The 54,840-nt window shown below is 60.8% G+C and carries 57 protein-coding genes, 3 tRNA genes and 1 pseudogene (2 of these 61 running past the window's edge); 36 read left to right on the top strand and 25 right to left on the bottom strand.

What is annotated here, in order from left to right:
* Both recN and RAN89_RS17430 read right to left on the bottom strand, forming a co-directional pair.
* Positions 1–850, bottom strand: the 5' portion of a protein-coding gene (gene recN / locus RAN89_RS17435; protein WP_313867481.1) for a DNA repair protein RecN. The gene continues 800 nt to the left of window position 1, outside the view; the window shows 850 of its 1,650 coding nt (coding positions 1–850); its start codon is at positions 848–850; the stop codon falls past the left edge of the window.
* A 20-nt stretch (positions 851–870) separates the two neighbouring features.
* Positions 871–1,767 carry an NAD kinase gene (locus tag RAN89_RS17430; RefSeq protein WP_313867480.1) on the bottom strand — a complete coding sequence of 299 codons (897 nt, stop codon included), beginning with the start codon at positions 1,765–1,767 and terminating at the stop codon, positions 871–873.
* Between the two features lie 40 nt (positions 1,768–1,807).
* Between RAN89_RS17430 and hrcA the strand changes: the two genes are divergently transcribed.
* The 5 genes from hrcA to RAN89_RS17405 all read left to right on the top strand — a co-directional run bounded on the left by hrcA (position 1,808) and on the right by RAN89_RS17405 (position 4,839).
* On the top strand, positions 1,808–2,812 hold the full coding sequence (gene hrcA, locus RAN89_RS17425) for a heat-inducible transcriptional repressor HrcA (protein ID WP_313869430.1): 1,005 nt from the start codon (positions 1,808–1,810) through the stop codon (positions 2,810–2,812).
* Positions 2,813–2,846: 34 nt separating this feature from the next.
* Positions 2,847–2,923, top strand: a tRNA-Ile gene (locus RAN89_RS17420).
* 129 nt (positions 2,924–3,052) lie between these two features.
* On the top strand, positions 3,053–3,421 hold the full coding sequence (locus tag RAN89_RS17415; protein WP_313867479.1) for a winged helix-turn-helix domain-containing protein: 369 nt from the start codon (positions 3,053–3,055) through the stop codon (positions 3,419–3,421).
* Between the two features lie 280 nt (positions 3,422–3,701).
* Positions 3,702–4,313, top strand: a complete 612-nt coding sequence (locus tag RAN89_RS17410; protein ID WP_313867478.1) for a hypothetical protein — start codon at positions 3,702–3,704, stop codon at positions 4,311–4,313.
* Positions 4,314–4,425: 112 nt separating this feature from the next.
* A complete protein-coding gene (locus tag RAN89_RS17405; protein WP_313867477.1) occupies positions 4,426–4,839 on the top strand; it encodes a globin family protein in 414 nt (137 codons plus the stop codon).
* A 460-nt stretch (positions 4,840–5,299) separates the two neighbouring features.
* Here the strand turns inward: RAN89_RS17405 and RAN89_RS17400 are convergent, their stop codons facing one another.
* Positions 5,300–5,968: an SPOR domain-containing protein gene (locus RAN89_RS17400; RefSeq protein ID WP_313867476.1), complete on the bottom strand. Its 669-nt coding sequence runs from the start codon at positions 5,966–5,968 to the stop codon at positions 5,300–5,302.
* Positions 5,969–6,167: 199 nt separating this feature from the next.
* Here RAN89_RS17400 and RAN89_RS17395 point away from each other — a divergent pair, with 199 nt between their 5' ends.
* Together RAN89_RS17395 and RAN89_RS17390 are read left to right on the top strand one after the other, a co-directional pair.
* Complete coding sequence (locus tag RAN89_RS17395) at positions 6,168–6,554, top strand: translational machinery protein (RefSeq protein ID WP_313867475.1); 387 nt, start codon at positions 6,168–6,170, stop codon at positions 6,552–6,554.
* Positions 6,555–6,636: 82 nt separating this feature from the next.
* Entirely contained in the window at positions 6,637–8,595 is a 1,959-nt protein-coding gene (locus RAN89_RS17390; protein ID WP_313867474.1) for an AsmA family protein, read from the top strand.
* Between the two features lie 96 nt (positions 8,596–8,691).
* On the opposite strand, the gene RAN89_RS17385 is transcribed toward RAN89_RS17390, so the two are convergent.
* A complete protein-coding gene (locus tag RAN89_RS17385; RefSeq protein ID WP_087494839.1) occupies positions 8,692–9,168 on the bottom strand; it encodes a MerR family transcriptional regulator in 477 nt (158 codons plus the stop codon).
* Between the two features lie 8 nt (positions 9,169–9,176).
* Complete coding sequence (locus RAN89_RS17380) at positions 9,177–9,473, bottom strand: SCP2 sterol-binding domain-containing protein (RefSeq protein WP_313867473.1); 297 nt, start codon at positions 9,471–9,473, stop codon at positions 9,177–9,179.
* Positions 9,474–9,630: 157 nt separating this feature from the next.
* Between RAN89_RS17380 and RAN89_RS17375 the strand changes: the two genes are divergently transcribed.
* The 7 genes from RAN89_RS17375 (at position 9,631) to greB (ending at position 17,184) form a co-directional block, all read left to right on the top strand.
* The gene (locus RAN89_RS17375; protein ID WP_313867472.1) at positions 9,631–11,253 is read left to right on the top strand and encodes an acyl-CoA carboxylase subunit beta; all 1,623 of its coding nucleotides are present in this window, start codon (positions 9,631–9,633) and stop codon (positions 11,251–11,253) included.
* A gap of 45 nt (positions 11,254–11,298) precedes the next feature.
* On the top strand, positions 11,299–12,453 hold the full coding sequence (locus tag RAN89_RS17370) for an acyl-CoA dehydrogenase family protein (protein ID WP_313867471.1): 1,155 nt from the start codon (positions 11,299–11,301) through the stop codon (positions 12,451–12,453).
* A 39-nt stretch (positions 12,454–12,492) separates the two neighbouring features.
* On the top strand, positions 12,493–13,359 hold the full coding sequence (locus RAN89_RS17365) for an enoyl-CoA hydratase/isomerase family protein (RefSeq protein ID WP_313867470.1): 867 nt from the start codon (positions 12,493–12,495) through the stop codon (positions 13,357–13,359).
* A 162-nt stretch (positions 13,360–13,521) separates the two neighbouring features.
* Entirely contained in the window at positions 13,522–15,495 is a 1,974-nt protein-coding gene (locus RAN89_RS17360) for an acetyl/propionyl/methylcrotonyl-CoA carboxylase subunit alpha (protein WP_313867469.1), read from the top strand.
* Positions 15,496–15,503: 8 nt separating this feature from the next.
* On the top strand, positions 15,504–16,379 hold the full coding sequence (locus RAN89_RS17355) for a beta-keto acid cleavage family enzyme (protein ID WP_313867468.1): 876 nt from the start codon (positions 15,504–15,506) through the stop codon (positions 16,377–16,379).
* Between the two features lie 98 nt (positions 16,380–16,477).
* Positions 16,478–16,554 (top strand) — tRNA-Arg (locus RAN89_RS17350).
* 69 nt (positions 16,555–16,623) lie between these two features.
* Positions 16,624–17,184: a transcription elongation factor GreB gene (greB, locus tag RAN89_RS17345; RefSeq protein WP_313867467.1), complete on the top strand. Its 561-nt coding sequence runs from the start codon at positions 16,624–16,626 to the stop codon at positions 17,182–17,184.
* Between the two features lie 23 nt (positions 17,185–17,207).
* Here greB and RAN89_RS17340 read toward each other — a convergent pair whose 3' ends face one another.
* From RAN89_RS17340 to RAN89_RS17325, 4 genes are all read right to left on the bottom strand, one after another.
* Positions 17,208–19,478 carry a RelA/SpoT family protein gene (locus RAN89_RS17340; protein ID WP_313867466.1) on the bottom strand — a complete coding sequence of 757 codons (2,271 nt, stop codon included), beginning with the start codon at positions 19,476–19,478 and terminating at the stop codon, positions 17,208–17,210.
* A gap of 87 nt (positions 19,479–19,565) precedes the next feature.
* Positions 19,566–19,769 (bottom strand): DNA-directed RNA polymerase subunit omega, encoded by a 204-nt coding sequence (gene rpoZ / locus RAN89_RS17335; protein ID WP_313867465.1) that lies wholly within the window; start codon positions 19,767–19,769, stop codon positions 19,566–19,568.
* A 16-nt stretch (positions 19,770–19,785) separates the two neighbouring features.
* A complete protein-coding gene (gmk, locus tag RAN89_RS17330) occupies positions 19,786–20,406 on the bottom strand; it encodes a guanylate kinase (RefSeq protein WP_313867464.1) in 621 nt (206 codons plus the stop codon).
* Between the two features lie 36 nt (positions 20,407–20,442).
* Positions 20,443–21,360, bottom strand: coding sequence for a YicC/YloC family endoribonuclease (locus tag RAN89_RS17325; RefSeq protein ID WP_313867463.1), 918 nt, complete (start codon positions 21,358–21,360; stop codon positions 20,443–20,445).
* Between the two features lie 79 nt (positions 21,361–21,439).
* Here RAN89_RS17325 and RAN89_RS17320 point away from each other — a divergent pair, with 79 nt between their 5' ends.
* Genes RAN89_RS17320 through RAN89_RS17295 form a run of 6 tightly spaced genes read left to right on the top strand, consistent with a single transcriptional unit; the run spans position 21,440 to position 26,749 of the window.
* On the top strand, positions 21,440–22,453 hold the full coding sequence (locus RAN89_RS17320) for a serine/threonine protein kinase (protein WP_313867462.1): 1,014 nt from the start codon (positions 21,440–21,442) through the stop codon (positions 22,451–22,453).
* On the top strand, positions 22,450–23,361 hold the full coding sequence (locus tag RAN89_RS17315; protein ID WP_313867461.1) for a PP2C family protein-serine/threonine phosphatase: 912 nt from the start codon (positions 22,450–22,452) through the stop codon (positions 23,359–23,361). Before RAN89_RS17320 ends, RAN89_RS17315 begins: the two co-directional genes overlap by 4 nt.
* 39 nt (positions 23,362–23,400) lie before the next feature.
* A complete protein-coding gene (rph, locus tag RAN89_RS17310) occupies positions 23,401–24,132 on the top strand; it encodes a ribonuclease PH (protein ID WP_313867460.1) in 732 nt (243 codons plus the stop codon).
* 41 nt (positions 24,133–24,173) lie between these two features.
* Positions 24,174–24,779: a non-canonical purine NTP pyrophosphatase gene (locus tag RAN89_RS17305; protein WP_313867459.1), complete on the top strand. Its 606-nt coding sequence runs from the start codon at positions 24,174–24,176 to the stop codon at positions 24,777–24,779.
* A gap of 5 nt (positions 24,780–24,784) precedes the next feature.
* Positions 24,785–26,020: a radical SAM family heme chaperone HemW gene (gene hemW, locus RAN89_RS17300; protein ID WP_313867458.1), complete on the top strand. Its 1,236-nt coding sequence runs from the start codon at positions 24,785–24,787 to the stop codon at positions 26,018–26,020.
* Between the two features lie 42 nt (positions 26,021–26,062).
* Positions 26,063–26,749, top strand: coding sequence for a CBS domain-containing protein (locus RAN89_RS17295; RefSeq protein ID WP_313867457.1), 687 nt, complete (start codon positions 26,063–26,065; stop codon positions 26,747–26,749).
* 15 nt (positions 26,750–26,764) lie between these two features.
* Here the strand turns inward: RAN89_RS17295 and RAN89_RS17290 are convergent, their stop codons facing one another.
* The 5 genes from RAN89_RS17290 to ureE form a co-directional block, all read right to left on the bottom strand.
* On the bottom strand, positions 26,765–28,003 hold the full coding sequence (locus RAN89_RS17290) for an MFS transporter (protein ID WP_313867456.1): 1,239 nt from the start codon (positions 28,001–28,003) through the stop codon (positions 26,765–26,767).
* 43 nt (positions 28,004–28,046) lie between these two features.
* Positions 28,047–28,136 (bottom strand) — tRNA-Ser (locus RAN89_RS17285).
* A 13-nt stretch (positions 28,137–28,149) separates the two neighbouring features.
* Complete coding sequence (gene ureG, locus RAN89_RS17280) at positions 28,150–28,809, bottom strand: urease accessory protein UreG (RefSeq protein ID WP_087494823.1); 660 nt, start codon at positions 28,807–28,809, stop codon at positions 28,150–28,152.
* 47 nt (positions 28,810–28,856) lie between these two features.
* The gene (locus tag RAN89_RS17275) at positions 28,857–29,534 is read right to left on the bottom strand and encodes an urease accessory protein UreF (protein WP_313867455.1); all 678 of its coding nucleotides are present in this window, start codon (positions 29,532–29,534) and stop codon (positions 28,857–28,859) included.
* A 12-nt stretch (positions 29,535–29,546) separates the two neighbouring features.
* Positions 29,547–30,212, bottom strand: a complete 666-nt coding sequence (ureE, locus tag RAN89_RS17270) for an urease accessory protein UreE (RefSeq protein ID WP_313867454.1) — start codon at positions 30,210–30,212, stop codon at positions 29,547–29,549.
* Positions 30,213–30,279: 67 nt separating this feature from the next.
* On the opposite strand from ureE, the gene RAN89_RS17265 reads away from it, so the two are divergent.
* Both RAN89_RS17265 and RAN89_RS17260 read left to right on the top strand, forming a co-directional pair.
* A complete protein-coding gene (locus RAN89_RS17265; protein WP_313867453.1) occupies positions 30,280–30,504 on the top strand; it encodes an AbrB/MazE/SpoVT family DNA-binding domain-containing protein in 225 nt (74 codons plus the stop codon).
* Complete coding sequence (locus RAN89_RS17260; protein WP_313867452.1) at positions 30,501–30,899, top strand: type II toxin-antitoxin system death-on-curing family toxin; 399 nt, start codon at positions 30,501–30,503, stop codon at positions 30,897–30,899. The genes RAN89_RS17265 and RAN89_RS17260 overlap by 4 nt, the downstream gene beginning before the upstream one ends.
* Before the next feature lie 3 nt (positions 30,900–30,902).
* On the opposite strand, the gene RAN89_RS17255 is transcribed toward RAN89_RS17260, so the two are convergent.
* From RAN89_RS17255 to ureA, 5 genes are all read right to left on the bottom strand, one after another.
* Complete coding sequence (locus RAN89_RS17255; protein WP_313867451.1) at positions 30,903–31,361, bottom strand: GNAT family N-acetyltransferase; 459 nt, start codon at positions 31,359–31,361, stop codon at positions 30,903–30,905.
* 18 nt (positions 31,362–31,379) lie between these two features.
* Positions 31,380–33,098: an urease subunit alpha gene (gene ureC / locus RAN89_RS17250; protein ID WP_313867450.1), complete on the bottom strand. Its 1,719-nt coding sequence runs from the start codon at positions 33,096–33,098 to the stop codon at positions 31,380–31,382.
* A gap of 2 nt (positions 33,099–33,100) precedes the next feature.
* Positions 33,101–33,406, bottom strand: a complete 306-nt coding sequence (locus RAN89_RS17245) for an urease subunit beta (protein ID WP_313867449.1) — start codon at positions 33,404–33,406, stop codon at positions 33,101–33,103.
* An 11-nt stretch (positions 33,407–33,417) separates the two neighbouring features.
* Positions 33,418–34,020, bottom strand: a complete 603-nt coding sequence (locus RAN89_RS17240; RefSeq protein ID WP_313867448.1) for a HupE/UreJ family protein — start codon at positions 34,018–34,020, stop codon at positions 33,418–33,420.
* A 135-nt stretch (positions 34,021–34,155) separates the two neighbouring features.
* Entirely contained in the window at positions 34,156–34,458 is a 303-nt protein-coding gene (ureA, locus tag RAN89_RS17235) for an urease subunit gamma (RefSeq protein ID WP_087494817.1), read from the bottom strand.
* A 210-nt stretch (positions 34,459–34,668) separates the two neighbouring features.
* Between ureA and RAN89_RS17230 the strand changes: the two genes are divergently transcribed.
* The 8 genes and pseudogenes from RAN89_RS17230 (at position 34,669) to RAN89_RS17195 (ending at position 43,118) form a co-directional block, all read left to right on the top strand.
* Positions 34,669–38,268, top strand: coding sequence for a hybrid sensor histidine kinase/response regulator (locus RAN89_RS17230; RefSeq protein WP_313869429.1), 3,600 nt, complete (start codon positions 34,669–34,671; stop codon positions 38,266–38,268).
* Positions 38,255–39,247: a response regulator gene (locus RAN89_RS17225; protein WP_313867447.1), complete on the top strand. Its 993-nt coding sequence runs from the start codon at positions 38,255–38,257 to the stop codon at positions 39,245–39,247. Before RAN89_RS17230 ends, RAN89_RS17225 begins: the two co-directional genes overlap by 14 nt.
* Before the next feature lie 46 nt (positions 39,248–39,293).
* The gene (locus RAN89_RS17220; protein ID WP_313867446.1) at positions 39,294–39,557 is read left to right on the top strand and encodes a VF530 family protein; all 264 of its coding nucleotides are present in this window, start codon (positions 39,294–39,296) and stop codon (positions 39,555–39,557) included.
* 129 nt (positions 39,558–39,686) lie between these two features.
* Positions 39,687–40,264: pseudogene (locus tag RAN89_RS17215) on the top strand (cytochrome b).
* An 87-nt stretch (positions 40,265–40,351) separates the two neighbouring features.
* Positions 40,352–40,873, top strand: a complete 522-nt coding sequence (locus RAN89_RS17210; RefSeq protein ID WP_428984509.1) for a YceI family protein — start codon at positions 40,352–40,354, stop codon at positions 40,871–40,873.
* Positions 40,874–40,919: 46 nt separating this feature from the next.
* On the top strand, positions 40,920–41,492 hold the full coding sequence (locus tag RAN89_RS17205) for a YceI family protein (protein WP_313867444.1): 573 nt from the start codon (positions 40,920–40,922) through the stop codon (positions 41,490–41,492).
* A gap of 148 nt (positions 41,493–41,640) precedes the next feature.
* Positions 41,641–42,282 carry an ABC transporter ATP-binding protein gene (locus RAN89_RS17200; RefSeq protein ID WP_313867443.1) on the top strand — a complete coding sequence of 214 codons (642 nt, stop codon included), beginning with the start codon at positions 41,641–41,643 and terminating at the stop codon, positions 42,280–42,282.
* A 38-nt stretch (positions 42,283–42,320) separates the two neighbouring features.
* The gene (locus RAN89_RS17195) at positions 42,321–43,118 is read left to right on the top strand and encodes a DODA-type extradiol aromatic ring-opening family dioxygenase (protein WP_313867442.1); all 798 of its coding nucleotides are present in this window, start codon (positions 42,321–42,323) and stop codon (positions 43,116–43,118) included.
* On the opposite strand, the gene RAN89_RS17190 is transcribed toward RAN89_RS17195, so the two are convergent.
* From RAN89_RS17190 to RAN89_RS17175, 4 genes are all read right to left on the bottom strand, one after another.
* Complete coding sequence (locus RAN89_RS17190) at positions 43,115–43,492, bottom strand: hypothetical protein (protein ID WP_313867441.1); 378 nt, start codon at positions 43,490–43,492, stop codon at positions 43,115–43,117. The genes RAN89_RS17195 and RAN89_RS17190 overlap by 4 nt on opposite strands.
* A 187-nt stretch (positions 43,493–43,679) precedes the next feature.
* Positions 43,680–44,336, bottom strand: coding sequence for a FecR family protein (locus RAN89_RS17185; RefSeq protein ID WP_313867440.1), 657 nt, complete (start codon positions 44,334–44,336; stop codon positions 43,680–43,682).
* A 60-nt stretch (positions 44,337–44,396) separates the two neighbouring features.
* A complete protein-coding gene (locus tag RAN89_RS17180; RefSeq protein ID WP_313867439.1) occupies positions 44,397–45,722 on the bottom strand; it encodes a DUF5666 domain-containing protein in 1,326 nt (441 codons plus the stop codon).
* Positions 45,719–46,594 (bottom strand): DUF6502 family protein, encoded by an 876-nt coding sequence (locus RAN89_RS17175; RefSeq protein WP_313867438.1) that lies wholly within the window; start codon positions 46,592–46,594, stop codon positions 45,719–45,721. The genes RAN89_RS17180 and RAN89_RS17175 overlap by 4 nt, the downstream gene beginning before the upstream one ends.
* A 138-nt stretch (positions 46,595–46,732) precedes the next feature.
* Here RAN89_RS17175 and RAN89_RS17170 point away from each other — a divergent pair, with 138 nt between their 5' ends.
* The 6 genes from RAN89_RS17170 to urtE all read left to right on the top strand — a co-directional run bounded on the left by RAN89_RS17170 (position 46,733) and on the right by urtE (position 52,965).
* Positions 46,733–47,140, top strand: a complete 408-nt coding sequence (locus tag RAN89_RS17170; protein ID WP_313867437.1) for a hypothetical protein — start codon at positions 46,733–46,735, stop codon at positions 47,138–47,140.
* A 203-nt stretch (positions 47,141–47,343) separates the two neighbouring features.
* Positions 47,344–48,606, top strand: a complete 1,263-nt coding sequence (urtA, locus tag RAN89_RS17165; RefSeq protein ID WP_313867436.1) for an urea ABC transporter substrate-binding protein — start codon at positions 47,344–47,346, stop codon at positions 48,604–48,606.
* 122 nt (positions 48,607–48,728) lie between these two features.
* Entirely contained in the window at positions 48,729–50,282 is a 1,554-nt protein-coding gene (urtB, locus tag RAN89_RS17160) for an urea ABC transporter permease subunit UrtB (RefSeq protein ID WP_428984466.1), read from the top strand.
* The gene (gene urtC, locus RAN89_RS17155) at positions 50,279–51,382 is read left to right on the top strand and encodes an urea ABC transporter permease subunit UrtC (protein WP_313867434.1); all 1,104 of its coding nucleotides are present in this window, start codon (positions 50,279–50,281) and stop codon (positions 51,380–51,382) included. Before urtB ends, urtC begins: the two co-directional genes overlap by 4 nt.
* Positions 51,379–52,260, top strand: coding sequence for an urea ABC transporter ATP-binding protein UrtD (gene urtD, locus RAN89_RS17150; protein ID WP_313867433.1), 882 nt, complete (start codon positions 51,379–51,381; stop codon positions 52,258–52,260). The genes urtC and urtD overlap by 4 nt, the downstream gene beginning before the upstream one ends.
* Positions 52,261–52,272: 12 nt before the next feature.
* Positions 52,273–52,965, top strand: a complete 693-nt coding sequence (gene urtE, locus RAN89_RS17145) for an urea ABC transporter ATP-binding subunit UrtE (RefSeq protein WP_313867432.1) — start codon at positions 52,273–52,275, stop codon at positions 52,963–52,965.
* Here the strand turns inward: urtE and RAN89_RS17140 are convergent.
* Both RAN89_RS17140 and RAN89_RS17135 read right to left on the bottom strand, forming a co-directional pair.
* Complete coding sequence (locus RAN89_RS17140; RefSeq protein ID WP_313867431.1) at positions 52,962–54,674, bottom strand: response regulator; 1,713 nt, start codon at positions 54,672–54,674, stop codon at positions 52,962–52,964. The two genes, urtE and RAN89_RS17140, sit on opposite strands and share 4 nt — an antisense overlap.
* 42 nt (positions 54,675–54,716) lie before the next feature.
* Positions 54,717–54,840, bottom strand: partial view of an urease accessory protein UreD gene (locus RAN89_RS17135; RefSeq protein ID WP_313867430.1) — the 3' portion only. The gene runs 707 nt beyond the window's last position; 124 of the gene's 831 nt are visible here — the last part of the coding sequence; its start codon lies beyond the right edge, outside the window; its stop codon occupies positions 54,717–54,719.

Raw genomic sequence — 54,840 nt, 5'->3', positions numbered from 1 at the left:
CATAGCTGCGCAGGCTGTGCACCGTGTCTTCTATCTGCGCGACGCTGGAGTTCAGGGCCTCAATGGCATCTTTGAACTCGGCTTCCAGGTGCGACTGGGCTTGCAGCAGCTGCAGGGCAGCGTGCAGCGGGGCCAGCGCGTTGGTGTCTTCGTCTTCCAGCAGGTTGACGGCGCCTTGGGCTGCATCAATCAGCGCCTGCCCGTTGGCCAGGCGGCTGTGGCTGGCGTTGAGCTCGGGCCACTCGTCGGTTCCGGGGTTGAGCTTGTCGACCTCGCCAACCTGCCAGGCCAGGCGCTCGCGCTCGCGCTGCAGGCTGTCTTGTGCGGCTTGGGCTTGGGCAAGAGCTTGTTGGGTCTGGCGCCAGCTGGCCCACAGGCCGCTCAAAGCGCTGGTGTCCACCTTGGCATAGGCGTCCAACAGGCCGCGCACAGCCTCGGGCCGGGTCAGGCTTTGCCAAGCGTGCTGGCCGTGAATGTCCAGCAGCTGCTCGCCGATGGTGCGCAGCTGCTGCGCGGTGGCGGGGCTGCCATTGACCCAGGCGCGGCTTTTGCCCTGCGTGTCCACGGTGCGGCGTAGCAGCAGGGTGTCGCCACTTTCAAATCCGGCTTCGTCCAGTACCGCTTGCAGGCCTGGTGCGTTGTCAAATTCGGCGCTCACGTCAGTGCGGGCCGCGCCTTCGCGGATCACGCCGGTGTCGGCGCGCGCGCCGGTGACGAGCTGCAGCGCATCAATCAGAATGGATTTGCCCGCGCCGGTTTCACCTGTCAGCACCGAAAAGCCGGATTCGAGGTCCAGCTCCAGCTCGCTGACGATCACAAAGTCTCTGAGAACAATTCGCTTGAGTGCCATGTGTTCACTTTTGGTGGCGCTTACGCCACCCCTTCATTCCAATGCATCTTCTGGCGCAGGGTGTCAAAGTAGGTCCAGCCCTTGGGGTGCAAAAAGCGCACCTTGTGCTGCGAGCGGGTCACCTCAATGCGGTCGCCGTGCATCAGGCTGGCCAGGCTTTGCATGTCAAAGTTGGCGCTGGCATCGCGCCCCGCTACTATTTCGATAGCTATCCGCGCACTATCGGCGAGCGCTATAGGCCTATTTGATAAGGTATGTGGCGCAATCGGCACCATCACCCACGCGGCGATCGAGGGGTGCAACAGCGGCCCGCCGGCCGACATGGCGTAGGCGGTGGAACCCGTGGGCGAGGCGATGATCAGCCCGTCCGCCCGCTGGTTGGCCACAAAGTGCCCGTCCACCTCCACCCGCAACTCCACCATGCCGGAGGTGGCGCCGCGGTTGACCACCACGTCGTTCATGGCCTCGGCCTCAAACACGCAGTGGCCGTCGCGCATGACGCGGGCGCGCATCAGGGCGCGGTCGTCCACCTCGTAGTGGCCGGCCAGCATGGGGGCCAGCGTGGTTGTGTATTGCTCGAAGCGGATGTCGGTAATAAACCCCAGCCGCCCGGAGTTGATGCCGATCAGCGGCACCTGGTAGCGCGCCAGCTGGCGGCCTATGCCCAGCATGGTGCCGTCGCCACCCACCACCAGGGCCAGGTCGCAGTGGGTGCCAATGCCGTCCACATCCAGCGTGGTGTAGTTGCTCAGGCCCGTGTTGGCGGCGGTGTCGGCCTCGATCACCACCTCGCAGCCCTGGTCCATCAAATAATGGGCAATCTCGTCCAGCGATTTGCGGGACGAGGCCCCCGCAGCGCTGGTGCCGGTGGTTTGGTACTTGCCGATCAGAGCGACATGCCTAAATTGGGACAACATGCGCAAATTAGACACTAAATAGGTTACTAAAATGACCGGCATGCTCGATGAACGTTCCAAGATGTTGATGAAGGCGCTCGTAGAGCGCTATATCGCCGATGGACAGCCCGTCGGTAGCCGCACGCTCTCCAAAGAGTCCGGCCTCGACCTCTCGCCCGCCACCATCCGCAACGTCATGTCGGACCTTGAGGACTTGGGCCTCATCGTCAGCCCCCACACTTCGGCCGGGCGCATTCCCACCGCGCGCGGATATCGCCTGTTTGTGGACACCATGCTCACCGTGCAGCAGGGCCACATGGCCGCGCACAGCCTGGCGCCCGACCAGCCGCAAAAAGTCATCAGCAACGCGGCGAACCTGCTCTCCAACCTCTCGCAGTTTGTGGGTGTGGTGATTGCTCCGCGCCGCACATCGGCTTTCCGGCACATTGAGTTTTTGCGCCTCTCGGAGCGGCGGCTGTTGGTCATCATCGTGGCGCCTGATGGCGATGTGCAAAACCGCGTCATCTACACCGAGGTGGACTACACCCAAAGCCAACTGGCCGAGGCGGCCAACTTTCTCAACAGCAACTACATGGGGCTGGAGATCGAGCAAGTGCGCCTGCGCCTGCAAGGCGAGGTGGAAAGCCTGCGCGGCGAAATTGCCGCCCTCATGCAAGCGGCGGTGAACGCCAGCTCGGAAGTGATTTCCGAGGCGCAAGACGAAGTGGTGATCTCGGGTGAGCGCAACCTGCTGTCAGTGTCTGACTTTTCGAGCGACATGGGCCACCTGCGCCGCGCGTTTGAACTGTTTGAGCAAAAAGCCCAGCTCATGCGCCTGCTGGACGTGACCGGCCAGGCTGAAGGTGTGCGCATCTTCATAGGCGGCGAGAGCCAGGTGGTGCCGTTTGAAGACCTGTCCATCGTCAGCAGCCCTTACGAGGTGGACGGCAAAGTGGTCGGCACGCTGGGTGTGATCGGCCCCACCCGCATGGCGTATGACCGCATGATCCAGATCGTGGACATCACCTCCAAACTGGTGAGCAACGCCCTGAGCCACCACAAATAACCCTCTGCGGCCGGCTACAATCTGCGGTTCGGTTGGGGCGTTAGCTCAGTTGGTTAGAGCAGAGGACTCATAATCCTTTGGTCGAGTGTTCAAGTCACTCACGCCCTACCACTAATTTTTTTAAGAGCCTGCGTGTCAATTGGTCCGCAGGCTTTTTTGTTGGTCTTTTGTACTCGGCCAGCGCTGGCGGTTAACAGCCCGAATCTGGTGATTTGACGGCCTTGACATTACACTCGGCCTATGTCGAAGCAACCCTCACAGAGCAGTGTTTACCTCAAGTTTTTGAATTTGATGGATGCTTTGCGTGAAATGCCGACATTCCCGTCTATCGACTCTACCGAGGAAAGACTGTTGCACCAGTTGGAGTCAGCGTGGATGGCGGGTAAACAAGTGACCGTGCTGGAGGCCATGCAGTTGGATGCAGAGACTTCTCCTGCGACCATTCATCGGCGCCTGAAGTCCCTGCGAAAGAAGGGAATCATTACTCTCACCGTTGATGAGCGGGACAACCGTATCAAGTACGTCTCGGGAACAGAGCTTGCCAAGGAGTACTTCGCGCAACTCAATACTGCATTGCTGACCGCTACCAAAGGAATGCAAACTGATTAAAGAGTGAGAAGAATTACCCGGGTATTTGTGAAAAATTTCGGTTTCCGTTTAAATTCCATACTTTGATGAAAATTATTTTTTCGTGATAAGTGTGATTTAGTATTTGGTCCGTGTATAGTTCTGTAGTTCGATTGCGGAAAGTCTGCTGCTGACTAAGCACATCAGCAGGTACCTTGTTTATTCTCCGATCAGCAGCCACCCATGAGGTGGCTTTTTTTCGAATTCCGCATAGAGCACTAGACGGGACTTTCGGGGCTGCGACGCGACTGTGTCGGTCTCGGTGGATCTTCGTGAAAGAGATACAAACGACAAAGGGCTTATCGCAATGATTGGAAATGATCAAAAATACGGCGGACTTTTTGTGTCCTACGCAGCGGCGGCGACCCTTGTCTACTACGGCACATATATCTTCAATGGCTGGTTTTTCTCTTCTGTAAAGATCGCGCCATACGTTAGCCTGATCTATCTTCCTGCTGCTGTGCGAATGTTGTTTGCTCTGGTGCTCGGCCTGCCTGCGGCAATTGGCATGGCCTTGGGTACTTTGCTGATCATCTATACGACCCAAGGCGCGTGGACTGTGGTTTGGTATGAAGCGATTCCGGTTTCCATCATCTCAGGATTTTCCCCACTCGTCGCTGTAGCTGTAGGAGTACGTTGGTTGAGGCTGCCATCAGATCTTCGGGGGCTCAAACCCTCTCACTTAATGCAGTTCACCTTGCTGGGTGCTCTTTGCAACTCCATCCCGACCAATGGCTTCTATTGGCTCGCTGGAAATTTGGACACACCCCTTCCGGCTATGGCGCAAATGTTTGTTGGTGATGTACTCGGGACCCTGCTCGTGCTTTGGTTGGCTTCGACTGTTTTGAAAGTTTTGGTCCCCAAAAAGGGCTGATCAAGTACCGCTCTACGGAGCGGTTTTTTTCTTGACAATGATTGTCAATTTGCAAATAATTCGCAAAACTTAGCAGTTTTAAATCAACTGAAAGAAGCGAATTGGAGAATACATGCCAGAAGATTCCATAGAGGTCATTCAGAGTGGATGGCGTCGAAGCAAAGGCGTTGGCGCGGTACTTGGAGCCGTCTTCTATCGGAACCTGCTGAGCATCAATGCTCAATTGAGACCCATCATCACAAGCGGCATGCAGGCCCAACACGATCTGCTATTAAATGACTTATTGGACGACGTTGTGGATGCCTTGAACGATCAAGCCAGACTGAAGGCAGTTCTAACAAAACTCCGTGGAATGTTCTGGTTTGGCAACAACAGTGAAAGGCCGTTTGAGGACATCGGTTCGGCGATTCTCATGACGCTGGAGCAGGTTCTGGCAGATGACTTTACGTATCAGATGGGAACCGCCAGACGTGCCGTCGAGGAACGATTAAGAGAACTGAAAAAAACGGGTGAGTGGGTCGGTTGATGCACTTTACATGGCACGTAATTGCAAAACGAACCCTACATCCTGAGGCGCTAGGTCCCGATCAAGAGAGCTTTTTTTTCAAGCCGCATGGAAGCCCCCAAAAAAACCTAGCTCGGAGCCCAAAGCCAAGCCTCCCAAAAACAATCCAAAAAACTAGAGCCTATGAAATGCAAAACTTGTAGAAGTTTAGTGAGGACCACCGCCGGACGGTGTCATGTTTGCGGTGCGTCAATACAGTCAGTTAGTGCAGAGCACAAAGAATCAGAAGGTGACATCGAAGTCATTGACTGCCAACCTGGTGGATTCTCTTTCGTCAAGCATGGCACCCTCTTCGCATGTGCCTTTATCGTGCTTTTGGTGGTGCAGATAATCTGGTACTGACCGACCCACAACTGGTTCGTCGTGTAGAGGTGCGATGGGTTACTGGATGAATCTCAGCCAGCGGCCAAGTTACATCACCTCAGTGCTGAAACACCACCGCTTCCAGTTTCATTCCCTTGATCTTCTCGGCCGCAGCATCGGCCAGGGCCTTGCTCAGGTAGGGGCCCACGCGCACGCGGGTGAGGCGGCCTTTTTTGCTCTTCACGACATCGGTGAACACGGGCATTTCGGCCTTCTCCAGGGTGCTGAAGGCGTTGGTGCCGTTGGTGGGCACGGCAAACAAACCTACGTTGATATAGAAGCCGGGCACCAGGTCGCCGCCGCTGGACTTGGGTGCTGCTGCTTTGGCGCTGGCTTTGTGGTCCGCGCCTGCATGGGCAACGGCTTTTTCCTTGCCCTTGCCTTTACCTTTGGCAGGTGCTTTGGCGGCCATGGCGGGTTCGGGCGGTGCCATCACAGGTGTGGACTTCATGACCGGCTGGGGCTCCAGCGGCGCGGTGTCTGCAGTGCTCACGGGCACGGGGGCCGGGCTGGGCTTGGGCGCTTCTTCCGCTACCACAGGCGGTGCGGGTGGGGGCGCCACAGCTTGGGCAGCAGGCGGGGGCGGTGCGTCGTCAGAACCCCACGTCAGTGCCTTGGGCCAGATGGCGCAGCCGGAAAGCGCGCTGGCCAGCAGGCCGGCGGCCAGCAGGGTGCGGCCGGTGCGCAGGGTGTGAGGGGCCATGGGCAGGTGGGGCACAGAAGACATAGGACTGCTGCTTTCTCGTTAAAACGGGGTCATGGGGTGACTGCTGCACCGCATGCACGGGGCGTGCCGGCGCAATCCTCAAAATGTACTGTATGTAAAGCATGGTTCCACCGTCTGCGTGCAGCTTGACCCAGCGCAACACCTGCGGCCGCCAGCGGCCTACGCTGGGGGTGTTGTTCAACACACAGAAAGAAACACCATGTCGCATTACCACGCAGTTGTCTGGTTGGATCATTCGGAGGCGCACGTCATGCACATTGCGCCGGACGATGTGGAGGCTTCCATCGTGCGGCCCAAGCACCCGCATTCGCATGTGCACGCCAAGAGCGGCGTAGTGGGCTCGGGCAAGGCAGCCGAAGACAAGCAGTACTTCCACGCCATTGCCGAGGCGCTCAAGGGCGCTGAAGAAATTTTGGTGGTGGGCCCCGCGCAGGCCAAGCTGCAGCTCATCAAGCACTTGCACAGCCACGACCCGCAGGTGGGCAACAAGGTAGTGGGTGTGGAAAGCATAGACCACCCCACCGACGCTCAGCTGGTGGCCTACGCCCGCAAGTACTTCATCACCAAAGCCCCGATACTGGCCTGAAGCCCTGCCGCACCGACGCGGCTCACCCGCTCCCCCTAGAATGGCCGCGCACCATGGTGGTGGTTGGCATAAAGGGGTAGGCATGAAAGCGCTTCGCATAGTCGGGTGGGTGGTTCTGGCGGTGGTGGGCCTGTTGGCCGTGGCGGTGGGCGCCTTGTTTGCGCTGTTTGACGGCGACAAGATCAAGGCCGAAATCAGTCGCACCGTGCTGGAGCAAAAGCAGCGCACGCTGGTGATTGCGGGCAAGCCCCAGCTCTCGGTGTGGCCGGATGTGGGCATTCAGCTTGACGGGGTCACCCTCTCGGAGCGGGGCAGCAGCACCGAGTTTGCGGCCCTGCAGTCGGCCCGCGTGTCGGTGGCGGTGATGCCGCTGCTGAGCAAACAAGTGCAGGTGCGCGCCCTCGACGTAACCGGCCTCAAGGCCACCCTCATCAAGCGCAAAGACGGCAGCCTGAACATTGCCGACCTGCTGGGCGACCCAAGCGCCCAGCCCGCACCAGCCAATGCACCTGCGCAGCCGGCAGAGCCCCTCAAAATTGACGTGGCCGCCATTCGCATTGCCGACGCCCAGCTCACCTGGCGCGACGAGCAGGCTGGCAGCACCACCAACATCAACAACCTGAGCCTCTCTACCGGCCATTTGCAGGCGGACACGGGCGCCAAAACGGCCAATATCGAAAAACTGAGCCTCGCCATCAAAGGCCAGGCCGGGGCCGACGGCTTTAGCCTCGCGCTGGACGCGCCCAAGCTGGCCTTGTCGCCCGCCCGCTCCAGCGGCGAGGCGGTCACCCTGAGTGCGGGTGTGCAGGGCAGTGGCCGCAGCGCAATGCTGAAGCTGGTGCTCAGTGGGGTGGAGGGCAATGCCGACGCCATCCGCATCAGCAAGCTCACCGGCAGCCTGGACCTGGCCCACCCCGACATGCCCATGAAGCAGCTCAGCCTACCGCTGAATGGCAGTCTGCAAGTGAACCTGGCGCAGCAAAGCGCGGCCTTGGCGCTGGCCACGAAGTTTGATGAATCCAACATCGCCACCAAGCTCAACGTGGCCAGGTTCGCACCCCTGTCGCTGGGCTTTGATCTGGACATTGACCAGCTGAACGTGGACAAATACCTGCCGCCCAAACCTGCGGGCGAAGCACCGGCCAAAGAGGCAGCGGGCAAAGAAGCACCCATCAACCTGGCCGCACTCAAAGGGCCCACGGTGCAGGGCAACATCCGCATCGGCAGCCTGCAGGTGGCCAAGCTCAAGCTCGCGCAAATCAACGCCAAGCTGGCGCTGGCCGGTGGCAAGCTCGATGTGGCGCCGCTGAGCATGAAGCTCTATGAGGGCAGCACCAGCGGTAGCGTGTCGGTAAACGCCAGTGGCAACCAGATGGCCCTGCGCCAGAACCTGCAGGGCGTGAGCATCAACCCGCTGATGAAAGACCTGCTGGACAAAGACATGCTCGAAGGCCGCGGCAACATCACGCTGGACGTAAACACCCGCGGCGAAACGGTGAGCGCATTCAAAAAGGCGCTGGATGGTAGCGCGGCGCTGGCGCTCAAAGATGGCGCCATCAAGGGGATTAACCTTGCGCAAAGTCTGCGCGATGTAAAAGCCAAGCTCGGCCAGGCGGACAGCACCCAGGCAGCCAATGCGAGCCAGAAAACCGACTTCTCGGAGCTGACTGCCAGTTTCAAAATCGCCAACGGCGTAGCCCGCAATGACGACCTGAGCATGAAGTCCCCCTTCATCCGGCTGGGTGGTGCAGGCGACATCGATGTGGGTGCGGGCCAGATGAATTACCTGGCCAAAGCCACGATGGTGGCCAGCGGCGAAGGGCAGGGCGGCAAAGACGCCAACCAACTCAAAGGCCTGACCGTGCCGGTGCGCCTGAGCGGCCCGTTTGAGGCGCTGAGCTACAAGATCGAATTCGGCGCCATGCTGGAAGACGCCACCAAGGCCAAGGTGGAAGAGAAAAAGCAGGAGATCAAAACCAAGGTCGAAGACGCCGTGAAAGACAAGGCCAAAGACCTGTTCAAGGGCTTGCTGGGAAAATAAGGAGCGCGTAGTGGGTTGGTTTTGCTCCTTATTTAGGAGCTGCCCGCGCATATTCCACGGGCGCTAGATGCCGATTTGACACTCAACCCCGAGTGATCAGGCTTTTGCTTTGGGCTTGCGCTGGCGTTCGATCAGCAGGGCGCGGCAGCTGCCGTTGATGACGCGCAGCTCGGCCAGGGTAGCGTCGATCTGGGCGCGCTTTTTCTCCAGCTCGGTGATCTCGTTGTCGGTGCGGGTGATCACGTACTGCAGCTGCTGCGCGCGGCCTTCGCCGTGGTCGCCATACAAATCCAGATAGGTTTTGATTTCTGAGAGCGGCGAGCCGATGGCCTTGGCCCGCAGGATCAGGGCAAGACGTGCCCGGTCGCGCCGGGTGTAGACGCGGGCGCCGTTCACCCGGCGGGGGGCGAGCAGGCCCTTGTCTTCATAAAAGCGCAGCGCCCGCAGGGTGATGCCGAACTCACGGCACAACTCGGTGATGCCGAAGAGTTCGGTGGTGCCCTCGTCGCGGTGGGAGTCGACAAACGCTTGCGCGTCGGTCAGGGCGTCGGGCACAGGGGCGTTTTTGGCCATGCGCAGGGTCAGATCACGCGTTGCAGGCGCATGGCCACACCCATGTCGCCGCTGACCTTGAGCTTGCCGGCCATGAAGCCGGTAGCGGGCTCCAGGTCGCCGTCCAGCATGGCTTGCAGGTTGTCCAGGGTGATGCCGACGGTGCAGTCGGTATCGGTGTTGGTGTTGCTCACGGTGTTGGGAGTGCTGGCACCGTCGATGACGATGACGCCGTCAGCGCCCATATCGAACTTCAGGGTGGCGTTGAGGCCGCTATCAATGCCCACTTTGGCGCGGATGGCTTGGGTTGCGGATTCGAGGGACATGTTGTGTTCTCCGGTGTCGGGTAAATCGAATGGACCGTGGCGGATGGTAGTGGCCGAGCATAACGTAATGCATAGTGAAAACACCTATACGGCAACTGGTTGACGTTAACGTCACCCTGACCTCTAATGCGTCAAGCAACTCAGAAAGCCCAGACCTATGCCTGCCCTGCGTTCCAAGATCAACCCGCGCTCCGATGCCTTCGCCGCCAATGCCCAGCGCATGCAGGGCCTGCTGGCCGAGGTGCAGCGCTTGCAGGACATGGTGATTGCCGAGTCGGAAAGCAAGCGCGAAAAGTTTGAGAAGCGCGGCCAGCTGCTGCCGCGTGAGCGCGTGGCCCGCCTGCTGGACCGCAACTCGCCGTTCCTGGAGCTGAGCCGCTTGGCCGGCCTCAACATGCATGACGACGACGGCAAAAAGGCAGTGCTGGGCGGCGGCTCCATCATCGGCATCGGCACCGTGGCGGGCAAGCGCTGCCTGATCTCGGTGAACGACAGCGCGGTCAAAGGCGGCACCGTGGCACCCATGGGCCTCAAGAAGGCGCTGCGCGCCCAGGAGGTGGCCCTGCAAAACAAGCTGCCGGTGATTTACCTGGTGGAGAGTGGCGGCGCCAACCTGATGTACCAGTCGGAAATCTTTGTGGAAGGCGGGCGCAGCTTTGCCAACCAGGCACGCATGTCGGCAGCGGGTATTCCGCAAATCTCGGTGGTGCATGGCTCCAGCACGGCGGGCGGTGCGTATCTGCCGGGCTTGTCGGACTACGTGGTGTTGGTGCGCGGGCGCAGCAGCATCTACCTGGCTGGCCCCCCCTTGGTAAAAGCCGCCATCGGCGAGGATTGCACGGACGACGAACTGGGCGGCGCCGAGACGCATGCGCAAGTGACCGGCCTGGGTGAGTACCTGACCGAAGACGACGCCCATGCCATCGCCCTGACCCGCGAGCTGATGGACAAGATCAACTGGGACACTGCACCTCAGGCATCCGTCCAAGGCACCGGCTTTGCAGCACCGCTGTTTGACGAGCAGGAGCTGATGGGCATCGTCCCCGCCGACGAGCGCGAGCCCTATGACGTGCGCGAGGTGATTGCACGGCTGGTGGATGGCTCGGACTTTCTGGAGTTCAAAGCCGGCTACGCCCCCGAGATGATGTGCGGCCACGCCCGCATCGAAGGCCGGCTGGTGGGCATTCTGGGCAATAACGGGCCCATTCAACCCGCGGGCTCTACCAAGGCGGCGCAGTTCATCCAGCTGTGTGACCAGAGCGGCACGCCGCTGCTGTTTTTGCAGAACACCACCGGCTACATGGTGGGCTCGGTGGCCGAGCGCAATGGCGCCATCAAGCACGGCAGCAAGATGATTCAGGCGGTGGCCAACGCACGGGTACCCAAGTTCACCGTGGTGCTGGGCGGCTCGTATGGCGCGGGCAACTATGGCATGTGCGGGCGCGGGTTTGACCCGAACTTCATCTTCAGCTGGCCCACGGCACGTACCGCTGTCATGGGCGGCGCGCAGGCCGCCAAAGTGATGGACATCGTGAACCGCGCCAAGGTGGAGCGCATGGGCATGGAGGCGAATGACGAAGCGCTCAAGGCCATGTCTGACGGGCTGCGCCTGCGGCTGGACAAAGAGAGCGCAGCCCTCTTTGGCACGGCCCGCTTGTGGGATGACGGAATCATCGACCCGCGCGACACCCGCCGCATTCTGGGCCTCTGCCTGGCGCTGGCTGCCGAGGCCGCTGACCGACGGCTGAACCCCAACACGTTTGGTGTGGCCCGCCTTTGAGCGCGGTTGACCGACTCACGCATTACAACGACCCGAGGACACCGCATGAAATTCACCCCCGAGCACACCCAGATTGCCGACACAGTGCGCAAATTTGTAGCCAACGAGATCAACCCCTTCACCGCGGAGTGGGAGAAAGCGGGCATCTTCCCGGCGCGTGCCTTGTTCAAGAAGATGGGCGACCTCGGGCTGCTGGGCATCAAGTACCCCACCGAGTTCGGCGGCATGGGGTTGGACTTCAGCTACTCCATGGTGATGGCCGAGGCGCTGGGCGACTGCAATGTGGGCGGTGTGCCCATGGCTATCGGTGTGCAGACCGACATGTGCACTCCGGCACTGGCCCGCTTCGGCAGCGACGAGCTGCGCAACCAGTACCTGGCGCCGGCAATCGCGGGCGACATGGTCGGGTGCATAGGCGTGAGCGAGGTAACCGGCGGCTCGGATGTGGCAGCCCTCAAAACCACAGCCCGCAAAGACGGCGGTGATTACGTGATCAACGGCTCCAAGATGTGGATCACCAACGGCATGCAAGCCGACTGGTGCTGCCTGCTGGCCAACACCAGTGAAGGCGCGGTGCACAAGAACAAGTCGCTCATCATCGTGCCCATGGACGCGCCGGGCATCACCCGCCAGAAGATCGAGAAGATCGGCATGCACAGCAGCGACACGGCGCAGCTGTTCTTTGACAACGTGCGGGTGCCGCAGCGCAACCTGATCGGCCAGGAGGGCATGGGCTTCATGCTGCAGATGCTGCAGTTCCAGGAGGAGCGGCTCTACGGCGCGGCCAGCAGCCTGCGCTCGTTGGACAACCTGATCAACCTCACCATAGCCTACACCCGCCAGCGCCAGACCTTCGGCCAACCCATTCTCAACAACCAGGTGGTGCATTTCCGCCTGGCCGAGCTGCGCACCGAGGTGGAGTGCCTGCGCGCGCTCACCTACCGTGCGGTGGAGCAATACGTGGGCGGCAAGGACGTGACCAAGCTGGCCTCCATGGCCAAACTCAAGGCGGGCCGCCTGAGCCGCGAGGTGACGGACAGCTGCCTGCAGTACTGGGGCGGCATGGGCTTCACTGCCGACAATCCGATCTCGCAGGCCTACCGCGACAGTCGCCTCATCTCGATTGGCGGCGGGGCCGACGAAATCATGCTGGGCATCATCTGCAAGCTCGAAGGCACCTTGCCCGGCAAAGCCGCCTGAGCTATGCAGGTTTCTGAGTCAAATAGCCCGCTAGACCCCATGGATAGTGCGCAAGCAGCTCCTGAAAAAGGAGCAAATTCGCCTGCGCCAGGCTACGGGCATATCCGCGCAGAGCAGGTGGGGGCGGTGTTGCACATCACCCTGAACCGGCCTGAGGCGCGCAACGCCATGTCCTTGCAAATGGTGGCCGAGCTGCAACAAGCGTTGCAGGCGGCTGAGGCCACTGCAGGGAGTGAAGGCGCTGTGCGCGTGGTGGTGTTGCGCGGCGCAGGCGGGCACTTCTGCGCGGGTGCGGACCTCAAAGACATGGCTGGCGCCCGCATGCGCTCCATGCAGCGCGAGGCTGGCGCCCCCGACCCGATTGCCGAGGTGAACGCCGCCTTCGGCCGCCTGTGTGTGGCCTACGCCCAGACCCCGCTGGCCGTGGTGGCCGTGCTGGAAGGCACGGTCATGGGCGGCGGCTTCGGCCTGGCCTGTGTGGCCGATGTGGCGCTGGCGGAAGACAGTGCCTCGTTCCGTTTGCCCGAGACATCGTTGGGCGTGGTGCCGGCGCAAATCGCCCCGTTTCTGGTCGAGCGCTTGGGCTATTCGCAGGCCAAACGCCTGGCTGTGACCGGCGGGCGCTTGGACGCCGCTGCCGCGCACAGATTGGGCTTGGTGCATGAACTGTGCAGTGCTGACGACTTGCCACAGACACTGAACCGCGTGCTCTCGGACATAGTGGCCTGCGCCCCCGGCGCCTTGGCCGCCACCAAATCCTTGATGCAGCAAGCGCGCTTTAGCCCGGCTGCCGATCTGGTGGAGCAAGCCGCCGCCGTATTCGCCCACTCAGCGCAAAGCGCCGAAGGCTTGGAAGGCATGACCGCATTCCTACAAAAACGCAAACCAACCTGGGCCGTGACATGAATTTATGGTCCACCAACAAAGCCACTCCAAGCCTGTGCGGGGCAACAGCTTTGCTGAGTCTGGGCGGCGGAGCGCTTTGCTCCGTGTCCCCCGCCCGCTGCGCGGGCTCCTCCTTGACCTACGCAAAGCGCTCCGCCGCCCAAACTCTCAGTGAGGTGTTGGATGTTTAGCAAAATCTTGATCGCCAACCGCGGTGAAATCGCCTGCCGCGTCATCCGTACCGCCCGCAAACTCGGCTACCAAACCGTCGCCGTCTATAGCGATGCCGACCGCGACGCACCCCATGTGGCACTGGCCGATGAGGCCGTGCACATCGGCCCTTCACCGGCCGCCGAGTCGTACCTCAAGGTAGATGCCATTCTGGAAGCCGCGCGCAAAACCGGCGCAGATGCTTTGCACCCCGGCTACGGTTTCTTGAGCGAGAACGCTGCATTCGCTAAGGCCTGTGCCGATGAGGGCGTTGTGTTTATCGGCCCGCCACCGGATGCCATCACTGCCATGGGCGACAAGGCCTTGGCCAAGCAGCGCATGTTGCAAGCGGGCGTGCCGTGCGCACCGGGCTATCTGGGTGCGGACCAGAGCGATGCGGTGCTGACTCAGGAGGCGCACAGATTAGGCTACCCATTGCTGGTGAAAGCCGTGGCCGGTGGCGGTGGACGCGGCATGCGCCTCGTGCGCAACGATGCTGAGCTGCAGCCCGGTCTGGACGGTGCCCGCCGGGAAGCCATCAGCGCATTCGGCGATGGCACCCTGATGTTGGAGCGCCTGATAGACAACGGCCGCCACATCGAAATACAGGTGTTTGCGGATGCGCACGGCAATGCGGTCTACCTGGGTGAGCGCGATTGCACGGCCCAGCGACGCCGGCAAAAGGTGATTGAAGAAGCGCCGTCCCCGGTAGTCAGCCCCGCCATGCGCGAGGCCATGGGGCGCGATGCGGTGGCTGCGGCGCTGGCGGTGGGCTACCGTGGTGCGGGCACGGTGGAGTTCATCGTCGATGAGCACCTCAAACACTACTTTCTGGAGATGAACACGCGCCTCCAGGTGGAGCATCCGGTTACCGAATGCATCACCGGTTTCGACCTGGTCGAGTGGCAGCTGCAAGTAGCAGCAGGCGAGCCCTTACCTGCGCGGCAGGAAGATATCCGCCTGAGTGGCCATGCCATCGAGGCACGCCTGTATGTCGAAGACCCGTACACCGGCTTTGCGCCGCAGACCGGCACCGTGGTCTATTGGCAGCCCGAGCGTGCGTTGCAGCCCGGCGTACGTATTGACGATGGCATCCGGCAAGGGAGTGTGGTCTCGCCGTTCTACGACCCGATGGTGGCCAAAGTCATTGTGCACGGGCGTGACCGCAGCGATGCCATTCGCCGACTGCGTGCGGCTTTGGTGAACGCGCCCTTGCTGGGTTTGAAGAACAACGGTCGTTTCCTGAGCGATTTGGTGGATCACCCCGCCTTCCGCGAAGCGCGTATGACCACCACGCTGATCGACCAGTGGCTGGAGCAGGGTGAGCCTCTGCTGCAAGCCCCGGTGCCTTCCATGGCGGCCTGGCAAGTTGCTGCCTTGGCGCTGGCGCAGCAGCAAGGCAGCAGCTGGCGGGCGAACAGTGTGTCGGCTTTCAGCGTGCGCTTGAAGTGCGGTGAAGTGGTGCGCACGGTGCGCATCAGCAGCGATGGTCAAGGCTGGACCACCATCACCATGGATGGGGTGACAGCGCAGGCCCGCGTCATCGCTTGGCAAGGCGCCGTTTTGCGTCTGGAGCTGGATGGTGTGGCGCAGTCCGCCATTGCCGTGTTCGCTGCGGGTGCATGGCATGTGGCGCATGCGGGCTACAGCCATATGTTCAGCGAGGTGTCGGCCTTCCCCGATGCCAATGCTTTAAAAGATGCCAGCCGTGCACTATCGCCAGTGGCCGGCAAGGTCACGCAGGTGCTGGTGGCGCCGGGGGATGCGGTCAGAGAGGGTCAGCAACTCGTCTGCGTGGAGGCCATGAAGATGGAAATGTGGCTCTGTGCCGAACAGGCGGGCCAAGTGCAGGCGGTTCACACCCGTACGGGCGAGCAGGTGGAAGCCGGCGCGGTGCTGGTGGAGCTGAGCCCCGGGGCGGATGTGGCCCCCACTGAAACACACTGAGGAATCCCATGGACAAAGCCATATTGACCTGCGCCTTGACCGGCGTGTTGACCAACCCCAAGCAGCACCCCGTACCTGTCACGCCCGCCCAGATGGCGGCGGAGGCGCGCGATGCATTCAATGCCGGCGCCAGCATCATGCACATCCACATGCGCATGCAAGAAGACGGCCTGGGGCACATGCCCAGTTGGGACCCGGATGTAGCCGAAAGCATTGTGAATGCCATCCGCGAGGCCTGTCCGGGCGTGATCATCAACCTGACCACCGGCGTAGTGGGCAAAGACATCAGCGGACCGCTCAACTGCATACGCCGCGTCAAGCCCGAGATTGCCGCCTGCAACGCGGGCAGTCTGAATTACCTCAAGCTCAAGGAAGACGGCAGCTGGGCGTGGCCGCCCATGGTGTTCGATAACCCGGTGGCCAAGGTGCAGCAGTTTTTGGATGTGATGCAGGAGTGCGGCACCCATCCCGAGTTCGAGTGCTTTGATGTGGGCATCGTCCGGTCGGTGACCATGTATTTGAAGAACGGCATGCTCAAGCCCGACATGGGCCGGGCGGAATACAACCTGGTGATGGGCGTGGCTTCCGGCATGCCCTGCGATGCAGAGTTGCTTTCACTCTTGCCGAAGTACATGGCGTCCGACAGCGTGTGGCAAACCACCTTGATTGGCCGCACTGAGATCTGGCCGGTGCACCAGAAGACTGCCGATTTGGGAGGCATGCTGCGGACCGGTCTCGAAGACACCTTCTATTTGCCCGATGGTGCACGCGCTGCCGGCAATGGTGTGCTCATCGAAGCGCTGGCAGCGTGTGCCCAGCGCGCGGGGAGAGCAATTGCAAATCCTTCAGAGGCGAGAGCTGTTTTGGGTCTGCGGGCAGGGTAGAATACGTCCATCCCGAATGCTGCAGAAAAGGGCGTTTGAAAAGTTTCTCCGGTCTTTCCGGATAGTACGAAAAAAAGCGTGCTAGAATACGAAGCTTAGCGGCTGTAGCTCAGCTGGATAGAGTACTTGGCTACGAACCAAGGGGTCGTGGGTTCGATTCCTGCCAGCCGCACCAAAAAGTAAAGGTCTGCAATCGCAAGGTTGCAGACCTTTTTCTTATTCTGATTCCCCAATGGGCACATCCATGAGCAAGGCTTTTACCAAAGAGTCCGATGGTGCAGACGACGATGAGCTGCAACTGCCTGCACTGCCGGCCGGTGGCAAAAACTACATCACCCCCCAAGGCTTCGCCACGCTACGCGACGAGTTACTCGACCTGATCGACAACGAGCGCCCCAAAATTGTGGACATCGTGCACTGGGCTGCCAGCAATGGCGATCGCTCAGAGAACGGCGATTACCTCTATGGCAAAAAGCGCCTGCGCGAAATCGACCGACGCATCCGTTTCCTGACCAAGCGTCTGGAGATTGCGGAAGTGACCGATCCTTCTCTGCACCACGGCAATGAGCAGATTTTTTTCGGCGCTACGGTGACCTACGTGGACGACCAGGATGTGGAACGCACTATCACCATCAAAGGGATTGACGAGGCCAACAGTGCTGTTGGCGAGGTGAGCTGGATTTCACCCATTGCACGTACGCTGCTCAAGGCCCGCGAAGGCGATGAACTGAAGTTGGTCATGCCCGATCGGATTTGCGATATCGAGGTGCTGCGTGTGCAGTACCCTGCGCCCAAGACGGGCTGAAAGGCTCCAGTCGTTGAAGTGACTTAGCCGGCGCTGTTGCTTGCGCGCTGGGCCCGCAGCACCGAAGGAGTGCGGTGCAGGTTGCGCAATGCGATGGCGATGTGGGCGGTGTCCCGCACACCAATAATCAAGCGCATGTCGGATGCGTCGCGCACTCCGTCCTGCCCCATGTCGATGTGAATGATGTCCGCCTCGGCAGACGCGAGTGCTGCAGCAACTTTAGCCAGCACGCCTTTGCCATTCGTGACAGTCACCACAATGCCGGTCTCGAAGGCACGCACCGGTTCGTCGGACCACTCCACACCGATAAAGCGCTCGCTGTCTTTGTGCTGGAGCTTTTTGGCCACGCCGCAGTCGGCCATGTGCACCACCAGACCTTCACCGCGGCCCAGATAACCGACGATGGCGTCTCCGGGAATGGGGCGGCAACATGGTGCGAACTGCACTGACGCGTTTTCGCTGCCGTCCAAGGTGATGGAGCTCAAAGTATTGGTCTCGTGCGCGGTGAAGCGCTCACGGGTGAGCAGCAGGGCGTCCGGCCGCTCACCGGCTTCGCTCAGCAGGTTCACCATGCGCTTGGCCACGATATTGGCGATGCGCTTGCCCAGACCGATGTCGGTCAGCAGCTCGTGTTTGGTCTTGTTTCCTGTAAAGCGCAGCAGCTTGTCCCACAAGGGGGCGTAGGCCGGGTTGTCTTCAGGGAAGCCCTCAATACCTTCGGCGCGCAAGGCCTGAGCCAGCAATTTGGCACCCAATCCTTCCGACTCGGTTTGGGCCATGGTCTTCAAATGGTGGCGGATTTTGGAGCGCGCACGGCCGGTGCGCACAAAACCCAGCCATGCCGGGTTGGGGGTGGACACAGGTGCGGTGACCACTTCGACCACATCGCCGTTTTTCAGCTCGGTACGCAAGGGGACTTGTTCGCCATTGATGCGGGCAGCAATGGTGCGGTCGCCGATATTGCTGTGAATGGCATAGGCAAAGTCCACCACAGTGGCGCCCCGTGGCAAGGCCATGATCTGGCTCTTGGGCGTAAACACATACACAGCATCGGGGAACAGGTCCACCTTGACGTGGTCCCAGAACTCGGCCGCATCGCGAGTCTCGTCCTGGATATCCAGCAGGGATTGCAGCCATTTGGTGCCCAAGCGATCCGCCGTGCCGTCTTCCGGATTGTTGACCTTGTAGAGCCAATGTGCGGCCACGCCGGACTCGGCTACCACGTGCATGGCTTCGGTTCGCATCTGGAATTCGATGTTGATACCTGCCGGCCCCACCAGCGTGGTGTGCAAGGACTGGTAACCGTTGACCTTGGCAATCGCAATATGGTCCTTGAACTTGCCAGGCACTGGCTTGTAGAGCTGGTGCAGCAGGCCTAGTGCGGTGTAGCAATCCGTGATGTTGGGCACCAAAACCCGAAAGCCATAAATGTCGGTGACCTGGGCGAAGCTGAGATGCTTTTTGTCCATCTTTTGGTAGATGGAATACAGCGTTTTCTCGCGGCCTGCGATGCGAATGGGCATCTTGGCTTCGGCAAAAACTGCTTCGACTTCTTTCTGGACTTTCTGGATCAAGTCGCGCCGACGGCTGCGCGCTTTGGCGACCGCTTTGGAAAGAATCGCATACCGCCAGGGCCGCAGATGCTGGAAGGCGAGATCCTGAAGTTCCCGATAAGTCTGGTTGAGACCCAATCGGTGTGCGATGGGGGCGTAAATATCCAGCGTCTCAGAGGAGATCCTGCTCCATTTGCTGCGGGGCACATCCGACAGGGTCCGCATATTGTGCGAACGGTCGGCGAGCTTGATCAGGATGACCCGCACGTCCCGTGCCATGGCCAGAAGCATCTTGCGGAAAGATTCGGCCTGGTTTTCCTCGCGGGTGTTGAATTGCAGCTTGTCGAGCTTGGTCAGGCCGTCCACCAATTCGGCTACCGGCGACCCGAACTTTTCAATCAGCTCGATCTTGGTGACGCCGCAGTCTTCGAGCGCATCGTGCAGCAGGGCCGCCATCAGGGCCTGGGCGTCGAGTTTCCATTCGGCGCATTGCGCTGCTACCGCAATTGGATGGGTAATGTAGGGTTCACCGTTATTGCGGAGTTGGCCCAGGTGCGCTTCGTCCGCGAACCGGTAGGCCAAGCGCACCTGCTCCACATCACTGCTGCTCAAGTAGTCCAGCTTGGCGGTGAGCCCGGCAAAACTGGCTGCCGCGGCATTGACCGCAGCGACTGGCGAACCGGGCTTGGCCGATTTGCCGGCATTCGAGGTACTTGGTGGTGTTTGGAGAAGGCTGCCCATGGTGTAAATGTAGCGTGGCTGGGAGTCTTGTGTGCCGCAAACGAAAAAAGCACCGCAAGCGGTGCTTTTTGCATAAGCAGGCTGAATTTACAGCGGTACTTTTTTGAGCATTTCCAAGCCGACTTTACCTGCGGCAATTTCGCGCAATGCGGTGACGCCGGGCTTGTTCTTGCTTTCGATTTTGGGGGTGTGGCCTTGGCTCAACATGCGGGCACGGTAAGTGGCAGCCAGAACCAATTGGAAGCGGTTAGGGATCTGCTCGAGGCAGTCTTCAACAGTGATACGGGCCATGGAATTCTCCGGAAAGCTAGAGGATGTTCAGCGCTCGGAATGTTTCAGCTCGCGCGCGGCGCTGGGCTGAAATCTTGAGTCGCTGAGAGTGGACAATGGCTTTCAGATCGAAAAGCGCACGGTCAAACAACTCATTGATTATAACGAAGTCGAACTTTCCGACCTGGGCGACTTCCAATTGCGCGTTTTTCATGCGCATGTCGATGATCTCAGAGCTGTCCTCCCCACGGCGTTCCAGGCGCGAACGCAATTCTTCCCAACTCGGAGGCAGGATGAAGATGCAGACAGCGTTGGCAAACACGTTTTTGATTTGCACGGCGCCCTGGAAGTCGATTTCCAGGATCACATCAGCGCCCATGGCCATGCGGTCTTCAATGGCTTTTTTGGAGGTGCCGTAGCGGTTCGCATGCACATGCGCCCATTCCACAAAGGCATCCGCTTCCACCATGGCATCGAATTCCTGCTGGGAGACGAAGAAGTATTCGCGACCATGCTTTTCTTGGCCACGGGGCGGGCGCGTGGTGTGCGAGACAGAAGGTTGCAGGCGCGAGTCGAGCTCCAACAAGGCCTTGCACAAGCTGGACTTACCGGCCCCGCTGGGGGCTGCGACGACAAAGAGATTTCCGGGGTAGTCCATTGACTGAGGCTCCGTGATGCGGTGTCTAAAGTCGCCTTATTCTATGTTCTGGACCTGTTCACGCATCTGTTCAATCAAAACCTTCATGTCCACGGAGATGTGCGTCAGCTCCAGCGCGGCGGATTTGGAGCCCAAGGTGTTGGCTTCCCGGTGCAGTTCCTGAATCAGGAAGTCCAGCCGCTTGCCGATTTCCCCGCCTTTCTTGATCAGTCGCTCTAGCTCATCCAGGTGGGAGTTCAGTCGGGTGATTTCCTCCGCCACATCAATGCGTATCGCGAAGGCCGTGGCCTCTGTCAGGGCGCGGTCCTGGGCAGCTTCCGGCAGCGTGGCGCCTTCGGTCAGGGCCATGGCCTCTTTCCAGCGCTCCATGAAGCGCAGGCGTTGCTGTTCCACCAGCTTGGGCACCAAGGGCCCGGCCTGCTCGGCCAAGGTGCGCAACTGGGCGATGTGGCCCAGCAGCATGGTGGCCAGGCGGGCCCCTTCGCGCTGGCGTGCGCTCAGCAGCTCTTTCAATACTTTTTCCGCCAAGGGCATCACGTCGGCACTCCAGTCTCGGCTGGTGCCTTGCTCGGCGGCGGCCAGGCGGATCACGTCGGCCACGCTCAAGGGGTTGGCCGTGGGTAGCCAGGCCCGGATGCTGTCCTGGGTCGCGTTGAGCTTTTGCAGCAGTTTGGGGGTGGGGTCGGGGATGTTGGTCGCGCTAGTGGTCTCCACCGAGGCGCGCACTTCCACCTTGCCGCGCTTGAGTTTGCTTCCCAATAGCTCGCGCAACACGGGTTCAAACTGGCGCAGGTCTTCGGGGAGACGGAAGGTGAGGTCGAGAAAACGGCTGTTGACCGAACGCACCTCCAGGCCGAGCTGGGTGACGGGTTGGGTCCGGGATTCGCCTTCAGGGGCGGTGGTGGCTGTGCTGTGCTGTGCACTGGCATAGCCGGTCATGCTGTAAACTGGCATCAAGGGCTTTCGCGGCGATGGAAACGGCCCCGAGAATAACCCGTTTCAAACAAAAATCACGAGCACTCCCACTGCACCTATGTCCAAGGTCAAGCCAGCGCCACTCCCCCCCGATACCATGATAGGCGGCTACCGCATCATCCGCAAAGTGGCGGCAGGCGGTTTTGGGCTGGTCTATCTGGCTCTGGATTCCGAGGGGCAGCAAGTGGCGGTCAAGGAATACCTGCCCTCCTCTCTGGCTACCCGTGCCCCCGGCGAACTGCTACCCCAGGTGCAGTCCGAAAAGCTGTCGCTGTACCGCCTGGGCCTGAAAAGCTTTTTTGAAGAAGGTCGCTCGCTCGCGCAGATCTCTCATCCTTCCGTGGTGAGTGTGTTGAATTTTTTTCGCGAGAATGAAACCGTTTACATGGTCATGAACTACCTGGAAGGTGCCGCCCTTCAGGACTTCATCGTGACTGCGCGTGACCAGAAAAAGAGCAAGGTGTTCCGCGAGTCCACCATCCGTTCTCTGTTTGATGAAATCCTGCGCGGATTGCGCATCGTGCACCAGCACAAGATGCTGCACCTGGACATCAAGCCTGCCAATATTTTCATTACCGACGACAACCGCTCCGTGTTGATCGACTTCGGCGCCGCACGCGAAGTGCTGAGCAAAGAAGGCAACTTCATCCGCCCGATGTACACCCCGGGCTTTGCAGCCCCTGAGATGTACCGGCGCGACGCTTCCATGGGGCCGTGGACAGACATTTACGCCATTGGCGCCTGTATTTATGCCTGCATGCAGGGCTATCCGCCCAATGAAGCGCCCCAGCGCCTGGAGAAAGACCGTATCACCACCTCATTGGCGCGGCTGCGTGGTGTGTATTCCGACAATTTGATCGAGGTGGTCGAATGGTGCATGTCGCTGGACCCATTGTCGCGTCCGCAGTCTGTGTTTGCCTTGCAAAAGGAGTTGTCGCGCGAGGGTGAACGCCGCTACACCAAGCTCACCGTGACCGAGAAGGTGCGCATGCAATTTGACTCCATGGTGTCGGAAACCAAAAAAACCGTGATGGGCGGGGCCACCGCTCCCGTGGCAGGTAAGCCGAAATGAAGTTTTCCGTCTTTCAGATCAGCCGCAAAGGGGGACGCGAGAAAAACGAAGACCGCATGGGCTACTGCTACACCAAGTCGTCCGGCCTGTTTTTGTTGGCGGATGGCATGGGCGGGCACCCGGAGGGCGAAGTCGCGTCCCAGATGGCCTTGCAGGTAATCTCGGCGCTGTACCAGAAAGAAGCGCACCCCGAGCTGATGGATGTGCGCGAGTTTTTCAACAAAGCCATTCTGGCTGCCCACCGCCAAATCCTCCGGTATGCGGCTGAGCGCAACTTGCCGGACACGCCTCGCACAACATTAGTGGCAGCGGTGCTGCAAGGGGGCGCCGCGCATTGGGTGCACTGCGGTGATTCGCGTTTGTACTTTGTGCGCCAGGGCGAGCTGCTTGCCCGCACGCGGGACCATTCCTACTCTGAACAGCGCGAGATGGAGCGTCCCAACGGCGCACCGGCAGGCTTTAACCGTAACGTGTTGTTCACCTGCCTGGGTTCACCGACCCGCCCGGTGTTTGATGTGACCGGACCGGTGCCCTTGCACCAGGGCGACCGCATCATGCTGTGCTCAGACGGCCTGTGGGGGCCTTTGCAGGACAGCGATATCGTCTATCACCTGTCCCAGAAGCCGGTGGGTGAGTCTGCCCCTGATCTGGTGGAGCAGGCCATGCTCAAGGGCGGGCCCCATTGCGATAACGTGACCGTGATCGCGATGGAGTGGGAGACACCGGACAGCTTCGAGTCCACCAAGGGCACGATCTCGACCGACAGCATCAGCGAAGGCGTGTTTGCCTCCACAGTCCAAGCCGCGTGGGCGGACTCGGAGGTGGATGACTTGGACGACGCGGCCATTGAGCGTTCGATCGCCGAGATCAACGAAGCCATTCGCCGCTCGGCTGCCCGCAAGCTTTGACCGTTTTTCCGGCCTGCCCGGATCTATGAGGAAGACCCCATGACAGCATTTGTCCGCCAAGGCGCTCGCGCCGCCGATGCACTGCGCCCGGTGCGCATCACCCGCCACTACACCATGCACGCTGAGGGCTCGGTGTTGATTGAGTTCGGCAACACCAAGGTGCTGTGCACCGCGTCGGTCGAAGAAAAAGTACCGCCGCACAAGCGGGGGAGTGGCGAAGGTTGGGTCACTGCCGAATACGGCATGCTGCCCCGTGCCACCCACAGCCGCAGCGACCGCGAGGCTGCCCGCGGCAAGCAAACCGGCCGCACCCAAGAGATTCAGCGGCTGATCGGCCGCTCGCTGCGCGCAGTGTTTGACCTGAAAAAACTGGGCGAGCGCACCATTCAGCTCGATTGCGATGTGATCCAAGCCGACGGCGGCACCCGCACCGCAGCCATCACCGGCGCCTTCGTGGCTGCGCAAGACGCAGTCAATGGCTTGCTGGCCGCTGGCAAGATCACCGAGACGCCTATTACCTCGGCGGTGGCGGCCATCAGCGTGGGCATTGTGGAAGGCACACCCTTGCTGGACCTGGAGTACACCGAAGACTCCGCATGCGACACCGACATGAATGTGGTGATGACCGGTGCCGGCCACTTTGTGGAAGTGCAGGGCACGGCCGAAGGCGTGGCCTTTACCCGCGCCGAGATGGACCAACTGCTGACGCTGGCTGAAAAAGGCGTGGGTGAACTCATGCTGTTGCAGCAGCAGGCACTATCAAAACAATAGCTGCTCGCGTATATTCCGCGGGCGCCAGAGGGCTATTTCATATGAAGATTGTTCTTGCATCCAATAACCAAGGCAAGCTCGCCGAGCTCAATGCCATGTTCGCCCCGTTGGGCTGCGAGCTGGTGCGCCAGGGCGACCTCGGCGTGCCCGAGTCGCCCGAGCCGTTTCGTACTTTTATTGAAAACGCGCTGGCCAAGGCGCGCAACGCCGCCCAGCACACCGGCTTTCCCGCGCTGGCAGATGACGCCGGCTTGTGTGTGGACGCCTTTGGCGGATTGCCGGGTGTGGACACAGCCTACTACGCCACCCAGTTCGGTTATTCCAAAGGGGATGACAACAACGTCACAGCCCTGCTGGAGCAAATGAAGGACGTGACCAACCGCCGCGCAGCGCTGGTGAGCACCTTGGTGGCGGTGCGAAGTGTGGACGACCCCGAGCCGCTGATTGCAGTAGGCCGTGTGGTAGGGCTGATTGCGCCTGAGCCGGTGGGCAGCAACGGCTTCGGCTTTGACCCGGTGATGTGGATCCCCGAGTTCGGCCAGACCTTTGCCCAGCTGCCCGTGGAAGTCAAAAACGCCCACAGCCACCGTGGCCGCGCGGCTGCTGCGATGGCTGCATTGATCCGATCCAACTGGCTCGGAGCCTGAGGCGCATGATTCCCATCAAGCCCGTTGCCGAGGGCGCTGCCGCGGTGCAGCGCGATATTCAGCACTACATGCGCCCCGGCAGCCTGCAGTTCAGTGCGCTACCGCCTTTGTCTTTGTATGTCCATCTGCCGTGGTGCATCAAGAAGTGTCCTTACTGCGATTTCAATTCGCATGAACAGGCCAAAGATGGCCTTCAAGAGAAGCGCTATATCGACGCTGTCATCGCCGACCTGGAGGCCGCTTTGCCCCTGATCTGGGGGCGCAACATCCACAGCATCTTTATTGGTGGCGGCACGCCCAGCCTGTTTTCGCCGGAGTCCATCGACCGATTGTTGGGCGACATCCGTGCCCGGCTGCGGCTGGAGGCGGACTGCGAGATCACCATGGAGGCCAACCCCGGCACCTTTGAGAAAGACCGTTTCAAGGCTTTCCGTGGCGCGGGCGTGACGCGGCTGTCCATCGGGGTGCAAAGCTTTAACGATACCCACCTGAAAGCCTTGGGCCGGGTGCATGACCGTGCGCAGGCGCTGGCGGCAGTGGAAGAAGCGGCTGCCTCGTTCGACACCTTCAATCTCGACATCATGTACGCCCTGCCGGGGCAGACGCAGGCGCAACTCGATGTTGACCTCGCCACCGCGCTGCAGTTCCAGCCGCCGCACATCTCGATCTACCACCTCACCATCGAGCCCAACACCTACTTCGCCAAGTTCCCGCCGCAAATTCCGGAAGACGACACGGCCTATGCCATGCTGGACCGCATTACCGAGGTCACCGCTGCGGCCGGGATGGACCGGTACGAGGTGTCGGCCTATGCACGCCAAGGACACCGCTGTTTTCACAACGTCAACTACTGGCAGTTTGGCGACTACTTGGGGCTAGGCGCCGGCGCGCACAGCAAGCTCAGCTTTGCACACCGGGTGGTGCGGCAGGTGCGCTTTCGTGACCCGGCCCGCTACATGGAGCAGGCGCTGGCCGGCCACGCAGTGGCGAAAGACGACGAGGTGGCCCGCGCCGATTTGCCGTTTGAGTACATGCTCAATGCCTTGCGCTTGCGCAATGGTTTCGGGCTGCGCGACTTTACCGAGCGCACCGGGCTGGCCATTACCGCCATCCAAAAGGGGCTGGAGGAGGCCGAGCGCAAAGGCCTGATTGAGCGGGACTTTGCCCGCGTGCGTCCGACGGTCAAAGGCTTCGACTTTTTGAGTGACTTGCAGGAAATTTTCCTGTCCAATCCGGACTGAACGGGCTGCGCCGCGGCCCGCCCGGCCATGCAGGGAGACGCCATGTTTTCGGTTTACGGTACAGCAGGGCAGATATTCCGGGGCTCGCTCGAAGAGTTGGGTAAGGTAGCCGGCATACGCCGCGCTGCACGCACCCGCCGCATCGAAGCGCTGGGGCTGAATGCCCAGGACCATAGTCCTCTGCGCTTTGCCGATGTGCTGAACGCTTCTGCCCATGAAGCGCCTGCCACCGACATCGCGCATCGGACGGCACTGGCGGCCTATGGCGAGGTTAGCAAACCTGCACAGATCCGCCAGCCCTTGACCCGGGTGGCCGACATCATGAGCCACGAGGTGGTGACGGTCCCAGACACCTCCACCATCGAGCAAACCTGGGCGCTGCTCAACCAGCATGGCATTGCGCAGGCCCCCGTGGTGTCTGCAGAGGGTGTTTTGGTAGGGTTGCTCACCCGTGCGGAGTTGACCCGCGCCGAGCACTTGCCCCGGGCCGATGCCCATGCGCTGGTATGGCGCACCTTCTTGGCCCAAAGCGTGCAGGAAGTGATGTGGACCCCGGTGCCCAGCGTGGCCGCTGATACCGACATACGCCGGCTTGCGCGCGTGCTGTTGGATACCGGATTGCCCGGTTTGCCGGTGGTGGACGAGGCGGGTGCGGTGCAGGGCTTCGTGTCCCGCTCCGACATTCTGCGGGCAGTGGTGGCCGACCCGCCACTGGACCTGTGGACTTGAGCGCGCTGTTGGCGCTTACCGACTGCCTTGGGGCTCCATGTGGTCGCGGTGGGCCAAAGCCGGGAAAAGCTTGAACCACAAGCCAGCCACCAGCATGGTGCCTATGCCGCCGACCACTACCGAGCCCACCGGGCCCCACATCGCCGCCGTGGCGCCCGATTCGAATTCACCCAATTGATTCGAGGCACCGATGAAGATGGAGTTGACAGCGGCCACGCGCCCGCGCATCTCGTCGGGTGTTTCCAGCTGAACCAAGGTATTGCGGGTGACCACGCTGATGCAGTCCGCCGCACCGGTCACGGTGAGGGCGAACATCGATAACCAGAACGATTCGGACAGGCCGAACAGCACGGTGGCCAACCCGAACACCGCCACGGCGCTCAGCAAGCGCTTTCCCACATGCCGGCGCAAGGGCCAGCGGGTGATCACCAGTGACATGGTGAGCGCGCCCACTGCGGGCGCAGCGCGCAAAAAGCCCAGACCCGTAGGCCCGGTGTGCAGGATGTCGCGCGCATAAATCGGCAGCAAGGCGGTCGCGCCACCCAGCAACACCGCAAACAAGTCCAGCGAACTGGCGCCCAGCAGCAGTTTGCGTTCCCACACAAAGCGCACGCCGGCAAACAGGGTAGACCAACTGGCGGCCAAGTTGGAAGGTTTGTGCTTGTAATGCACCGCCAGAATCAGGCCGGTGGCCAGCACCATCAGCGTTGTGCAGCAGATGTACACGTTGGTGGGCCCTAGTGCGTAGAGCAGCCCGCCCAGCGCCGGCCCGCTGATGACCGCGATTTCCATGCCGGTGGAGCTGAGTGCTACCGCGCGCCCGAGCAAGTTAGTCGGGACCAGCAGCGCCACCAGGGCTTGCTGGGCCGGCATCTGGAAGGCGCGGGCCAAGCCGAGCACGACGGAGATAAGCAGGATGAGTTCACGGGACGCGAAGTTCCCCAAAGTGGCGCTCAGCAGCGTGAGCGCCACGCCAGCCTGCAAGGCCATGCAGGCCGCAAAGATACGGCCTCGGTGCAGGCGGTCGGCCACATGCCCGGCGGGCAAGGTCATCACAAGTGCCGGCACAAACTGAAACAGCCCCACGAGCCCGAGGTCCCAGGCGCTGGAGGTCAGGTCGTACATATGCCACGCGACTGCCACCATGAGCATCTGGTTGCCCATGATGCCGGCAATGCGGGCGAACCAATAGCGAACGAAGGCCTGCTGCTTGAACAGCGCCGAGAGTGGGGGGAGGGATGCGTCGGTGGTCATGAAGCGGCGTTGTGACGCCTGAGCACTGCGCCAAAGGGGTGTTTGGCGGAAGCTGTGAGATTCGAACTCACGGAGGGGATAAACCCTCGCCGGTTTTCAAGACCGGTGCCTTAAACCGCTCGGCCAAGCTTCCTGAGCTTCGTATTCTAGCCGGCCTTGAGCATGCCTTTGGTTTCGATGAACGCAATCACCTCCTTCAGGCCGGTCAGGTCTTTGAGGTTGGTCATCGCAAAAGGCTTCATGCCCTTGGGGGTGTTGCGCATGCGCTCGGTGTCAGCGCGCATCACGTCGAGGTTGGCGCCCACGTGGGGGGCGAGGTCGGTTTTGTTGATGACGAACAGGTCGCTCTTGGTGATGCCGGGGCCGCCTTTGCGGGGGATTTTTTCTCCGGCAGCCACATCGATCACGTAGATGGTCAGGTCACTCAGCTCGGGGCTGAAGGTGGCGGCCAGATTGTCGCCACCGCTCTCCACAAACACGATGTCAGCGTTGGGAAAGTCCACCAGCATGCGGTCAATGGCCTCAAGGTTGATGGAGCAGTCTTCGCGGATGGCAGTGTGCGGGCAGCCGCCGGTTTCCACACCCATGATGCGCTCGGCGGGGAGGGCGCCGCTCACGGTCAGCAAGCGCTGGTCTTCCTTGGTGTAAATGTCGTTGGTGATGGCGACCAGGTCGTACTGGTCGCGCATGGCCTTGCACAGCATTTCCAGCAGGGTGGTTTTGCCGGAGCCGACGGGGCCGCCTATGCCCACGCGCAGGGGCGGCAGGGTCTTGGTACGGTTGGCGATGTGGTGAAGTGCGGACATGGTGTTTGCTATCAAAAAGTGAGCTTCTTACGCATATTCAACGGGCGCTAGGAGCGGAAAAGCCTTGAATACTGCACCTCATGCTGGCTGCTCAGGATGGCCAGCATGGGGCTGAAGGCTTGGCGGGTGTCGTCGCTCACGCTCAGGGCGTAATCGACAGCGAAAGGAATCTCGGCGGTCAGCGCGGACAGGATGCGCTGCCCGGCACTCTGGCCCAGCGGCACGGCTTTGATGGCGGCCTGCATCATGTTCTCGGCCCAGCCGAAGGCAAAGGCCAGCAGGCATTCGCGCACTGGGGCCTGTGTAGCGCTTGCGGCCAGCGCGAATGCGATGGGGTAGGTGGGTTCCTGCGCGGCGAGCAGGGCGATTTGTGCGGGCGTGGCCGTGGTGTGGTTCTTCAGCCATTCCAGCAGGCTCTTGCCCATTTGCTCGGTTTGCGCCCGCAGCTCTGCGCTCTCGCGGGTCTGCAGCACCCAGGCATTCAGCTCGGCAATGCGGGGCTGGTCGTCTGCGCGCCAGGCGGAAATGGCTTGGGCCACCGCTGGCAGCTCCGAGCGGGCCAGCGTCATGTGCAGTTGGTCGACCAGCCACACGGATGCTTCGCTTTCTGTAGCGGCTCGCGCAGTATCCACGGCCGCCTCCAGGCATTCGGAGTATGAAAAGCCGCCAATCGGCAAGGCCGGGGAGGCCAGCCACATGAGCTGCATCAGGCTGCTGTCGAGCATGGTGTTGCTTGTTTATTGGTCGCCGTGGTGGTGGCCATGGTCGTGACCATGGTTGCAGTCCGGGCCATGCACATGCGGTTTGGCTTGCACTGCCACCGGAATGCCACGCAAAGTCGCTGCCTGCTGGGGTGCGTGATCATGGCTGTGGCCGGCGTGGGAATGCCCGTGGTCATGGCCATGGTCGTGGTGATCGTGTCCGTGGTGATGGCCGCCGTGGTGTCCACCGGTGGCGTAGGCACCGTTCTCGGGCTCAAACGCCTCGTCCACCGCATTCACGATCAGGTGCATGGCGCGCAGCATGTCGGCCAGCACGTGGTCAGGCTCAATCTTCAGGTGGTCGGGCTGCAACTCGATGGGTACATGGCGATTGCCAAGGTGGTAGGCCGCACGGATCAGGTCGAAGGGTGTGCCGTGATTGCGGCAGTGGGTGATCTTCAGCACCGCTTGCGGTGCGGCTTTGGCGACGATGAGCGAGCCGTCTTCGGCCACCAGCACGTCGCCACCGCGCACGACGGTGCCACGGGGCAGAAACACGCCGATCTGGCGGCCTTGGCTGTCGGTGGCATCAAAACGGCTTTTCTGGCGCACGTCCCAATCCAGCTCGACGGTGACGGCGCGCTTGACGAGGACCGGTGCCAGGCCTTGGCCTTGGGGAATGCATTTGGAGACTTGGAGCATGAGACAGCTTGAAGGGTGAATGAGTGACTGTTAATATAACAAACGTTATAACTCGAAGGGGCCTTGCATGTCCGCAGTCAAACTCACACAAATTGGAAACTCAGTGGGCGTTATCTTGCCCAAAGAAGTGTTGGCACGGCTGAAGGTGGAGAAGGGTGACACCCTTTTCATGAGCGAGGCTGCCAACGGCGTGACGCTATCCACGTACGACCCTGAGTTTGAGGCACAGATGACGGAAGCCCGGCGCATCATGAAAAAGCGGCGCGCTGTTTTGCATGAGCTGGCCAAATGAGTGCGCCTGGTCGCACTTGGCGCTGGATTGCCAGCGAGGTCCTGTACGCCGTCCATGAGGAGCAATTGGCCGAGCATGGCGGCTTGGCCGGACTGCGTGACGCGAACGCCTTGGAATCGGCGGTCGCCCGTCCCGTGCAGTTGTCTCACTATGGCACGCCTGACATCGCCGAGTTGGCCGCAGCCTATGGTTTTGGCATTGCGCGCAACCATCCGTTTAGCGATGGCAACAAACGCACGGCCTTTGTCGCCGTCGAGTTGTTTTTGGCCTTGAATGGGTACGAATTGATGGCGGACGACTCGGACTGCATCTTGACCATGCTCAGAGTTGCAGCCGGTGACATGGAAGAGGCTGTTTTTGCGAATTGGATTCGTACGCATATAGAAGCGGGTTAGCCCTTAGACGAGGGCCTTTGTCATGAACCGGCTCCAGGGGTCTATCTGGTACTCGGCAAACGGGCCGCACTCTACAAAGCCTTCGCTTTCATAGAGTCTGTGGGCCGGGAAGAACGGGGCGTTGGTGCCGGTTTCCAAGCTGATGTGCTGCACACCTTTTGCGCGTGCCGCGGTTTCCATGTGCCGCAGCAGGGCGCGCGCAACCCCTTTCCGTTCATGGCCCGCGGCGGTGCGCATGGACTTGAGCTCTGCGTGGGTGGCGCTGTGCGTTTTGAGCGCGCCGCAGCCCAGCAGCACTTCACCCTCCCACGCCGTCCAAAAGGTGATGGACGGGTGACGCAAGGCATCCAGATCGAGGGCATGCACGCTCTCCGGTGGCGAGTGCTGGTGCATCGAATCCAGGTGCACTTGCAGAAGGGCTGCAATGGCCGCCCCCTGAAGGTCATCGATGCGAATGTCCATGGGTTGCGTGATGCGGCTTCAGAACAAAAAGTAGCGCTGTGCCATGGGTAGCTTGACTGCCGGCTCACACGTCAGCAGTTGGCCGTCGGCGCGCACAGTGTAGGTTTGCGCGTCGATTTCCATGGTGGGCAAGTAGCTGTTGTGCACCATATGCTGTTTGCGTATGCCACGGATGTTTTTCACCGCTGACACGTTTTTGGCCAGGCCGAAGCGTTCCTTGATGCCTGCGTTCAAGCCCGATTGGGACACAAAGGTCAGCGAGCCCCGGTGCAGCGCGCCACCAAAGCTGCCGAACATCGGGCGGTAGTGCACCGGCTGCGGGGTGGGGATGGACGCATTCGGGTCGCCCATGGCGGCGTGGGCGATGAAGCCGCCCTTCAATATCAGCGCGGGTTTGACGCCGAAGAAAGCGGGTTTGTAGATTACCAGGTCGGCCCACTTGCCGACTTCGATGCTGCCGACTTCATGGCTGATGCCGTGCGCGATCGCAGGGTTGATGGTGTACTTGGCGACGTAACGCTTGGCGCGGAAATTGTCGTTGCGGCTGCTGTCTTCGGGCAAGCTGCCACGCTGCGACTTCATCTTGTCGGCCGTCTGCCAAGTGCGGATGATGACTTCGCCCACGCGGCCCATGGCCTGGCTGTCGCTGCTCATCATGGAGATCGCGCCCATGTCGTGCAGGATGTCTTCCGCCGCAATGGTTTCCTTGCGGATGCGGCTCTCGGCAAAGGCCAGGTCTTCCGCAATGCCCGCGTCCAGGTGGTGGCAGACCATCAGCATGTCCACATGCTCGTCCAGTGTGTTCTGGGTGTAAGGCATGGTGGGGTTGGTAGAGCTGGGCAGAAAGTTCGCCTGGCCCACGACCTTCAAGATGTCCGGCGCATGTCCGCCGCCCGCGCCTTCAGTGTGGAAGGCGCACAGGCCACGGCCCTTGGTCGCTTCAATGGTGTTCTCCACAAAGCCGGATTCGTTGAGCGTGTCCGAGTGCAGGGCTACCTGAATCTCGGTTTCGTCAGCCACATCCAGACAGTTGCTGATGGCAGCGGGCGTGCTGCCCCAGTCTTCATGCAGCTTGAGGCCGATCACCCCGGCGTTGATCTGCTCATGCAGTGCGCCGGGCAGGCTGGCATTGCCCTTACCAAAATAGCCCAGGTTCATGGGGAAGGCATCGGCCGCTTGCAGCATGCGCTCAATATTCCAGGGGCCTGGCGTGCAAGTGGTGGCAAAGGTGCCGGTGGCAGGGCCCGTGCCGCCACCCATCATGGTGGTCACGCCGCTGGAGAGTGCTTCTTCAATCTGCTGCGGGCAGATGAAGTGAATATGGCAGTCAATGCCGCCCGCGGTGACGATGTTGCCCTCGCAGCTGATGATTTCGGTGCCCGGCCCGATGATGATGTCCACACCCGGCTGGGTGTCAGGGTTGCCGGCTTTGCCAATGGCCACAATGCGCCCGCCCTTGAGGCCGATGTCGGCCTTGACGATGCCCCAGTGGTCCAGGATGAGGGCGTTGGTCAGCACGCAGTCCACTGCACCTTCCGCTCTGGTTCGCTGGCTTTGCGCCATGCCGTCGCGGATGGTTTTGCCGCCGCCGAACTTCACCTCTTCGCCATAGCTGCCAGCGGCCAGGGTGTAGTCTTTTTCGACCTCAATGATCAGGCCGGTATCTGCCAGGCGCACGCGGTCGCCAGTGGTGGGGCCAAAGATTTCCGCGTAGGCGCGGCGTCCAATCGTTGCCATGTTCAAAGACTCCCTTGGGTCAGGCCGCGAAAGCCGTAAATCATTCTGTCGCCGGCAAACTCCACCAGCTCCACGGTACGTTGCTGCCCGGGCTCAAAGCGCACGGCCGAGCCGGAGGCGATGTTCAGGCGCATGCCTTGCGCCACCGCACGGTCAAAGCCGAGCGCGCCATTGGTCTCTGCAAAGTGGTAGTGGGAACCGACCTGGATAGGCCGGTCCGACTGGTTCTGCACCACCACCGTCACGGTGCGGCGGCCCGTGTTGAGTAGATGTTCGCCGTCGTCAAGAATGAGTTCGCCGGGGATCATGGGGCCGTCCTTCACGCCAATTGCATCAACAGGGCGAGGCCCGAGGTAGCCACGGCAGCGCCGGTGGCGCGGGTTGCCCACACATTGGCAGCACGCAAGGACCAGCCCAGTGCCACGCCTGAAAGATGCAGCGCGATGGTGGTCACAAACATGCCGGCCACTGGCGCAACTGCGTCACCCGTAGCTGCTAACTCCGCCCCGTGGGCCAGTCCGTGGAACACAGCAAAGCCACCCACCAACACCATGGAGGCTGCGGCATTCATGCCTTGGCGTGTGAGTACCAAGAGGCCCAGCGCCAGCACGGACGCAGCCACCATGGGCTCCACCACGGCGCCGCCCATGCCTCGGAGGCCCAGCAGGGCGCCCAGCACGAGCATGTTGGCGAAGGCGAGCGGCCCCCACAACAAGGCAGGCCCGGCACGGCGGGCAGACACTGCGCTCCAGACACCGACGGCCAGCATGGCCAGCAAGTGGTCCAGTCCACCCAGCGGGTGCAGCAGGCCGGTCATGAAGCTGCCATGGCTATGCAGATCAGTGCCCATATGGGCGCTGGCGCCCGTGGATAGTGCGCCAGCAGCTATGAAAAGAAGAGCGGATTTCGATGGGTAACGCATGGAATCTCCAAAAGTGAGCGAGAAGAGGGGAGGTCGTCTTAACCAGGAACACCGCGGAACCGGCTTTGCCGGGCCGCTGGTGTTGCCCCTGCAAGGGGGAAAGCGGCCACACGAAGTGGGCAAGCCGGGGGGTGTTCATACGATCGGCTGGTGGACAGTGACGAGCTTGGTGCCGTCGGGGAAGGTAGCTTCGATCTGGATGTCCGGAATCATCTCGGCGATGCCGTCCATCACGTCATCGCGGGTCAGCACGGTGCGGCCTTCGCTCATGAGCTGGGCCACAGTTTTGCCGTCACGCGCGCCTTCCATCACGGCGCAGCTGATCAGGGCCACGGCCTCAGGGTAATTGAGTTTGAGGCCACGGGCTTTGCGGCGCTCTGCCAGCAATCCGGCAGTGAACAGCATGAGCTTGTCTTTTTCACGAGGGGTAAGTTCCATATCGTTTCACTCAATATCTAGTTAAATGGCTCGTGCGGCCGCAAATGACGGCCGAACACTGGGCGTGAGTTCCATGGTCGGTCCGATGTGTCTGCAGATGGTGCATACTAAGCAATCCCCGTGCCCTGTGGGGGGGGCGTACGCCAAAGGCCGCAGTCTTGCCTGCGGCAATGGCATGGAAACTGCACCCTGCAGCGCGTGTCCATTGAAATGCTGCCCCCTCCACCCCCGGAAGCCCCCGCCCAGCGGGTGGTGAAGATCCGCCGCGACTACAACAACTGGGTCGCCAGCGAGACCATGGAGGATTACGCCCTGCGCTTCACGCCACAGCGCTTTCGCAAGTGGTCGGAATGGCGGGTGGCCAACACCGCTTTCGGGGCGGCTTCTTTTCTGATCCTGGAAGCCGTGGGCGCCACCTTGCTCGTGCAGTACGGTTTTGTGAACGCCTTCTGGGCCATTCTGATGACGGGGCTGGTGATTTTTCTGGCAGGCTTGCCCATCAGTGTGTACGCCGCCCGCTATGGGGTGGATATGGACTTGCTCACGCGCGGCGCGGGCTTCGGCTACATCGGCTCCACCCTGACCTCGCTGATTTATGCCTCGTTCACCTTCATCTTCTTCGCGCTGGAGGCGGCCGTCATGGCCTATGCGCTGGAGCTGGCCCTGGACATACCGCCTACCTGGGGTTACCTGATTTGCGCGGTGGTGGTGATTCCCTTGGTCACCCACGGCGTGTCCACCATCAGCCGCCTGCAGATTTGGACGCAGCCGCTGTGGCTGATCATGCTGGCGGTGCCATTCGGATTTGTTTTGGTGCGTGATCCGCAAGCCTTTACCGGCATTACGCACTACGCTGGGGAGCAAGGCACTGCAGGCGTCTTTAACTTGCACCTCTTTGGTGCTGCACTCACGGTGGGTATTGCCCTGATTACCCAGATGGGGGAGCAAGCCGACTACTTGCGCTTCATGCCCCAGCGCACCGCCACCAACCGCTTTAGCTGGTGGGCCGGTGTTTTGGTCGGGGGGCCGGGTTGGGTACTTCTGGGTGTGGTCAAGATGCTGGGCGGTGCGTATTTGGCCTACCTCGCCATCCAGCACAGCGTGCCCACGGAGCGCGCGGTGGATCCGAACCAGATGTACCTGGCTGCGTATGAATATGTGTTCCCTTCGCTGGGCTGGGCGGTGGCAGCGACGGCGGTGTTCGTGGTGGTTTCGCAGCTCAAGATCAACGTGACCAACGCCTACGCCGGCTCATTGGCCTGGAGCAACTTCTTCTCGCGCCTCACGCACAGCCACCCCGGGCGGGTGGTGTGGGTGCTGTTCAACAGCGTGATCGCCTTCATGCTGATGGAGATGAATGTGTTTCAGGCGCTGGGGGAGGTGTTGGGCCTGTATTCGAACATCGCCATCGCCTGGATCATGGCCGTGGTGGCCGATCTGGTCATCAACAAGCCTTTGGGCTTGTCGCCCAAGGGCATTGAGTTCAAACGGGCGCATCTGTACGACATCAATCCCGTGGGGGTGGGGGCCATGGCCATGGCGTCATTGCTGTCCATCCTGGCTTACCTCGGCCTCTTTGGGGAACTGGCCAAGGCTTTCTCTGCGGTGGTGGCCCTGGTCACGGCCATGGTGACCTCGCCCTTGATTGCGTGGTGGACCAAAGGCAAGTACTACCTCGCGCGCGCCGGTGACGGGAGATTGGGCGGCAATGCGTTTTGCGCAGGTCAAGGAGGAGCCTGCGCAGCAGGCGGGGGACACGGAGCAAAACGCAGTGCCACCCAAACTCCAACGTCCGCAGGGGCACCCCAAGTGCAGCGTTGCGTCATCTGCGAGCGCGAATACGAGGGGCCTGACATGGCCCATTGCCCGGCCTACCAGGGCGCCATCTGCTCGCTGTGCTGCACGCTGGATGCGCGCTGTGGCGACATGTGCAAACCGCATGCGAACTTGGCCACCCAATGGTCCGCCGCTTTGCGTTGGCTGTTGCCCAAAAGGGTGTGGCCGTTTCTGGACACGGGGCTGGGGCACTTTCTGCTGCTGATGCTGGTCATCCTGCCCCTGCTGGCCACGGTGTTCGCCATGTTTTACCAGCAGGAGTTGGGGGCCTTGGCGGCATTGACCGACCAGCGCCTGGCGGTAGAGGCCGCGTTGCGCTCAGGCTTCAGCAAAACCTTTGCTGCGCTGATGCTGATGTCCGGCATCGTGGCCTGGTGGCTGGTGCTGGCGCACAAAAGCCGGCAGGTGGCACAAGAAGAATCCAACCGCCAGAGTCACTTGCTGCTGCAGGAAATTGAATCGCACCGCCTGACCGATATTGCATTGCAGGACGCCAAGCGCGTGGCCGAGCAAGCCCGCCAAGCCGCCGAGGCGGCCAACCAGGCCAAGAGCCGCTACATCAGTGCCATCAGCCACGAACTGCGCACACCGCTCAACAGCATCCTGGGTTACGCGCAGCTCATGGGCGAGGATGCGGCTATACCGCCCCACCGCAAGCAGGCGGTGAGTGTTATCAAGCGGGGCGGCGAACACTTGCTGTCCCTGATTGAGGGCACGCTGGACATGGCCCACATCGAAAGCGGCAAGCTCACCCTCAATGTGAAGCCCATGCAGTTCGCCAACGGCATGGCCGAGCTGGCCGGCATGTTCGAATTGCAGGCGGCAGCCAAGGGGCTGCAGTTTCAGTTTGAGGTGCAGGGCAATGTGCCGGAGTGGGTGAGGGCGGACGAAAAGCGCCTGCGGCAGATCTGTATCAACTTGCTGGGCAATGCCATCAAGTTCACGGCCACGGGCAGTGTGCGCTTGGTGCTGCGCTATGCGCGGGAGATGGCGCATATCGAAATTCATGACACCGGCCCCGGCATGCCTGCCCAAGAGTTGGAGCGTATCTTCGAGCCCTTCACCCGCGGATCGACGGCGGCATCGGGTGCAAGCGTGGCGTCGGGCGGGTCGGGCTTGGGCTTGACGATTGCCAAGATGCTCACCGACCTCATGGGCGGCGAGTTGTCAGCAACCAGTGTGCTCGGCCAAGGTTCGGTGTTCAAGGTACGCTTGTTCCTGCCGGACTTGCACATGCCGCCGCCAAGCGCACAGCGCGCGGCCCCCCACAGCAAGCCGCGCGTGGCCTATGCCGGTGCGCGCCGCAAAGTGCTGGTGGTGGATAACGAGGAGGCGGACCGCGAGCTGCTGGTGAGCCTGCTGGAGCCCTTGGGCTTTGAAGTGCGCACTGCTGCCAGTGGCCACGATTGCCTGGACCTGCTGGCCGCCGGACTGCAGCCGGATGTGGTGCTGCTGGATCTCGCCATGCCCGGCATTGATGGCTGGGAAACGCTGCGCCGCATCCGAGCCAACCCGGCACTGGGTGGCAGCGAGCCGCAGGTGGCCATCGTGTCTGCCAATGCGTTTGACCGGGGGCTGGACAACGGGCTGGGCTTGCCACCGGAAGACTTCATCGTCAAACCCGTGCGCCACAGCGAGTTGCTGGACTGGCTGGAGCGCCGGCTGGAGTTGGTGTGGGTGGACAAGCCAACGGTAGAGGTTTCCACGCAGTCCGCCCCGAGTGTGGCCCAAGATATGCAGCCTGTGGCAGTGGGAGCGTTGCCCGCTAGTGACTGCCGCGCCTTGCTGGAAGTGGCGCGCCTGGGTTACTACCGGGGCGTTTTGAACCAGCTGCAAAGCCTGCAGGTGCGGCACCCCGAGTGCGCGGCCTTCATTGCGCAGCAGGAGGCGCTGGCCCGCCAGTACCAGTTTGAGACCATGGCCGAACAATTGCAGAAAGTGCTCGATGCAAGCCCCGCAGATGAACTCCGTTGACCCGAGTGATGCCGCGCGTCTGGATGGCACGCTGGATCGCGCCAACAGCGATGTGGTGCTCATCGTGGACGATGTGCCCGACAACCTGTCTGTGCTGCACGATGCGCTGGACGAGTCCGGCTACACGGTGTTGATCGCCACCTCCGGCGAAGCCGCCCTGATGCGCGCCATGCAGGCTTTGCCCGATGTGATTTTGCTGGACGCCATGATGCCCGGCATGGACGGTTTTGAAGTCGCCCGTCGCCTCAAGGCCGCGCCGCAAACCACGCACATTCCCATCATCTTCATGACGGGCCTGACCGAGACCGAATATCTGGTGGCGGCACTGGAGAGCGGTGGGGTGGACTATGTGACCAAGCCCATCAAGCCCAAGGAAGTGCTGGCCCGCATGGGAGTGCACCTGGCCGGCGCGCGCGAGCGGCGTCAGACCCGCAATGCGCTGGATGCTTTCGGCTACGCCACCATCACCGTGCGTGCTGCCGATGGCTGCCTGATGTGGCAAACGCCCTTGGCGCGCGACCTGCTGGAGCGCTACTGCGGCACCCAGGCGCCCAACACGCCGCCCGAAGTTCTAGGCTGGTTGCAGGCCTGCCTGCAAACGATGGCGCGCGGGGACGAGCCTGCCAAACTGAGCCTGGAACGCGGCCCCAAGCGTCTGACCTTCCGGCTGCACCAACAGATCGGCGACAGCGATGCCGGTGGGGATTGGCTGATCGTGATGCGCGAGGTGTCAGACACCGCTGTCATTGAAGCCATGAGCCTGTCCTTCAAGCTCACCGCTCGCGAGGCGGAGGTGCTCTACTGGGTGGTCAAGGGCAAGACCAACAAAGACATCGGCGACATTCTGGGTAGCAGCCCCATGACCGTGAAAAAACACCTGGAACGCGTGTTTGTGAAGCTGGGCGTGGAGACGCGCACGGCCGCCGCTGGCATGGCGATGTCGCGCATCCGGCAATTGCATCCGCAGTTTGAGGGGTGAGGGCATCTCGCCCTTTGCGTCTCCGGCGGCCTGCGACAATTGCGGCATGAGTACCGACACGCCCCCGCCCGCACCGGCCAAGCAGGCCAACAACCCGCTGCATGGCAAAACGCTGGAGGCCATCGTGACGGAACTGGCCGATTACTACGGTTGGGACGGCTTGGGCGAGCGCATTCCGGTGCGCTGCTTTACCTTTGAGCCCAGTGTGGGCTCCAGTCTCAAGTTTTTGCGCAAAACCCCTTGGGCCCGCGATAAGGTGGAAGGGCTGTATTTGTTCATGTTGCGCGAAATGCGCCGTTCAGGGCGCTGAGCCGCGCCGTTTGTCGCAACCGGCAAGGTTCGGCATGTGGATCCGGGAACTTGACTGTTCACATTTTTTGAATCAAGTCATCAATTAGATTCAAAAATCAGCAATTCATGCCCCCCTAGACTTCAGGGCATGGCATCTACCCACACCTCCTCCTTCGACGCTGGCACCAAGCGCTACAGCCTGACGGCCATCGTGCTGCATTGGGTGCTGGGGCTGGCCCTGATCGGGATTTTTGCTGTCGGCGTTTACATGACCGACCTGCCTTTTTCCCCACCCGTCTGAAGCTGTACAACTGGCACAAGTGGGCCGGTATCACCATCCTGGCGCTTTCCGCGTTGCGCTTGTTGTGGCGCTTGACCCACCGTCCGCCTGAACTGCCCGGCAAAATTTCTGCGGCCATGCCTGCGTGGCAACACTGGGCCCACCATGGCACCCATCACGCGCTGTATGCCCTGTTTTTCCTGGTGCCGCTGATCGGCTGGGCGTATAGCTCTGCGGCGGGCTTCCCCATCGTGGTGTTTGGCGTGTTGCCATTGCCTGATTTCGTGCCTGCAGACAAGGCGCTTGCCGAAATGATCAAGCCTTTTCATGAACTTAGTGCGTTTGCCTTGATCGGACTGGCCGGTCTGCACATTGCCGCTGCACTCAAGCACCAGTGGATAGACCGCGATGGCTTGATCAACCGCATGTTGCTCGGCCGCGATTGAACCCCCTTTTGACCCGATTTTTTGATTGGATTTGACATGTTGGTTTCCCGCGTATTTCTGTCTACTGCCATTGCAGCATCTGCATTCATGGGGGTGTCCGCTTTTGCCCAGCAAAAGCTGGTGCCCGCCCAGAGCGAAATCGTGTTCGTGAGCAAGCAGATGGGTGTGCCGGTGGAAGGCCGCTTCAAGAAGTTTGATGCGCAGATTGCTTTTGATCCTGCCAAGCCAGACACCAGCAAGATTGCATTCACCGTCGACATCGCCAGCGCCACTTTAGGTGTTCCTGAGACGGACGCCGAGCTGCCCCGACCCAACTGGTTCAATACTGCCAAGTTTCCACAGGCGACCTTCCAGTCCACCGCCGTCAAAGGCCTGGGTGGTGGCAAGTTCGAAGTGAGCGGCAAGCTCGCCATCAAGGGCAACAGCCGTGATGTGGTGGTGCCTGTGGCCTTGGCCCAGAGCGGTGCCACTACCACCGTGACCGGTACGTTCCCGATCAAACGCCTCGCCTTCAAGATCGGCGAGAACGAGTGGGCTGACACCTCCATGGTCGCTGACGACGTGCAGGTCAAGTTCAAGCTCGCGCTGACCGGCGTGGGCAAGATTTAAGTTTTTTCCAGTTCTCTTTTAACCAACCCGTAAATCAGGAGTTTTCATGCGTACTTCCCTCATCGCTGCCGCTTTGGCACTGTCCGCTTTCGCCGGTGCTGCCAGCGCCCAGTCCGCGACTTACAACCTGGACCCTTCGCATACTTTCCCCCGTTTTTCGTACAACCACTTCGGTTTGTCCACCCAGCAAAGCCGTTTCAACAACACCACCGGCACCGTGACTTTTGACAAGGCTGCCAAGACAGGCGCTGTGGATGTCGTGATTGACATGAAGGCTGTGGACACCGGCTTCGCCGCATTCAACGGCCACATCCAGGGCGAAGACTTCCTCGACACCGCCAAGTTCCCTACCGCCACTTTCAAGTCCACCAAAGTGGTGTTTGACGGTGACAAGCCTGCTTCTGTGGACGGCAACCTGACCATCAAGGGCGTGACCAAGCCTGTGACCCTGAAGATCGTGAACTTCGTGTCCACTACCCATCCCATGAACAAGAAGGATGTGATCGGTGCGGAAGCCACCACCACCATCAAGCGCTCAGAGTTCAACGCCGGCAAATTTGCACCGTACGTGGGCGACGACGTGACCATCACCATCGCACTCGAAGCTATCAAGCAGTAATTGCGACAGCGGCGCGGCTTTTGCCGCCCACCGGAAGGCCGGCCGGAAGGCTGGCCTTTTTTTATGCAAAATCAGGCTTTGGCGCACGATTGCTGTGCGCGAGCAGCTATTGTTTTTATAGCGTTCTTTATCCGGAGTTTGCCTTTTCATGTCGGCTGAATCTGTTTCCAACACCCCGGTACTCCATGCGCGCGGCTTGCGCTGCAGCGTGGGACCGCACACCTTGTGGGGCCCTTTGGACGTGCAGTTGCAGTCGGGTGTGACGCTGGTGACTGGTGGGGAAGGGCGCGGCAAGAGCAGCCTGTTGCGCATGTTGGCCGGCGATTTGGCGGTAGCAGGCAGCAGCTTGCAACTGGCCGGTACCGGCCTGCAAAGTCAGCCCGCGCAGTACCGGCAAAAAGCCTTCTGGATGGATCCGCGCACCAGCGCCTGGGACCAGACGCCTGCAGCGCAGTTTTTCCAGCAAAGCCGTCGTCAGTGGCCGCAGTGGAATGTGGAACTGTGTGCAGAGCTTGTCTCGGCGCTAGGCCTTGAAGAACATCTGCCCAAGCCCATGTACATGTTGTCCACCGGCTCCAAGCGCAAAGTCTGGATCACGGCCGCGTGTGCCAGTGGAGCTGAGTTGACATGTCTGGATGAGCCTTTTGCTGCCCTGGACCGCGGGTCCATACGCACCATCACCGAGCTGCTGCAGGATGCGGCGGCGCACAGCCCGCGCGCCTGGGTGTTGGCAGACTACGAAGCGCCTGCCGGTGTGCCGCTGGCCGCCACCATTGACTTGGGCCACTGAGCCCCGTTGCATTGCGCACCAATGACTAGGAGAACCCTATGACAACCCGATTGCCTACCTACTTTGTGTCCCACGGTGGCGGCCCCTGGCCCTGGATGCCCGACATGCGCGACATGCTGGCCAGCCTGGACACCGCACTGGCCGATATGCCACGCCAGATCGGCCGCACGCCCAAAGCTGTTTTGATGATTACCGCCCATTGGGAAGAGCGGGCCTTCACGCTGGGCTCCAACCCCGCGCCCGGCATGGTTTACGACTATGGTGGCTTTCCCGCACACACGTACTCGGTGGTGTATCCCGCGCCGGGCGCCCCGGAGCTGGCGCTGCGGGTGCAGGGATTGCTGCAGGAAGCCGGCTTGCCGGTGGCGCTAGACCCTCAGCGCGGCTACGACCACGGCACTTTTGTGCCCTTGGCCGTGATGTACCCGGACGCGAAGGTGCCTGTGTTGCAAATGTCCCTGCGCGCAGGGCTGGACCCGGCAGAGCACATTGCCCTGGGTCGCGCTTTGGCGCCGTTGCGGGATGAAGACGTGTTGATCGTGGGCAGCGGCCTGAGTTATCACAACCTGCGCAATTTCGGTTCCGGCGGGCGGGCTCCTTCCAAAGCCTTTGACGTCTGGTTGCAGGAAGCGATGGCTGCATCGCCTTCCGTGCGCGCAGAGGCATTGGTGAACTGGGAATCAGCGCCTGCGGCCCGAATCTGCCACCCTCGCGAAGAGCACTTGCTGCCCCTCATGGTAGCCGTGGGAGCTGCCTATGACGATGCAGCAGAGTGTGTGTATCACGACGAGACCGTTTTTGGTGGCGTGACCGCCTCCAGCTTCCGTTTCGGCTAGATAACCGCCCCAGCCTGAGCCTGTTGATCCATCAATTTCAAGGCAAGCGCACATACGTGTGCTGTGCGTTGGAGTTGGTGGTTTTTGTCGGTCAGGGCTTGGTGTTCCTGGATCAGAGTTTTGACCGGTGGCGCGCCCTCGGCTGCCGCGGTCCCTTTTTCAAGTTGGCTTTCGATCAGCCGGATCTTGAGGTCGTTGTTGAAGGTGATGTGTTTGGCATCCGACATCCGGTCCTTGATGCGCTTGCGGCAAGCAGCCATCCAGTCCGTGTCCTGCGCCACCAGTTCGCTGAGCTGGTTCAGGATCAAGGAGGTCGCCGCCTTGCGCATGGCAGGCGATGCCGGGTCTGGAAGTGTGTCCGTGATGGGTGTCATGGCTGGGCCCCGCCAAGGTGTGTTGGCTAGCGATGGTGAGAAAACTCAACGTTAGACCCGAGCCGTCAAGTGCTCAAGGGCAACTGTTCGACGGTGAACATTCGGCACCCGGGCGGTGCGCGCTTTTGTGACTTTATTGACAGCTTGAGGGACTTTGCGTGCAGGGTTCTGACTACACGCTGAAGGCTCAGTAACCGTTGGAGTCCCGGTTGGCGCGCTGCATGAACGGTGGCTGGCGGCCTACGGCTTCTTCCAGCATGATGAGTTCCAAGTCCCGGTGATTGATGACCGGTGCAGGTTCCATCAGGTGCCTACCAGCTTCGCGACCTATGTACAGTGGCGCGTCGTGGTAGTGCGTGGTCAGGGTGCGTGCTTGGGTGGCGTCGGCCAGGGGCTGGATGTCGGCAGTGCCGTAGCACAGGCAAAAGTAGAGCTTGGCCTCCATCGTTTCCATATAGCAAGCAGTGCCGCGGATGCCTATGGTGGCTGCCGGGGTCTCGAGCCGCTTGGGGCCGGGCCCGAACACCGCCAGCACTTTGCCCGTAATCAAGCGCAAGACGCCGACCGCACCATCCTGCACAAACTGGATCACGCTGTTGTCGCGCATGAGGTAGGCGTTGTTGGCCATCACATACAGCACTTCGCTGTTGGCTCCAGTGGCAATGGTGTCGCCCGGCAGCACGGCTTGGTCCACCCTGGCGGGGCTGCCATTCAATCGCACATCGCCTTTGATACGGCGTATTCCACTTTGTAACGGTTTCTGGCCCATGGCCAGTGCATCGGCCAAACCGGCAATGCTTGCAAGCCCTACGGATGTTGATATAAATTGGCGTCTGGTGCTCATGGAATATGCGCAGGTCGCTATGAAAAATATAGCGTCTATGCGCTAAGACCTCTACCTTAACTATTTTCCTTTGCTGCGTCCACCCGAGCTGCCAGACCCTCCGGAACCACCAGAGCTACCAGAGCTTTCCGTTTTGATGCTACCTCCCGAAGTAGTTTCTGTCTTTCCGCTACCGCTCTCGGTGCTCCCGCTCTTGCTGTCGTCTCCGCTTTCGTTTTTGCCCGAACTGCCTGATTTGGAATCGTCCTGCCCGCTTGTATCTTCCGATTTGCCGCTGCGGCTGCCGCCCTCGCCTTTGCCACTGGAGCGGACCCGCTTTTCGGAACTTTGGCGCACATCCACCCGTTCCACGGTGATGCGGTCATCACTTCCACGTACCCCTGTAACGCGCACTCGCTGCTCGCGGTCTTCCCGCAGTTCGGCACGTTGCCGTGCGCTCACCTGTGCACCCAAGGCCATGCGTCCCTGGCCGATGTCCAAACCGTCCGTCGAGGCGGCTTTGATATAGCCCTCCACCACGACCCGCTCTACCGGTCCCATGGTGGTGCGCGTGGGTTGCAGCTGCATGCCTGTGGCGACCAACTGCTTTCCATCCCAGATGCCTTGAACCTGGACTTCCTGGCCGTTGAGGGCGGCGCGCCATGCACGCAAGCCCTCAAGAAAACCAAGTCGCCCGGTTTGGACCGTGGTTTCACCGATCCGTAGAGTGCCTTCTGCCCCATGATCCGCTGGGCCGGTGAGTTGGGCCTGGGCTTGCGGTGGGATAGGTTGCAGACGGGTGGTGTCAATGCTGCCATCACTCATGCGCAGGCCGCTGACCCGGACCCACTGGCCGGGTTTCAGGGCAGACAGGGTGCCCGGCTCGCCGCTCCAGCGCAGGGTTTGGCCCAGAACCCGGACTTCATTGCGCGCGGTGTCCACCCGTTCTACCGGTCCGACTGCAAGGTGTTGCAAGGCAATTGTCTCGGCTTGCAGTTCATCGCCCTGGCCTTTCGCCTTCACCACCACCACCTGTCCGATTGCCAATACGCCTGTATTGACGGTTTGCCCGTTGTCATTGACCGGCGTACTCTCGTCGTAGTGCACCTCTATGCCATTGACGCAGATGCTGGCAAAACCGGTAATCACCCCCACGATGCCTGTGCCGCCTATGCCTCCGTTGTCGATGCCGGTGCCGCCAATGGCGGGCTTGAGTGCTACATCGCCGGTGCCCCCGATGCCAGGGCGCAGGGCGGTGTCACCGGTGCCACCAATGCCCGGCGCTGCTGCTTGCGGGTTGACCGGCGAGTCGCTGTGGCCACACACGTTGGCGCCCTGTGCGTGCAGCGCTCCCATGAGAGCTACTGCTGCAGCAAGGCGGCGCAAATGATGGAGCTGGCGGTTCATGGGGCAGACCCTGTCTTACCGGCAGGTGCAGTGGGTGCTTCGGGCATGGGTTCGGTATAAAAGTAAATGCCGAAGGTCATGCGGTGTTTGGGGACCTCTGTGTCTGCATCGGCTTGTTCCAAAGCAAGGGCGTTTTTGTTCACGGCCAGCAGGGCCTTCATGCCGGCCTCGCGCGATTGCTTGGCGAGGAGTGCCATGGAGGCTTCGCTCAGTGCGTCATATTGCACGCTGCGTTCCAGCAGCGCGGGCTGCACGCCTAGCAGGTTACGCGCGGCCGCAGCGGCATGGTCGTGCAGGTTGTGGCCGAAGTAGAAAGCTTTTTCGTCGAAGCCCTCACTGGGCACAAAGGCTTCGGCATTCAAGCACACGCGGTTTTCGGCGTCCAGGCGGACGACCCCCAGCCGCAGCCACTCATCCAGCACCACACGCGAGCGGATATCGCTGTTCACACCGGCAACCAGGCTTTCAAAAGACAACTCACCCCCCTCACTGGCAAAGCGCGCCAAGGGCAGGGGGCTACCGTCTTCGTGCAAATAGCGGGCGGTGCCCAGCCACACAGCGACCAGCTGGGCACCGAGGGAGACCACATCGGGAACCGCTTCGCTTGTTTGTGCCAACTCGTTGCGCAGACGGGAGACGTCTTTGCGATGCACCCCCGTCATCAGGCTGATGCGGCTGTCGGTGGGAGCCTTGTTGTCTAAGCGGAATTCGGTAGCAGCTACATCGACAAACAGGTTCTTCAGCAACTCGGCGAGGTAGGGGTACGTGATGCCTTGCGCGAGCATGACCCGCACCAAGGGGCGCAATACGCGGCGTAGTGCGCGCACCAACGCGGGAGGCGGTCCGGCGAGGGAAGGGTTGGAACTGTCCATGGGCTCAAATGTAACTTGCTTGTGGGAAAAATTTACACAAATTATTTGACGCGGGAAAATTTCACACATATAGTTTGGTCGTGCGTGGGAAAAAATCACACACATCGTGGAAATTTAACTAACTTAAGGAATCACACCATGACCTTCATCCGCTCGGCTCTCGTAGCTACCAGTGCCAGTCTGTTGCTTGCTTTCAGCGCCACATCTGCGCTGGCCGACAAAGGTGGCTCGCCAGGTAAATCTTCGTCTTCGGGCTCTTCGTCTTCGGGCTCCTCGTCTTCTTCTTCGTCCTCCAGTGCATCTTCCAGTTCCGGCAGCACCAGTACGACCAGCAGCAACCGAAGCGATGATTCCGGCGGTCAGCGTCGTGGACGCGGCGCCGACGATGCTGCCGGCCACGTGCGCCAGGGTCGCGGTGCGGACGACGCCCCCGGCCAAGTTCGTCACGGTCGCGGTACAGACGACCTACCACCCGTGACTCCGCCAGCGACAAGCACAGGCACCACGACCGGCACTACCACGACAACGACCACCACCACGCTCTGATCCGCGTTCACCCGCCATCTAGGCCGGCCGCTTTGCGGGCCGGCTTTTTTATTGCAGTGGGGACTTTGCAGAGGTGTACGCCACTAGGCGTATTTCCGGTTCGGGCGGCCAAACCTACAGTCACTCCATCGCATCACAAAACCTGTTCCGAGATTGTTTTGCGAGAAGCGAGATGGATTTGTTTAACCCCCGGAGAAGCCCACATGCAACGTCGTTTTACTTTGAAGGCACTCACCGCTGCCGTCGCTCTCACCACCTTGTCGGCCGTGCCCGCAATGGCTGCTGACACCATCAAGGTCGGTATCCTGCACAGCCTGTCCGGCACCATGGCCATTTCCGAAACCGTGTTGAAAGACACCGTGTTGATGGCCATCGACGAAATCAACGCCAAGGGTGGCGTGCTCGGCAAGAAATTGGAACCCGTGGTCGTGGACCCCGCTTCCAACTGGCCCCTGTTTGCTGAAAAGACCAAGCAGTTGCTGACCCAGGACAAAGTCTCCGTCATCTTCGGTTGCTGGACTTCCGTGTCCCGCAAGTCCGTACTGCCCGTCGTGGAAGAGCTGAACGGCCTGCTGTTCTACCCCGTGCAATACGAAGGTGAAGAGCTGTCCAAAAACGTGTTCTACACCGGTGCTGCGCCTAACCAGCAGGCCATCCCCGCAGTCGACTACCTGATGAGCAAAGAAGGTGGTGCCGCCAAGCGTTGGGTTCTGCTGGGCACTGACTATGTGTACCCTCGCACGACCAACAAGATCCTGCGCGCATACTTGAAGAGCAAGGGCGTGAAAGAGTCTGACATCGACGAGAAATACACCCCCTTCGGCCACAGCGATTACCAAACCATCGTGGCTGACATCAAGAAGTTCTCTGCCGGCGGCAAGACCGCCGTGGTGTCCACCATCAACGGTGACTCCAACGTGCCTTTCTACAAGGAACTGGGCAACGCAGGCCTGAAGGCCAAAGATGTGCCTGTGGTGGCTTTCTCGGTGGGTGAAGAAGAACTGCGTGGCGTGGACACCAAACCCTTGGTGGGCCACCTGGCTGCATGGAACTACTTCCAGTCCATCAAGAATCCTGCCAACACCGAGTTCATCAAAAAGTGGTCTGACTACGCCAAGGCCAAGGGCATTGCCGGTCACAAGGACAAGCCTTTGACCAACGACCCGATGGAAGCGACCTATATCGGTATCAACATGTGGAAGCAAGCGGTCGAGAAAGCCAAGTCCACTGACGTGGACAAGGTGATCGCTGCGATGGCCGGCCAGACCTTCAAGGCACCGAGCGGCATTGTGTCCAAGATGGACGAAAAGAACCACCATTTGCACAAGAGCGTGTTTATCGGCGAAATCAAGGCCGACGGACAGTTCAACGTGGTCTGGAAGACACCGGGCCCTGTGAAGGCCAAGCCATGGTCTCCTTACATCGAAGGCAACGACAAGAAGCCTGACGAGCCCGCAAAGAAGTAAGGCGAAGGCAGGGAGAGGCTAGCGTCTAGCCAGAGCCGCCACAGTCTTGAAAAAGGCGTGGCGGCTTGTTGTTTTTACCCCGGAGAGATTGGCGTATGCCAAAAAGACTATTTCAATGGCTGATGTTTGCTATGCTTTTGATAGCTGCTCGCGCATATGCGCTGAGCGCTGAAGAGGCAAAAGCCATGGCATCCGGCGAGAGCGATGCCCGCGTGGCGGCATTGCAAAAAGCGGTGGAGAACGCCGATGAACGCACGGTGCGTTTCATCCAGGCCCTCTCAGACGATGCCGTCAAGCTCGTGGGCGAAGTGCCTGTGATGGTTTTGGACGGCAAGGGTGTGGACCCGGTCACCCAAGCGGAAGTCGCTGTGCCCGATACCGCCGAAGACGTCATGAACAACAACCGCATGCGCGGAGAGCTGGATACCGCGCTGGCTGCGGTCAAGCTGCTGTCGCCCGACGTCGCGGTGCGGCGCGATGCAATCAAGACCCTGGGGGGGCAGGTGGACGCAGGCAAGCTTGCGCTTCTCGAAAAGGCGCTCGCTATCGAAACTGTCCCTGACTTGAAAGAGAAATTGCAGTTGTTGCGTGCGGCAGCGATGTTGGGCAGTGAAGACCCGGTAAAGCGTCTCGAGGCCGCTGCGCAACTGGGCGAAAGCACGCAGGCCGCCACCAAAACGTTGCTGGTCGAGCGCCTGCAAGTCGAGACCGATGCCAATGTGAAAACCGCATTGCAAAAGAGCTTGGGCACTGTCGAGTCCCGCCTCGCATGGGGAGACCGCTTGGGTGCCATCTTTAGTGGTGTAAGCCTCGGTTCCATCCTGCTGTTGGTGGCACTGGGTTTGGCCATCACCTATGGTTTGATGGGCGTGATCAACATGGCCCACGGCGAGCTCATGATGATAGGCGCCTACGCCACTTACGTGGTTCAGGTGCTGTTTCAGAAGTACCTGCCCGGCGCTTTCGACTGGTATTTGCTGGCCGCAGTGCCGGTGGCGTTCATGACCTCGGCGCTGGTGGGTGCTGCCTTGGAACGCAGCGTCATCCGTTTCCTGTACGGGCGTCCGCTGGAGACTCTGCTGGCGACCTGGGGTATCAGCCTGATGCTGATGCAGTTGGTGCGCACCCTGTTCGGGGCGCAAAACGTCGGCGTGGAAAACCCGAGTTGGATGAGTGGAGGTGTACAGCTGCTGGGCAACCTCTCGCTGCCCTACAACCGATTGATCATCGTCGCCTTTGCAGTGGCTGTGCTGGCGGGCGTGTGGTTCCTGATTGAGAAAACACGCTTGGGGCTTTTTGTGCGCGGCGTCACACAAAACCGCCCGATTGCGAGCTGCATGGGTGTGAACACGGCCCGCATCGACACCTACGCCTTTGCACTGGGTTCCGGCATTGCCGGTTTGGCCGGCTGCGCTTTGAGCCAGGTGGGCAACGTGGGGCCTGACCTGGGCCAAGGCTACATCGTGGACTCCTTCATGGTGGTGGTACTGGGCGGTGTGGGCCAGCTGGCCGGAACCGTGTATGCGGCCATGGGCCTGGGCATTCTCAACAAGTTCCTCGAGGGCTGGACCGGTGCGGTGCTGGCCAAGATCGCGGTGCTGGTTTTCATCATCGTCTTTATCCAGAAGCGTCCGCAAGGCATCTTTGCCATGAAGGGCCGGAGCGCAGAAGCATGAGCAACATCTCTTTACCCACTCCACAACCGCTGCTCACGCGCGCGGGTTGGGCCGCATGGTTGTCAGCATTGATCGTGCTGTGCGCTCTGGTGCCTGTGCTCAACCTGATGGTCCCGGAAGGCAGCGTATTGCATTTGAGCGATTTCGCGGTGGCTCTCACCGCCAAGATCATGTGCTATTCCATCTGCGCACTCGCCATGGGCCTGATCTGGGGCTACACCGGCATCCTGAGTCTGGGGCACGGCCTGTTCTTTGCGCTGGGCGGCTATGCCATGGGCATGTACCTGATGCGCCAGATCGGGCTGGATGGCAACTACAAAAGCAATTTGCCGGACTTCATGGTGTTTCTGGACTGGAAAGAGCTGCCTTGGCATTGGGCGCTGTCCGGCAGCTTTGGTGCCACGCTGTTTTTGGTAGTGGCCGTGCCGGGGGTTGTGGCCTTTGTGTTCGGCTACTTTGCCTTCCGCTCGCGCATCAAGGGCGTGTACTTTTCCATCATCACCCAGGCGATGACGTTTGCGGCCATGTTGCTCTTCTTCCGCAATGAAACCGGCTTTGGTGGCAACAACGGCTTCACTGACTTCAAGCGAATTCTGGACATACCAATCGCCACCACCAGCATGCGCATGACCTTGTTCGTCATGACCTCGGTGACTTTGCTGCTGTTCTTCCTGCTGGCCCGCTGGCTGGTGGGCAGCAAGTTCGGCCGGGTGTTGCAGGCCGTGCGGGATGCGGAAAGCCGCGTCATGTTCAGCGGCTATTCCACCCTGGGCTACAAGCTCACCATCTGGACCATCTCGGCCATGATGTGCGGTGTGGCGGGCGCGTTGTATGTGCCGCAGGTCGGCATCATCAACCCCAGTGAAATGAGCCCGGCCAACTCGATTGAGATTGCCATCTGGGCCGCCGTGGGCGGACGCGCGACGCTGATCGGCCCCATCATCGGTGCCTTCCTCGTCAACGGCGCCAAGAGCTGGCTCACCGTGACGTACCCTGAGTTCTGGTTGTACTTCCTCGGTGCGCTCTTCATTGGTGTCACCCTGTTCCTGCCCGACGGCGTGGTGGGATTGATCAAGAAACTGAAGGGAGGGAAAGCATGACTCCCGATCTGTTGGAACAAGGCGCACGTCGCGTCGAAGCGCGCTTGGCCGCATTGGCCGCGCAAACCACCCAAACCGAGTCTGGCGGTCGCACGGCCGGTTTTGGCCGACTGGCCAACCAGGGCGAAGTGGATGTGACCCATGGGCGCATTCTTTACCTGGAAGATGTGAACGTGAGTTTCGATGGCTTCAAGGCCATCAACAACCTGTCGCTGGATATCGCACCCGGCGAGCTGCGCTGCATCATCGGGCCCAACGGCGCCGGCAAGACCACGATGATGGACATCATCACCGGCAAGACCCGGCCGGACAGTGGCACCGTGTACTTCGGCAGCACCATCGATCTGCTGCGCTACAAAGAGTCTGAGATCGCGCAGTTGGGCATTGGGCGCAAATTCCAAAAGCCGACGGTGTTTGAGCAACTCTCGGTGTTTGAGAACCTGGAACTGGCCTTGAAGACGGACAAGGGCGTCAAAGCTTCCATGTTCTTCAAGCTGGACTCCGCGCAGCGGGATCGTCTGGCGGACATCCTGCACACCATTCACTTGGCGGACAGCGTGGGGCGTCTCGCCGGCAACCTGAGTCACGGCCAAAAGCAATGGCTGGAGATCGGCATGTTGCTCATGCAGGACCCCAAGCTCCTGCTGCTGGATGAGCCGGTCGCCGGGATGACGGATGAGGAAACCGAGCGCACAGCCGAATTGTTTTTGAGCCTCAAAGGCAAACACTCCCTGATGGTGGTGGAGCACGACATGAGCTTTATCCGCACCATCAGTGACATCGTCACCGTGTTGTGTGACGGCTCGGTATTGGCCCAGGGCACGCTGGATCAGGTGCAGGCCGATGAGCGTGTGATTGAAGTCTATTTAGGCCGTTGAGGTTGATTCGCCATGCTTGAAGTAAAAAACATCAACCAGTACTACGGTGGCTCCCACATCCTGCGGGACGTGAGTCTGGAGGCCGAGGTCGGCAAGGTCAAGGTCATCCTGGGGCGTAACGGCGTAGGCAAGACCACATTGCTGAAATCCCTGATGGGCCTGGTGCCCATCAAGTCCGGCACGATTTCCATGGGGGGCAAAGAAATCCACAAGCTCACGCCTTACGAGCGTGCCCGTTTGGGTATCGGCTTTGTGCCCCAGGGACGCGAGATTTTCGGGCGCCTCACTGTGGAAGAAAACCTCCGCATGGGCTTGGCATACAAATCCGCCGGCACCCCGATTCCGGCGGAGCTATTTGAGTTGTTTCCTGTGCTCCAACAAATGTTGCACCGCCGGGGCGGCGACTTGTCTGGCGGGCAACAGCAGCAGCTGGCGATTGCGCGTGCGTTGGCGGCGGGCCCCAAGGTACTGATCCTCGATGAGCCTACCGAAGGCATCCAGCCCAGCATCATCAAGGACATTGGTCGTGTGATCCGCATGCTGGCAGACCGTGGCGATATGGCCATTCTGCTGGTGGAGCAGTACTACGACTTTGCCCAGGAGTTGGCAGATGACTACATCGTGATGGAACGTGGCGCCGTGCTCGCACGTGGCATGGGACAGAACATGGAAGTCGACGGCGTACGTGGCCTGGTGGCCATTTAGACGCCGGGTAGCAGTTCTTCCGTTGGTGGTGATGAAGCGGGGGGCGGTTCCGGCAGTTTGCCGAATTCCGGAGCAACCCGCTTGCCGGTGCGCAAGGCCAGCCCACCGGCCTGGCGCTTTTGCTCGCCCAGGGACGCGCGGTTGACCAAAGGCCCGCAACGCGCCTTGAGCTGCTGCACCATGTCCTGCAAATCGGAAGCTCCTTTGACTTTGGCGCTGTGCTTTTGCAGCAACTGGTAGGCGTTGTCGATCAGTCGCGAGTTGAGTGTGTCCCGGCCATGCAGGATCAGGTTTTTGACGGCATTGGTCGGGTCGCCTGCAAGGCTCAGTGCCATGGCCGTTTCTGCAAATTCCAGCACTTGAGACTGGGCTAGTCTCAGCCGGTCCGCATACGGAGGGTGGGACACGGCGCTGGCAGCAAGCAGCTCCGTCAATGAGCGGTTGCTGCAAAAGCGTCGGCCGATGACATCAATGGTTTCCTCCAGCTCATTGAGTTGGATGGCTTTGGCTGACAGGTGGGCCATCAGCGCCACGAGGTTGCTGGCGGACTCAAAATCAAACTCCGGCTCACGCACAGATTTCGCCATCAAGCGCACCGCATCGACGGAGCGGGCGAATTGGTGCTGCTGTATCAGATTGAGTGCTTCCACGATGGCAGCCAGGCGCCTTAGGCGTGCGTTGCCCTCGTCTTTGTCGATGAGCCGCAGAAAATCGTCATAGCAGCGCTGCAGGCCCTTGCGGTCTGCGGTACCCAGTCGGGTAAAGGCCAGCAGCACCAGTGTTTGTGCGTCAAACATCTTGGAGTCGAGCCCCAAGCGCGTGGTCTTGTCGAGCAGCTTTTCGGCCTCCTCGTGATCGCCGGAATAGTAGGTCATCATGGCCAGGTTCTGTACCCGGCTGATGGAGGCCGGCGTGAGCGTGGCGGCCATTTTGTAGGTTTCCAGGGCCTTGTCAAAACGGCCCAACTCAAACTGGGCCCGGCCCATGACGTCATAGGCATCGGCGTAATTCGCATCTTCGCCTATCAATTTTTCGAGGGTGCTGGTGGCTTGGTTGATCTGGCCGGCCTCCAGCTGCGATCGTGCGACACCCAGCTTGGCCCAAGGCAGTGTTTTGGCATCGACGACTGCCTTGTACAAAGTTTGGGCCTCAATGCAGCGACCCAGACGCAGCAACAGCTCTGCGCCCACCCGTGCCGCATACAACCAGAACTGGCCTCTGGCCTCAAAGCGTTCCAGGCACAGACGCGCGGCTTCTTCGAAATTCTCTTCCTCAATGGCAGTGAAGATGCCCTGCAGAGACACTTTTCGCACCCGTGCGGCTACCAGTCTGTCGGCCAATTGGGTCGCTTTGTGGGGTTTGAGCATGTAGCCGTCCAGGGCCGATTCGGCGGCTTCCGCCACCTTGGCGTAGGTGGCTTCACCGGTGATCATGATGAACACGGTGGAGAAGGGCAGCAGCTGGTTGCGGCGCAAGTCGTCCAGCAGATCCTGCCCGGACATGGCATCAGTGGGAAAGTGTTGCTCGCACAGCACGAAGTCGAAGGTGCGGAACTCCAGTTGACGACGGGCATCCACTGCGCGGGCCGCTTGGGCAACGCTCGCAACGCCGAAGTCGCGCAGCTGCGACACCAGAATCGAGCGCGAAGTCGGATTGCCGTCTACCACCAGGGCAGAGCAGGTCGAGAAATCCGAATCGAGAGCGGCCATTGGCACCATTATGGTGGCGCCCATGGCCATTGAACAGGGGAATTACATGGCCCAGATGCGCGGGTCCTGCCCTGCCAGTTGCCATGCATGGGTACGCCACTGCTTGCGCACAAGGCGCAGCAATTGCATGGCAGGCTCCACAGTGGGTGCAAGCACCCGGAGTACC

Source organism: Rhodoferax mekongensis (assembly GCF_032191775.1).
Lineage (GTDB): Bacteria > Pseudomonadota > Gammaproteobacteria > Burkholderiales > Burkholderiaceae_C > Allorhodoferax > Allorhodoferax mekongensis.
The sequence above is the reverse complement of the archived record's forward strand: the minus strand, read 5'-3'. Positions and strand labels throughout refer to the sequence as shown.

Bases quoted from the DNA above. Each gene is read 5' to 3' on its own strand.
- RAN89_RS17175 (WP_313867438.1), bottom strand. From the start codon at position 46,594: ATGGACAGTTCCAACCCTTCCCTCGCCGGACCGCCTCCCGCGTTGGTG.
- RAN89_RS17340 (WP_313867466.1), bottom strand. From the start codon at position 19,478: ATGGGCAGCCTTCTCCAAACACCACCAAGTACCTCGAATGCCGGCAAA.
- gmk (WP_313867464.1), bottom strand. From the start codon at position 20,406: ATGGACTACCCCGGAAATCTCTTTGTCGTCGCAGCCCCCAGCGGGGCC.
- RAN89_RS17205 (WP_313867444.1), top strand. From the start codon at position 40,920: ATGCGTACTTCCCTCATCGCTGCCGCTTTGGCACTGTCCGCTTTCGCC.
- hrcA (WP_313869430.1), top strand. From the start codon at position 1,808: ATGCTCGATGAACGTTCCAAGATGTTGATGAAGGCGCTCGTAGAGCGC.
- RAN89_RS17230 (WP_313869429.1), top strand. From the start codon at position 34,669: ATGCTGCCCCCTCCACCCCCGGAAGCCCCCGCCCAGCGGGTGGTGAAG.
- RAN89_RS17370 (WP_313867471.1), top strand. From the start codon at position 11,299: ATGAAATTCACCCCCGAGCACACCCAGATTGCCGACACAGTGCGCAAA.
- ureE (WP_313867454.1), bottom strand. From the start codon at position 30,212: ATGCTCCAAGTCTCCAAATGCATTCCCCAAGGCCAAGGCCTGGCACCG.
- RAN89_RS17260 (WP_313867452.1), top strand. From the start codon at position 30,501: ATGAGTGCGCCTGGTCGCACTTGGCGCTGGATTGCCAGCGAGGTCCTG.
- RAN89_RS17275 (WP_313867455.1), bottom strand. From the start codon at position 29,534: ATGCTCGACAGCAGCCTGATGCAGCTCATGTGGCTGGCCTCCCCGGCC.
- greB (WP_313867467.1), top strand. From the start codon at position 16,624: ATGAGCAAGGCTTTTACCAAAGAGTCCGATGGTGCAGACGACGATGAG.
- RAN89_RS17200 (WP_313867443.1), top strand. From the start codon at position 41,641: ATGTCGGCTGAATCTGTTTCCAACACCCCGGTACTCCATGCGCGCGGC.
- RAN89_RS17355 (WP_313867468.1), top strand. From the start codon at position 15,504: ATGGACAAAGCCATATTGACCTGCGCCTTGACCGGCGTGTTGACCAAC.
- RAN89_RS17400 (WP_313867476.1), bottom strand. From the start codon at position 5,968: ATGTCTTCTGTGCCCCACCTGCCCATGGCCCCTCACACCCTGCGCACC.
- urtE (WP_313867432.1), top strand. From the start codon at position 52,273: ATGCTTGAAGTAAAAAACATCAACCAGTACTACGGTGGCTCCCACATC.
- RAN89_RS17375 (WP_313867472.1), top strand. From the start codon at position 9,631: ATGCCTGCCCTGCGTTCCAAGATCAACCCGCGCTCCGATGCCTTCGCC.
- RAN89_RS17315 (WP_313867461.1), top strand. From the start codon at position 22,450: ATGAAGTTTTCCGTCTTTCAGATCAGCCGCAAAGGGGGACGCGAGAAA.
- RAN89_RS17255 (WP_313867451.1), bottom strand. From the start codon at position 31,361: ATGGACATTCGCATCGATGACCTTCAGGGGGCGGCCATTGCAGCCCTT.
- RAN89_RS17360 (WP_313867469.1), top strand. From the start codon at position 13,522: ATGTTTAGCAAAATCTTGATCGCCAACCGCGGTGAAATCGCCTGCCGC.
- RAN89_RS17405 (WP_313867477.1), top strand. From the start codon at position 4,426: ATGCCAGAAGATTCCATAGAGGTCATTCAGAGTGGATGGCGTCGAAGC.
- RAN89_RS17190 (WP_313867441.1), bottom strand. From the start codon at position 43,492: ATGACACCCATCACGGACACACTTCCAGACCCGGCATCGCCTGCCATG.
- RAN89_RS17325 (WP_313867463.1), bottom strand. From the start codon at position 21,360: ATGCCAGTTTACAGCATGACCGGCTATGCCAGTGCACAGCACAGCACA.
- RAN89_RS17305 (WP_313867459.1), top strand. From the start codon at position 24,174: ATGAAGATTGTTCTTGCATCCAATAACCAAGGCAAGCTCGCCGAGCTC.
- rpoZ (WP_313867465.1), bottom strand. From the start codon at position 19,769: ATGGCCCGTATCACTGTTGAAGACTGCCTCGAGCAGATCCCTAACCGC.
- RAN89_RS17140 (WP_313867431.1), bottom strand. From the start codon at position 54,674: ATGGCCGCTCTCGATTCGGATTTCTCGACCTGCTCTGCCCTGGTGGTA.
- RAN89_RS17390 (WP_313867474.1), top strand. From the start codon at position 6,637: ATGAAAGCGCTTCGCATAGTCGGGTGGGTGGTTCTGGCGGTGGTGGGC.
- RAN89_RS17415 (WP_313867479.1), top strand. From the start codon at position 3,053: ATGTCGAAGCAACCCTCACAGAGCAGTGTTTACCTCAAGTTTTTGAAT.
- RAN89_RS17290 (WP_313867456.1), bottom strand. From the start codon at position 28,003: ATGACCACCGACGCATCCCTCCCCCCACTCTCGGCGCTGTTCAAGCAG.
- urtD (WP_313867433.1), top strand. From the start codon at position 51,379: ATGACTCCCGATCTGTTGGAACAAGGCGCACGTCGCGTCGAAGCGCGC.
- urtC (WP_313867434.1), top strand. From the start codon at position 50,279: ATGAGCAACATCTCTTTACCCACTCCACAACCGCTGCTCACGCGCGCG.
- RAN89_RS17225 (WP_313867447.1), top strand. From the start codon at position 38,255: ATGAACTCCGTTGACCCGAGTGATGCCGCGCGTCTGGATGGCACGCTG.
- RAN89_RS17430 (WP_313867480.1), bottom strand. From the start codon at position 1,767: ATGTTGTCCCAATTTAGGCATGTCGCTCTGATCGGCAAGTACCAAACC.
- RAN89_RS17210 (WP_428984509.1), top strand. From the start codon at position 40,352: ATGGGGGTGTCCGCTTTTGCCCAGCAAAAGCTGGTGCCCGCCCAGAGC.
- RAN89_RS17385 (WP_087494839.1), bottom strand. From the start codon at position 9,168: ATGGCCAAAAACGCCCCTGTGCCCGACGCCCTGACCGACGCGCAAGCG.
- RAN89_RS17265 (WP_313867453.1), top strand. From the start codon at position 30,280: ATGTCCGCAGTCAAACTCACACAAATTGGAAACTCAGTGGGCGTTATC.
- RAN89_RS17320 (WP_313867462.1), top strand. From the start codon at position 21,440: ATGTCCAAGGTCAAGCCAGCGCCACTCCCCCCCGATACCATGATAGGC.
- RAN89_RS17395 (WP_313867475.1), top strand. From the start codon at position 6,168: ATGTCGCATTACCACGCAGTTGTCTGGTTGGATCATTCGGAGGCGCAC.
- ureC (WP_313867450.1), bottom strand. From the start codon at position 33,098: ATGGCAACGATTGGACGCCGCGCCTACGCGGAAATCTTTGGCCCCACC.
- RAN89_RS17295 (WP_313867457.1), top strand. From the start codon at position 26,063: ATGTTTTCGGTTTACGGTACAGCAGGGCAGATATTCCGGGGCTCGCTC.
- urtB (WP_428984466.1), top strand. From the start codon at position 48,729: ATGTTTGCTATGCTTTTGATAGCTGCTCGCGCATATGCGCTGAGCGCT.
- urtA (WP_313867436.1), top strand. From the start codon at position 47,344: ATGCAACGTCGTTTTACTTTGAAGGCACTCACCGCTGCCGTCGCTCTC.
- RAN89_RS17185 (WP_313867440.1), bottom strand. From the start codon at position 44,336: ATGAGCACCAGACGCCAATTTATATCAACATCCGTAGGGCTTGCAAGC.
- RAN89_RS17180 (WP_313867439.1), bottom strand. From the start codon at position 45,722: ATGAACCGCCAGCTCCATCATTTGCGCCGCCTTGCTGCAGCAGTAGCT.
- RAN89_RS17170 (WP_313867437.1), top strand. From the start codon at position 46,733: ATGACCTTCATCCGCTCGGCTCTCGTAGCTACCAGTGCCAGTCTGTTG.
- RAN89_RS17380 (WP_313867473.1), bottom strand. From the start codon at position 9,473: ATGTCCCTCGAATCCGCAACCCAAGCCATCCGCGCCAAAGTGGGCATT.
- RAN89_RS17195 (WP_313867442.1), top strand. From the start codon at position 42,321: ATGACAACCCGATTGCCTACCTACTTTGTGTCCCACGGTGGCGGCCCC.
- RAN89_RS17240 (WP_313867448.1), bottom strand. From the start codon at position 34,020: ATGCGTTACCCATCGAAATCCGCTCTTCTTTTCATAGCTGCTGGCGCA.
- RAN89_RS17220 (WP_313867446.1), top strand. From the start codon at position 39,294: ATGAGTACCGACACGCCCCCGCCCGCACCGGCCAAGCAGGCCAACAAC.
- ureG (WP_087494823.1), bottom strand. From the start codon at position 28,809: ATGTCCGCACTTCACCACATCGCCAACCGTACCAAGACCCTGCCGCCC.
- hemW (WP_313867458.1), top strand. From the start codon at position 24,785: ATGATTCCCATCAAGCCCGTTGCCGAGGGCGCTGCCGCGGTGCAGCGC.
- ureA (WP_087494817.1), bottom strand. From the start codon at position 34,458: ATGGAACTTACCCCTCGTGAAAAAGACAAGCTCATGCTGTTCACTGCC.
- RAN89_RS17245 (WP_313867449.1), bottom strand. From the start codon at position 33,406: ATGATCCCCGGCGAACTCATTCTTGACGACGGCGAACATCTACTCAAC.
- RAN89_RS17365 (WP_313867470.1), top strand. From the start codon at position 12,493: ATGGATAGTGCGCAAGCAGCTCCTGAAAAAGGAGCAAATTCGCCTGCG.
- rph (WP_313867460.1), top strand. From the start codon at position 23,401: ATGACAGCATTTGTCCGCCAAGGCGCTCGCGCCGCCGATGCACTGCGC.